Below are 57435 nucleotides of genomic sequence, written 5' to 3' on the forward strand. Positions count from 1 at the left end.
CGAGTTCATCTGCAAGACGTTGAAAAATAACCGGGCTGGTGGGTTTATCACCTCGCGTGGGTATCGCCAGTCCAAGGCTCGCGGGTTAAGTGCTCGTCGACTTCGTGATGCTGCGTTGGTTGAACGCATTAGTGCTGTTCATCGGGATAATTATGGTGTCTTAGGTGTGCGGAAAATGTGGCATGCGCTTCGCCGTGAAGGAATCGATATCGGTCGTGAACAAACCGCCCGACTGATGCGCCTGGCTGGCGTTTCTGGCAAAGGCAAAGGCGGATCACCGATTACAACCCGAAAAGCTCATGTGCCTGATTTGCGCCCGGACTTGGTTGAGCGTGAATTTAAAGCCCGGGGCCCGAATAAGCTGTGGGTGGCTGACATTACCTATGTACGGACACGAAAAGGATTCGTCTACACCGCGTTTGTCACCGACGTCTACTCCCGGCGGATCGTCGGGTGGGCGCTGTCAGATTCGATGCGGACCGAAGCTTTGCCGCTGCAAGCACTCAACCAAGCGATTGTGAGTGCTGAGGAAACAACAGGTCTCATTCATCATTCGGATCACGGCTCGCAGTACGTCAGCGTTGTCTACAACCAGCGACTTACCCAGCACGGCATTACAGCTTCCACCGGAAGTGTTGGTGACTCCTATGATAATGCTCTGGCTGAAAACGTTAACGGCTCCTACAAGAACGAGCTAGTCCATACCCGCAGGTGGGATGACGTTGTAGAGGTAGAAATCGCGACGTTCGAGTGGGTGTCATGGTGGAACGAGACAAGGCTCCACCAAAGCCTGGGATACCGAACCCCAGCCGAGGTGGAAACCGAGTTTTGGAAGAAGACCCCGCAACAGGCAATAATGGAAAACAAGGCAAATGCCTAGGAACAAAACCCGGGGCACTTCACCCAGCCCATCAACACAGGGCCGTAAAAGAAGCGGAACCAAACCCAGGACACTTCATCGAGGCTGTTTATTGTTGCTACCCAACGCTGTGGCATAAGAGCATGTGGTGGTGGCTGCAGGTAGGTAAATAGATGTTGTTTCTGCGAAAGGTTCCGCAGTGATTTATAGGCTTGGCGAACGCGTAAATGGGTCCACTCCCACGTGCGGTTGGACCTGCGGCGATGTGTAGGTGCCAGGGTTTTCTCGCAAAGGAAATGCTTATAGACCTGGCCAAAGTCATGCAGGTTCTTCGTCCATTCCCGTGCTTGGTCTAGAGTGCTGATTTTGGTTAATTGCAGCGCTAGGCCATAGATGGTTTTGCCGGCATCGGTACGTGGCCGGCTGGTGGTGTATCGGCGGATTACGCGTTGGGCATGGACTAGGCAGCGCTGGATTGGTGTGTGTGGCCAGCATGGTGCGATGGCTGATTGGGCGCCGAGTCCGCCATCAAGTACGACGCATAAAGGTAGCGCTATGTTTTTAAGTAATTGAATATAGGCGTCGGTGGATTCCCTTTTAGCCCAGTGCCAGGAGGTGACGTGGTCATGGCTTGCTGCGACAAGCAGACAGCCTGCCGCGGTGTAGGTGCCGTCGATGAAGATTTGGTCGTAGATTCGGTGAGGATCCGGGGTATTAGGAATATCGATAAGCCATAAGGGCTCACACCGGCGGTTGAGAGTCCACCGGCTTATTCCTTGCTGCTGAGCGAGCTGCGTCAAAGACGTTGTAGATACCGCGTAGCGGTAGAAGGCGCGGAAGTCTCGGGCCTGGGTGTGGTCAGTTCGTTGGCGCGTTAAGGAGCTTCCGCAGTTGGGGTCTTTGCATCGCCATCTGGTTTTCCCTTTGGATGTTGTGCCATTTTTCTTCATCTGCCCTGCACAAATAGGGCATCGTGGTCGGTTAGTAGTCACCGGAAAATTCAACCAGCTCACCACATACCACATGCAGGTGCCATTCCGGCGGATTGAACAAAAGCAGGGCCGAATAAGCCCCAACAGCTTATTCAGCCCCTATTTAAACAAGCTAACCAGCGTTTACTCTGAGACCGAGACACGCTTCCTGCTACTTAACCCGCAAAAATCCCGAGTCCTGCGGGGCTTGATTTCCCATGGACTCGGGATTTAAGTGATACAGGTTAAGCAGTAGCTTCTGCAGCAACCTCTTCAGCCGGGATGATGTTGACCATCCGGCGACCGCGCTTGATGCCAAACTTTACGGAGCCAGCAGCAAGTGCGAACAAGGTGTCGTCGCCGCCGCGACCAACGTTCTCACCTGGGTGGAACTTGGTGCCGCGCTGACGCACGATGATCTCGCCGGCGTTAACCTGCTGACCACCGAAACGCTTGACGCCGAGGCGCTTGGACTCGGAATCGCGACCGTTGCTGGAGCTGGAAGCACCCTTCTTGTGTGCCATGTCGTTTCCCTCCTTCGGGGATGATTTACAGCCCGGTTAAGACTTACTTGATACCGGTGATCTTCAAGGTGGTCAGAGGCTGGCGGTGACCCAGACGCCTCTTGTAACCAGTCTTGTTCTTGTACTTCAGGATATCAATCTTTGGACCTTTACCCTGTTCAACGATTTCCGCAGCGACGGAAACCTTCTCCAAGTCGGAAGCCTTGGACTTCACAGCGGCGCCATCGACGAGCAGAACCGGGGTGAGAGCCACGGCAGAGCCTGGCTCACCCTCGATCTTCTCGACCTTGACGAGGTCACCTTCAGCAACCTTGTACTGCTTGCCGCCGGTCTTGACGATCGCGTACATAGAGGGTTACCCCTTATCTAAACTCGCTCGGACACGGCACCCAGGCCGTTATCCGAATGGACACTTACATATTGCGTTCAGACCTCGCGCGAACATGTCCGCAATCACCGGGCGGCAATTGTGGGCTGATCCAGCGCCGAGAGTTCTAAACAGCGACTGTCAAAGACTACCCCGCCGCGGGTACAAAATACAAACCACGCACTTCGTACCCGCGTGGCGGTGCGCTAGGACGTAGCCCGCCGTGCTACGCGGCGCCGCCGCCGGCCCGTATCCTTAGCGCCAGTCTGCGGGGTCTCCGGCGTGTTAGTGGACGCCTTTTCCCCAGCACGTTCCTGTCGCGCAGCCCCTGCTGGCGCCCCGGTCTTTTTCACCGCGCGCTTCTTTCCGCGGCGAATAACCTTGGTCTCGGTCTGCAGGGCGCCAGCCTTCTGGGAATCCTTCTCCCCTTGAACAGGTGTAGCCGCTGGGTCACCCGCGTTGTGTGAGGTGGCCTTGTCCCTCGGGTTGGTGCGCACCACGCGGCGCTTGCCGCGACGGCCTCCCTGCGCCGGGGAGTTCTTCTTCCCACCACTGATATTCTCGTGGCGCTGCTCCGCTGTCCGCGAGGAGTTTTTACGCTTATCGCCGTGCTGTGCCTCCTGGGCGTTAGTCCGGTGCGAGGCCTGCACGGTAGCCCGGCGGGAGTTCGGCTGGGTTCGAACGCTGCGGCGCCGGCCACGCCCGCGGGACGTGCTGCGGGGCTTTTGCTGCTCAGCGTCCTGCTGGGCCGCATCGCCACGCCGTGCCTCATCCGAGGAACCCTCGGATTCCGCCTGGTGTGGCTGGGCAAAATCCTCTGGGCGCGGACGATTATCGGAACGCGAATTCCCGCGCGTGCGGCGCTTGCGGCGCGGAGAAGCCTCAAACTCGGCGACTGCCTCCTCGTAGGTCTTCTCCGGCGAACCGGCAGCTGCCGCCTTCTTCTCTTCAACCTTTCCTTCAGCGGCCTGCTGGCGCTTGTTCGGCTGCTCCTGCGCGCGACGAGACGCGGGCGAGGTCCGCGTTGCCCGGCGCGGCTTCTTGCCACGCTGGGTGCGCTTGTTCTCCTTCGCCGGTGCTTCTTGTCCATCGGGCACATAGTAATTAAATTCCTGTACCTCATCGCTTTCGGCAGCGTTGTCCGCCGCGGCATAGGCGATGGCCTCGATTTCAGAGACCTCTGACTTCTTCTGCGCCCGGCGGCGCTTCTTCTGCTTGCCCTCGCCGCGGCCTCGGTCGTCGCGGTGTCCGCGGGCGTTGTCGGCTCGCTTCTGTGGGGCCTTCTGTGTGGAGTCGGCGGTCTCATCGTCTACGACGACATTTGCCACCAGCTCCTCCAGGGACGGTGACTGCTCATCCTCGTTACCGTAGAGCGGTGCGTCCGTCTTCTGGTACTTCTGCGGCTGGGACGTGGCATTCCTGCGGCCCTTGCGGCCCTTCTGCCCCTTCTTCTCCGCGCGCTCGTCCTCGTCGTCGAGCTCATGCATGGCCACGGCAGCTGGGTGCTGCTGGGGATCGTGCTCAGGCTTCTTGTGAGCCTTAGAGGAACCGTGCGAGTGGTGGCCGGAGTGATTGTCTTCTGCTTCATCGACCGGGTACTCGTGGATGATGATGCCGCGGCCATGGCAGTGCTCACACTCGGTAGAAAAGGTCTCTACCAGGCCGGTGCCCAAACGCTTGCGCGTCATTTGCACCAAGCCCAGTGAGGTGACCTCGGATACCTGGTGGCGCGTGCGGTCGCGGCCCAAGGCCTCCTTCAGACGGCGCAAAACCAAGTCCTGGTTTTCCGGCAGGACCATGTCAATAAAGTCCACCACAATCATGCCGCCCAGATCGCGCAGGCGCATCTGGCGCACGATTTCCTCGGCCGCCTCCAGGTTATTGCGGGTTACGGTCTCTTCCAGGTTGCCGCCGGAGCCGGTGAACTTGCCTGTGTTGACGTCGATGACGGTCATGGCCTCGGTCCTGTCAATAACCAAGGTACCGCCAGATGGCAGCCACACCTTGCGCGAGAGCGCCTTATGCAGCTGCTCATCAATGCGGTAGGCGGCAAAGGCGTCCTGGCCACCGTGATCCTTCGGCTTATAGCGCACCACGCGGTCCGCAAGGTCCGGGGCCATGGATTCCACGTAGGCATTGACCGTATTAAAGGAACGCTTCCCGTCCACGATCAGGCGGTGGAAATCTTCGTTGAAGAGGTCACGGACAACCTTAATGAGCATATTCGGCTCTTCATAAAGCGTGACCGGTTTAGCACCCTTGGAGGATTTTTCCTTCTTGGCTTGGGCAGAGATATCCTCCCACCGGTTATGCAGGCGCTGCACATCTGTTGCGATGGCCTCTTCGGGAACGTTTTCGGCAGCGGTGCGGATGATGGCGCCGCCATCGCCTGGCACCACGCGGCCCAAGATATCCTTCAGGCGCTTGCGCTCTGGTGCCGGTAGCTTGCGCGAGATTCCGGCGCTGCGCCCGCCTGGTACGTAGACGAGGTAGCGCCCGGCCAAGGAAATCCGGGTGGTCAGGCGCGCACCCTTGTGGCCGATCGGATCCTTTGCCACCTGCACCAAAATCTGGTCGCCGGATTTCAGGGTGTTTTCAACCTTGCGGGCGCGCCCGTGCAATTTGGTCTTGCGCCAATCAATCTCGCCGGCATAGAGCACGCCATTGCGGCCCTGTCCGATGTCCACGAACGCCGCCTCCATGGACGGCAAGACGTTTTGCACCCGGCCTAAATAAATATTGCCAATGAGGGAGGCTTGGGCCTCGGTGGTAACGAAGTGCTCGACCAAGAGGTCATCTTCAAGCACGCCCACCTGCGTGACGATGCCCGCGCCGTCCTCACGCTGCTTATCGCGCACCACCATGGTGCGCTCCACGGCCTCGCGCCGCGCCAAAAACTCCGCCTGGGACACGATGTGCTGGCGCTCGCGGCCCTTTTCGCGCAATTCTGCACGACGGCGCTTCTGCGCCTCGATGCGGGTAGAGCCGCGGATGGCCTTGGGCTCATCGATAAGCTCCGGCTCCTTATCCGCCGCCTCCTTCTTGGAATTCTCGTTCCCGCCGCGCCCGCGGGAGGTACCGCGGCGACCGCGTCGGCGCTTGTCAGAGCCCCCGCGCGCTACCTTATTGCCTGCCTCGGCCTCGTCGGCCTCGGCATCTTCGGCAGGATCCGCCGCATCTGCGGCTTCAGCGATCGCCGCCATGTCCGCAGCCTCGTCCTCGCCAAGCTCCTCGGTTTCCTGCTGCTGCGGCGGCATAAACAGCGGCGCGAAGTCATACGCGGCGGAATCGTCGTCGGTCTCCGCGCGCGGGACTATGCGCGGTGCATAGTAATCATCGTCGAAGTCCTCGCCGGCCTCTGCCAACACCTCATGCAGCTTCGCTGGATCCACGGTCCCGGTCGCTTCGCTCGCACCAGCAGCATCAGCGTCGGCAGGGACATCATCTTCAGCGCGCGCGGGCGCGTTCGCCGGCTCAGGATCCGGCAGACGATCCGGCGCCTGCTTTACATCCGGCAATGCGCTTTTTACCAGCGATGCATCGACCTTTTCCTCAATCTGGGAGATTTCATTGTCCACGTTCTTGCGCACGCGGTAGCGCAGGTTCTTTTCCTCTTCCGCATCTGCTGCGGTGTTGTCAGCCGGAGTGGCGTCTGCTTCCCCAGCATCGGCCTGCGCTGGTTCTTTCTTTGCCGCGGGCGCGGACTTCTTCGTGGCCTTGCGGGTGCGCCGAGCGCGCTTGGTGGTCTTGGCCTTGCCCTCAGGCTTTGCTTCTGCTGGGCTCTCGTCCACGGTTGCAGGCTGCTCCGCATCCGCGCCCCCGGCATGGCGGGCTAGAGCAGCGAAGAGATCGCCTGCTTCTGCGCGGGTAATGGAGCTCTGCGCGGTCTTGTTCAGGCCCATGTCCTTAAGCTGGGCCACCAGCTGGCGCGAGGATAGGCCGAGCTTTTTGGCCAAGGCATACACGCGGGTTTTATCTTTGAGCTCGCTCGGGTCTATGCGCTGGGCCAAAGCCGCGGCTGCCTGGAGGTTTTCAGTTGTTTCTTGAGAGTTCTGTGCCGCCATTAGTTGGGCTTACTCCTGTACTTCGATTGTATGGTGCGTCGGCCACTCGGGCGCAGGCACAGCCCCAAAAAGGACCGCGCCGCTGCCGCACGAATAGCCACGATAAACGCACTGCGTTAAAGCTTGTAGGATTATGAAATTATGCGCACGCTGCGCGTGAGTTCCATTGTGTCACAGAATCTTGGCGGGGCGAGCAGGCTGTGGGCGATGATACGTTTGAACTTATGGCAGAACTGGCACCACGTCCCGCCCGAACATTATCGCAGTACCGGAAACGCAATGAAATTACGCCGAAAGAGGCGTGCTTATGCGGCGTTCCGGCCGGCTTTGCCCTCGGTTTTGCTCAAACGGGGGCCAGCTACATGCTGATAGGCGCCGCCGTTTTTGCGGTCTTTGCGGTCATCGGACTAGTGCCCCTCATCCGCCACTATCCCCGCTCCACTGGGGCTAGCCAGGATGTCTACCTCGAGGGCGATTACCCCGCCATTGCTTATTGGGCGCCAGTAATTCCAATTGCTCTACCGCTGGCCATGGCCCCGCTATCCGCGGCTGGCTGGTTGCCGGACATTTCCCTGGCCCCACCCGTGGAAGGTATCTTAACCGGCGCGGTGTCGGCGTTCGCATTTCCACTGGGTTTGTGGGCCATGGATTCCCAGTCCTTCCGCATTGGCCGCCGCCGCATGCAGCGCATCGTGGCTGAAGATCCCTTAGAAGGGGTCACAGATCATGCCATGCAGCTTGCCGATGCCCACCTCGATATCCTCACCGCCCTCGTCACCGCCGGGGCCGTCCAGGGCAATACGACCACCACCAATGCCTTGTCCCGCCTGATGCAGGTGGAGCTAGATCCCCTGTCCGATGCGCTCCAGGAACTAAAAAAGCATGGGCTAGTAAAGGTAGAAAATATTGGGCTGCGATCAAAAGTAGAAAGCTGGCGCATCAGCCTCACCCCTACTGGCGTGCGCTGCCTCTATCAAATTGGCAAACGCTAACTTGGCAAACTTTGGTCTCCAGGAAACAACTTTGGGCCAATCCAGAGCATGACGTATACCAGGCCAACCAAAACCGGAATTTCCACGAGGGGCCCGATGGTGCCGGCTAATGCTTGAGCAGAGGTGGCCCCAAAAGTACCGATGGACACCGCGATGGCTAACTCAAAATTATTTCCCGCGGCGGTAAAGGCCACTGAGGCAGACTGTGCATAATTCATTCCGGCAGCTTTAGCGACGCCCAAAGCCAGAAAGAACATCCCGACAAAGTACAACATCAAAGGCACCGCTACCCTAACCACCGCTATCGGCTGCTCCACGAGCTGTTCTCCCTGCAGGGAGAACAGTAAGACGATTGTGTACAGCAAACCGATCATTGCTAAAGGAGACACAGCGGGAAGGTAACGGTTTTCAAACCACTCACGGCCCTTAGTTTTCTCGGCCCATACTCGGGAGATAACCCCGAGCAAAAGCGGAATTCCTAAGAATACGAGCACCGAAGTAACAATGGACCAGAAAGAAAATTCGACAGAGGTGGTATCAAGGCCCAGCCATCCCGGCAGTATCTGCAGGTAGAACCACCCCAGGACACCGAACATCGCAACTTGGAAAACGGAGTTGATTGCTACTAATACTGCCGTGGCTTCTCGGTCACCGCAGGATAGGTCTGACCACACCAAGACCATGGCGATGCAGCGGGCGAGGCCGACAATAATAAGACCCGTGCACAACTCGGGTTGATCCGCCAAGAATAGCCAGGCCAGTGCGAACATGAATGCTGGCCCCACAAGCCAATTCAAGACGATCGACACGGTCATCAGCCGTCTGTCAGTGGCAATCTCCCGGGTCTTTTCATAGCGCACTTTAGCAAGCGGTGGATACATCATCACCAGCAGCCCTAAAGCGATTGGAAGGGAAATACCTCCAATTTCCAAAGCTGAGAGCGCTCTTCCAATTCCCGGAAGAAAATGGCCTATAAGCAGGCCAAGAATCATAGCTATGATGATCCACACGGGAAGAAAGCGATCGAGAAAAGCCAAACGCGGCTGCTGTGATGTAGCCATAACCGTCTCCTCTATTGACCCAAGTAGCACTGTATTCTGCACTACTGTAACCGTTCATATCGATGCTCGTCAATATGAATAGATGAGGCAAACGCCCATATACTAAAGGCATGGTTTCTTCGCACGGCACGACCAAAAATCCCCACATCAACGAATGTTGTTCACTCAGCAACGGCCCCCTAGACCAGGCCGATTCCGTGCATCTTGCCCAGCAATTCAAGGTACTTGCAGATCCCGCCCGACTTCGTCTTTTATCCATCTTGTGCGATGAAGGCTGCGGCCCGATGAGCGTTTCCGAACTGACCACATTATCCGGTCTCAGCCAGCCGACGGTGTCTCACCATCTTGCAAAATTGCGGGATGCTGGCCTCTTAGCCAAACGGCAAACTGGCCGCACCGTCACCCATGAAGTGCAAAAACAAGCTTTCACCGCACTGTGCAAGTTACTCTCCTTCGATTAAAGAGCCACTAACTATAAAACTTTGAGCTAATATGCCCGCAATTCTGTGAGCCAATCAACGTTTTTAGACCCTTAATAAATCCCTTTATAAAGGAAAAGGCCCGAGCTTAACGCTCGGGCTTCCTTGAAATCTAGCTAGCTTCAGTACTTAGAGATTCGGGAACCAAATTCCAATCTCGCGCTCTGCGGACTCTGGGGAGTCGGAGCCGTGCACGATGTTCTCGCCCACGCTGAGTGCGAAGTCACCGCGGATGGAACCCGGTGCGGCCTTGGAGACTGGGTCGGTGCCGCCGGCCAGCTGGCGCCATGCCTCGATGGCGCGCTCGCCTTCAACAACGCCGGCAATCAGCGGTGCGGAGGTGATGAAGTCCACCAGCTCGCCGAAGAATGGCTTGTCCTTGTGCTCTTCGTAGTGCTTTTCTGCGGTCTCGCGGTCAACCACGCGCAGGTCCAACTCAGCCAGCTTGAGGCCCTTGCGCTCGATGCGGGCGATGATCTCGCCCACGTGGCCGTTCTTTACGCCGTCCGGCTTAATGAGGATCAATGTACGTTCAGTCATGCCCCATACTGTACCGAATACCCACAACTCGTCCACGACCGAGGGCTATAAGCGGGGGCAGCATTAAGTAAGCTGCTGGACTATCTCCGTCGCGCGCTCGTGCGAGGTCCCCCTAAACCACAGGCGCACCTGGTTGACCGCTGTGCCGAACTGGCCGTTACCCAGCAACCGCTTAATCTCTGCTCGCTGCTTTTTATCTAAATCATCAAGGGTGGCTTCTTCTGCCCGCTGAAAATTGGCGCGCAGGGCCAGGGCCAAAAATACGGCGGCAATGATAAGCGCTACTAGCGGCAGCCACGGCGCACCCGTGGCCGCGCGGGCAGCTACCGCGGCAATGCAGGCCAGGGCCGCGAGGACGAGATAGACGGTGCGCATGGCCCCTACTTCTGGTTGAGGTGCTGGGTAGTTAAGTAACCGCGCTTCATGCGGGCGATTAAGTTACTGCGCAAATACGCCGCGAGCAGCCACTCCATGCCGAAGATGATGAAGATCGCGGCGATGGACCAGTGCGCCATAAACCCCAGGATAAGCCCCAATAGCTGCGCCCAGACGATGACGGTCAGCGCCCACTTCTTATTCATAAACGCGATCATGCCCAGGTGGAATATCAGGGCACCTACGACCACACCGTAGTTAAACGGCGTCCACAGCGTGCCGTCATACAGCTTGTACAACAGCGGCAGGGCTAAAACGAGCGTGATCGACTCCATGATGAGCGAGCTGGCGATGACCATGCCATTAAAGCTCTTGAGCGGATCCTTGACGGGGTCCTGCCCCAAGCCCAATGGGCCGATTTCATTATCCGCGACTTCATCGCCGCGGCGCGGCGGACGAGGCGGACGAGACGGGCGGGACCGGGGATCAGGGCTGGTCATGCGGGCTCCTTTCCAAACATCGCGCGGGCTTCACCGGCGGTGACCACCGAACCGGTAATCACAATACCGGAGCCGGATTGCACCTCGGATTCCTCGGCCAGCTCCACGGCTTGCGCGTAGGCACCGGGCAGATCATCGGCCACATAGACGCGCTCTTCGCCATAAATATCGCGGGCTACTTCCGCCAGTTCATAGGCATCGAGTGCGCGCGGCGAGGAGTTTTGGGTGATGACCACCTCGCTCAAGTACGGCTCCAGCGCGGCAAGGATGCCCTGGGCGTCCTTATCGCCAAAGATGGAGACCACGCCGATAAGCCGGGCGAAATCGAAGTCGCGGTCGAGCGCTGCACCGAGCGCCTTGGCGCCGTGGGGATTGTGGGCGGCATCGATAAACGTCGTGGGCGAAGTACGCACGCGCTCGAGGCGGCCGGGCGAAATCGTCTTGGCAAAACCGGTGCGCACGGAGGCAATATCCAGAGGATGCCCGGAAGAGGCACCGAAGAAGGCTTCCACCGCCGCAAGGGCAACGGCCGCGTTCTTGGCCTGGTGCTCGCCGTGCAGCGGCAAGAAAATATCCTCGTACATGCCGCCGAGGCCCTGGATATTGACCTGCTGGCCACCGACCGCGATGCGGGATTCTAGGGCCGCGAACTCCGCGCCGGAGCGCGCCACGCCGGCATCCATGTCCACCGCGCGCTGCAGGATGACCTGCATGGCCTCAGGGTCTTGCTCAGCAATGATGGCGATGTTTTCATTCGGGGTCAGCGGGTCTTCGGCATCGGCGCGGCGCTTGATGATGCCCGCCTTCTCCCCCGCGATCTCCCGAATATCGCTGCCCAGGTAATCCGTGTGGTCAAGGCCCACCGGGGTAATCACGGAGACGTCCGCATTGACCACGTTTGTGGCATCCCACAGACCGCCGAGGCCGACCTCGACGACGGCGACGTCAACGGGGGCATCGGCAAACGCTGCATAGGACAGGCCCACCAGGACCTCGAATTTGGACATGGGAACGTCTGAGCGCGCATCCACCATCTCCACGTACGGCTTGATTTCGTGCCACAGGCGCACGTAGTCGCGCGGGTGGATGGGCCGGCCATCGATGCCGATGCGCTCGGTGACCCGCTGCAGGTGCGGGCTGGTGACCAGGCCCACGCGGCGGTGGAAGGAACGCAGCAGCGAATCGACCATACGCGCGGTAGAAGATTTGCCGTTGGTGCCCGCGATGTGGATGACATCAAAGGACTGCTCGGGATGTCCCAGCAAATCCATGAGCATCTCGATGCGCTCCAGGGTGGGCTCAATCTTGGTCTCCGGCCAGCGCTGATTGAGCTCGTCTTCTACCTCACCGAGCGCCTGCAGCTCCTCCGGGGATACCTCTTGGGGCGCGGCGTCGTTATATTCTTCGTCCTCGCCCATGCCCAGGTTGAGGGTCAGGCCCGATTCCGTGATCTCCACCGGGGTGCCCTCGGTCCCCTCCTTGAGGGCATCGACGATCTCAAAATCGTCCTCTCCCCCGGTGGCCTCGCCATTGCCGTTGGCGTCGTGATTGAAGCGCTGATCTGACACTACTTAAGGCCCTCCAAACGGCTGGTAATGCGCTCGACTTCCTCGCGCGCGATATCTTGGCGCGCCCGAATCTTAGTGACCACCTCTTCCGGCGCCTTGGCCAGGAAGTTTTCATTACCCAGCTTCTTGCCGGTCTGTTCCAGTTCCTTATTGGCCTTGGCCAGATCCTTTTCCAGGCGCTTGCGCTCGGCTTCGACGTCAACCGCGCCATGGGTATCCAGCGTGACCTCGACGGTGGCCTGGGACAGGCGCACCTCAATGGAGGCCGAGGGGTTAAAGTCCTCGTCCGGCGCGGTGGTATTGGCCAGGTTGCGGACCAATTCCTCCTGGCCCTGCAGGTCAGCCGCGGCGAAGTCGAGGCGGCCCGGCACCTTTTGCGAAGGCTTGACGCCCTGATCGGAGCGGAAGCGGCGCAGCTCGGTAATGAGCTTATCGGCATCGTCGATGCGGCGGGCGGCCACCGCATCCTTCGTGGCGCCGCCGTTGGTATCGGCCACCGTGGGCCATGGGGCGATGACGATGGATTCCCCGCCGGTCAGTGCCTTCCACAGCACCTCGGTTACATACGGCATGGTGGGGTGCAAAAGGCGCAGCACGACGTCGATGACGCGGCCTAGGACGATCTGGGTATTGCGGCCTTCTACCGTTTCGCCATCGCGCGGGATCTGCGTCTTGGCAATCTCCAGGTACCAGTCACAGAGCTCATCCCAGGTGAAGTGGTAGAGCAGCTCGTTGGCCTTGGCAAATTGATAATCGTCCAAGTAGGCATCGACCTGAGTGCGCACCTCTTCGGCGCGGTCGAGGATCCAGCGGTCGGCATCGGAAAGCTCCGTGCGGCTGGGCAAAGGTGCCACGCCGGCGCCGTTCATCAGAGCAAACTTGGTGGCATTAAAGAGCTTGGTGGCAAAGTTACGCGATGCCGCGGCGGCATCAGAGCCCAGCGGCAAATCCACGCCCGGGTTGGCGCCGCGGGCAAGGGTAAAGCGCAGCGCATCGGCTCCGTAATCGCGCACCCAGTCCATCGGGTCAATGCCATTGCCCAGGGACTTGGACATCTTGCGGCCCTGCTCATCGCGCACGAGGCCGTGCAGGTAGAGGTCCTTGAAAGGAATCTGCGGGCGGCCATCGGTGCCCTCACCCAAAAGCTCTGGGGTCTTGGTGCCGGCGAAGGTGCCGAACATCATCATGCGCGCGACCCAGAAGAACAAGATGTCATAGGCCGTGACCAGCACATTAGTGGGATAGAACTTCTCCAGATCCGGGGTCATATCGGGCCAGCCCAGGGTGGAAAATGGCCACAGCGCCGAAGAGAACCAAGTATCGAGGACATCCGGATCCTGCTCGTAGCCTGCCGGCGGCTCCTCATCGGGGCCGACGCACACGATGTCGCGCTCGATCTCGCCGGACTCGTTCGTGCGCTCCGGGCCGTACCAAATGGGGATGCGGTGACCCCACCACAGCTGGCGGGAGATGCACCAATCGTGCATGTCATCGACCCATTCGAAGTAGCGCGGCTCCAGCGACTGCGGGTGCAAGGCGGTATCGCCCTCGCGCACGGCATCGCCAGAGGCCTTCGCCATCTGCGCTACATCGACAAACCACTGCAGCGATAGGCGCGGCTCGATGGGCTCGCCGGAGCGCTCCGAGTGGCCCACGGAGTGAACATAGGGGCGGATTTCTTTGACGATGCGCCCCTGCTCCCGCAGCGCCTCCCTAATTTCCACGCGCGCATCTTCGCGCGTCATGCCATCGAACCGGGTGCCGGTATGCGCGATGTGGCCAGTGGTATCCATGACCGTCGGCATATCCAAGTTATGGCGGGTGCCCATGGCGTAGTCATTGGGATCGTGGGCCGGGGTGATCTTTACTGCACCGGTACCAAATTCCATGTCCACATAATCATCGGCGATGATCTTCAGCTTCAAGTCATCGCGGAAGGGGTGATCCAATTCCTGGCCCACGAGGTGGGCGTAGCGCTCATCGTCGGGGTGGACGGCAATGGCGACATCGCCAAGCATGGTTTCCACACGCGTGGTGGCAACAATGAGGTGCGGCTCATCGTCATTGAGCGAGCCATAGCGGATGGAGACCAGCTCGCCCTCGACGTCCTTGTAGACGACCTCGATATCAGAAACGGCGGTCTCTAGCACCGGTGACCAGTTGACCAGGCGGTTGGCCCGGTAAATCATGCCCTCATCGTAGAGGTTCTTAAAGATGGTCTGCACCGCGCGGGACAGGCCCTCATCCAGGGTAAAGCGCTCGCGGGTCCAGTCCACGGAGTCACCGATGGCGCGCATCTGGTTCTGGATGGTGCCGCCGTATTGCTCCTTCCATTCCCAGACCTTGTCGATGAACTCCTCGCGCTCATAATCCCAGCGCTTTTTGCCCTCGGTCTCCTTGAGCTTGGCCTCAACCTTGGTCTGGGTGGCAATGCCCGCGTGATCCGCACCGGGCAGCCACAAAGTGGAATAGCCCTGCATGCGCTTGCGGCGAATGATGGAGTCGATCAGAGTGTGGTCCAAGGCGTGGCCCATGTGCAGCTGGCCGGTGACGTTCGGCGGCGGCAGCACGATGGAATAGGGCTCCGCCTCCGAGGATGCATCCGGGGTGAAGTAACCGGCGCTTACCCAGCCTTCGTAGAGGTCTTTTTCTACTGCCTGCGGCTCCCAGGACTTGGGAAGCTGGTCCGCGCGGTTGGTGCCAACGAGTTGCTCTTTATTCTGATCAGTCACCTGGCCAACTCTACCCTGTGCGTCAACTGGCACCACCGGCCTGTCTAGAGTAAGGGCATGTCTCACAACCCTGGCCACCGCGCCCGCCTCCGCACCCGTTACTTCACCCAAGCCAAAGACAACTCTCAGGCCTTCGCGTGCCTGACGAGCTACGACTGCTTGACCGCCGAAATCTTCGATGAAGCCGGGGTCGATCTCCTGCTCGTCGGCGATTCCCTGGCCAACGTGGTGCTGGGCCGCGAAACCACGCTCTCGCTCACCCTCGATGAGATGATCCCGCTGGCCCGCGCGGTGGTTGCTTCGACCTCCCGCGCCTTCGTGGTGGTGGACCTTCCCTTCGGCTCCTATGAGGACGGCCCCTCCCAGGCGCTGGAGACCGCGGTGCGCGTCATGAAGGAAACCGGCGCGCAGGCCGTGAAGCTGGAGGGCGGTGCGGAGCGCGCTCCCATTGTTGCCGCGCTTGTCGCCGCCGGCATCCCGGTCTGCGCCCACATTGGCTTTACACCTCAGCAGGTCCACGCCTTGGGCGGCTTCGTGGTCCAAGGCCGGGGTGCCGGTGCGGAGAAGCTTCACGACGACGCCCGCGCCCTCGCCGAGGCCGGCGCCTTCGCGGTGGTGCTGGAGATGGTCCCGGCAGCCCTTGCTGAGCAGGTGACCAAGGAGCTGCCCATCCCCACCATCGGCATCGGCGCCGGCGCGCAGACCGACGGTCAGATTCTGGTGTGGACCGATGCCTTCGGCCTGGGAGGTCCCAAGGCGCCGCGTTTTGTGCGCCGCTACGCGAATCTGCGCGGCGCGCTGCTGGAAGGAGCGAAGGACTATGTCGCAGATGTGGGTGAACGTTCCTTCCCCAACGCCGAGGAGTCTTTCGAGGACTAAGGTCTTAAGCCATGCAGATCCTCACAACTAAATCCGAACTCCGTGCCTTCCGCGCGGCAGCGTCCGGTTCCGTGGGTTTGGTGCCCACGATGGGCGCGCTTCACGACGGCCACGCTTCCCTCATTCGCCGCGCCCGCGAAGACAACGACACCGTGGTGTGCTCGGTCTTTGTCAATCCCCTCCAGTTCACGGACCTGGGCGACTGCGAAGACTACCGCGCCTACCCGCGCACCCTCGACGCGGATGCCGCACTGCTGGACTCGTTGGGAGTCGATGCGGTCTTCGCCCCCAGCGTGGAGGAAATGTACCCGGGTGGCACCCCGCGGGTGTGGGTGCGCACGGGTGAGATGGGCTCGGTCTTGGAAGGTGCCTCGCGCCCCGGCCACTTTGACGGCGTGGCCACCGTGGTGAGCAAGCTGTTTCACCTTGTCACACCAGACCGCGCTTATTTTGGGCAAAAGGATGCGCAGCAAGTAGCGATCATCCGCCGCCTGGTGGCGGACCTCGACCTGCCGCTGGACATCATCAGCGTGCCCATCGTGCGCGCAACGGACGGCGTGGCCGAGTCCAGCCGCAATGCGCGCCTCAGTGCCGCCGAGCGTGAGCAGGCGGTCGCCTTATCCCAGGCACTCTTCGCGCTGCAGGATGGCGCCTCACGTGAAGAAGCTGAGGCCCAGCTCGCTTCCTCCCCCGGCGTGACGGTGGATTACCTCACCGTGGTGGACCCGGCCACGCTCGAGCCCGTAGATGCACAACACCGGCCCGCCTTGGCGCTGGTAGCAGCGCATGTGGGGCCGGTGCGGCTCATCGATAACTTGGTGCTGGAGGCTTAACCTTTCAGCAGGTGGGCTACGGCCTCGCGCTCCTCACGCAGCTCCTGCACGGAGGCCTCGATGCGCTCCTTCTGGAAATCGCTGAGCTCCAGGCCTTGGACGATTTCCCACTTGCCGTCGCGGCAGATGGTGGGAAAGCCGCAGATGAGGCCCTCATCGACACCGTAGGAGCCATCCGAAGGCACGGCGGCGGTGCGCCAATCCTCGGTGCCGTGGACCCAATCGTGCATGTGGTCCACGGCCGCAGATGCAGCCGACGCCGCGGACGAGCTGCCGCGCACCTCGATGATCTCCGCGCCGCGCTTGGCCACCTTGGGGATCATCTCCTCGCGGTACCACTGCTCATCTACCTCCGCGTTGGAGAAAGCGATATCCGGGAACTGGGTGGCGGAGTGGTTGCCCCAGACCGCAATCTTGGAAAAGTCCTTGGTGGCCTTGCCCGTCTTGGCCGCCAGCTGGCCCAAGGTGCGGTTATGGTCCAGGCGCATGAGCGCGTTGAACTGGGAGTTATCCAAATCCGGCGCGCTATGCGCGGCAATCAGCGCGTTAGTATTGGCGGGATTGCCCACCACCAGCACGCGAACATCGCGCGCCGCGTAGTCATTGATGGCCTTGCCCTGCTCAGTAAAGATGGCGCCGTTGGCCTCGAGCAGGTCCGCGCGCTCCATGCCCTTGCTGCGCGGGCGGGAGCCGACGAGGAATGCGGCGGAGGCATCCTCGAAGGCGACCTTGAGGTCATCTGTCACCGCAATCGAATTCACCAGCGGCAGGGCGGAATCGCGCAGCTCCATGGCCACGCCCTCGGCCTTTTCTACTACCGCGGGGATTTCCAAGAGGGCAAGGTCTACCGGGGTGTCCTTGCCAAATACGTCGCCTGCGGCAATCCGCCACAGCAGGGAGTAGGCGATATTTCCGGCGGCGCCGGTAACGGTTACTTTTACTGGCTGGGTCATGCTCATTCCTCCTCATATGTCGTGGAGTTGTAAGCGTCCCTCATGCACGCCACCCTCCACGGGATGTATCCACCCCCGAGCTTAGCGCTATACGGAGGTAGCGTGTTGTGAAATAAATCCCCCTCTTTCGGAGGGAAAACGCCGCCAAATTTCCGGATATTACCCCCGTTTACCTCCAAATTAACGCCCCCAATGGGCACATACCTCCCGCGGGGTGGGGCTAATCGGGCATGATGGAAGCGGCACAGACCCCACTGGGGAGCGCGCTTGCAGGGATGCATTCACTGCCTGTGGGCGGCTGCACGGTGGCCAACCACTGCCGCATCGAACCAGCATGAGGCCGGCCGTGCAGTTCCCGAGACACTACCCACCATCGCCACATCGGCGCCGCGAAGCAGAGATAGGACACATGCTATGAGCACTGAGCACACCGAACCGCTGCACGCTGCGGAGCAGGCGGAGGACTCCGACGCTCACGCTGCGGATTCCATCAGCACCGATGCCGTGGTGGATATCGCCATTTCCCAGTTTTCCGCGTGGGGTTTTTCTGAAACCAAGCTGGATACCATCGCCGCGGAATCCGGCATGTCCAAGCGCATGATTCACTACCACTTTGGCGATAAGCAGGGCCTGTATTTAAGCGCTCTAAGCACCGCCGCCGAGCGCCTGCGCCCTGACGAAGAAGACCTAGAACTCGATTCCGCGGTTCCGGTCGAAGGCGTGCGCAAGCTGGTGGACTGGATCTTTTGGCAGTACGTCAACCACCCCGAGGCCATCCGCATGATGACCTGGGAAACCGCCCAGTCCATCGTGGGCTCTTCCACCAATCCCGTGGCGGATTTTAGCGGCGTCGCCCTTCACCTCGATCGCCTGCTCATGCTGGGCCAGGACGCCGGCGCCTTCCGCCCGGGCATTTCCACCAACGATATTTTCACCATCATCGCCTCGCTCACCTCGTACCGCGTGACCAACCGGGCGATGATGGACAACCTGTTGGGCGTGGATATGTCCAGCCAGGCAAATACCGACGGCATGCACCGGCTTACCGTCGATGCCGTGCTGGCATTCCTCACCGCCAATATCCCCGATTCCGGCCACGAGTCTTATTTGGTGCCTTCTGATGCCGACGAGGGCGATGAAGCCTCCCCGCAAGATATCTACGGCGAGGCATAAAAGTAGGGGCACCGGCTGCTTGCCGGTGCCCCCTTCTCACTAAGCCGATTCCTTCGCCTCATCCTTGTAGGTGAATTCGGGCTCTGCGCCCTGGGTGACGCAGTCTGCGGTGATGTGCACGGCGGAAATATCTTCTCTGTCTGGCAGCTCAAACATCACTGGAACGAGCAGTTCTTCCAGGATCGCGCGCAGGCCGCGCGCGCCGGTTTTGCGCTCGAGGGCGAGCTCAGCGATAGCATCCAGCGCCCCGTCATCCATGTGCAGCTCGCAGTCATCCATCTCAAATAGGCGGCTGTACTGCTTGAGCAGCGAGTTCTTGGGCTCAGTGAGCACCTTGACCAGGGCCTCGCGGTCCAAGTTATCCACCGTCGCCACCACGGGCAGGCGGCCGATAAATTCTGGGATCAAGCCGAACTTCACGAGGTCTTCCGGGCGCACCTGGGAGAATAGGTCCACCTTTTCCCGCTCGTCTTCGGTGCCCAGCTTCGCGCCAAAGCCAACGCCCTTCTTGCCCACGCGATCCGCGATCACCTGGTCGAGGCCTGCAAACGCGCCGGCGACGATGAAGAGGATATTGGAGGTATCTAGCTGGATAAATTCCTGGTTGGGGTGCTTGCGCCCGCCCTGCGGCGGGATGGCGGCCACGGTTCCCTCCAGGATCTTCAGCAGCGCCTGCTGCACGCCCTCGCCGGAGACATCGCGGGTAATGGAGGGGTTTTCAGATTTGCGGGAAATCTTATCCACCTCGTCGACGTAGATGATGCCGCGCTGGGCGCGCTCCACGTCAAAGTCCGCTGCCTGCAGCAGCTTCAAGAGGATATTTTCTACGTCTTCGCCCACATAACCGGCCTCCGTCAGGCTGGTGGCATCCGCGATGGCGAAAGGCACATCCAGCAGGCGCGCCAAGGTCTGCGCCAGGTAGGTCTTACCGGAACCGGTGGGCCCCAGCATCAAAATATTGGACTTAGAAATCTCTACCTCTTCGCCTTCGGCCTTCTTCCGGCGCGCATCTAGCGCGGCGGATTCTTCGGCCTTAATGCGCTTGTAGTGGTTATACACCGCTACCGACAGCACGCGCTTGGCCTTGTCCTGGCCAATGACGTACTTATCCAAAAAGGAAGAAATCTGCGAAGGCTTGGGCAGGCGCACCTCCGCCTCGGAAGACTCCTCGGCCTGCTCGTGGCCGAGCTCTTCTTCAATAATCTCATTGCAGAGCTCGATGCACTCATCGCAGATGTAGACCCCGCCACCGGCGATAAGCTTTTTCACCTGCTTTTGGCTCTTTCCGCAGAAGGAACACTTCAGGAGATCAGCGCTTTCTTGCATACGTGCCATTCAGTACTTTCACACTCGCTCTTTTTTACCGCTTTTAAAGGTGGGTAGGAAGGCTCGCTCACTTCCGTCCCCGCGGTTGGTTGTTCAAAAATCTACCTTAGTAAATCAACCCGACACGGCTCCTATTCATTCCCTCCGCGTGGCGAAATTCGCAGATCTTTATCCGCCCACATCACTAAACTTGAGATTGGATCCTCTACTTCCTCCACCACCGCCGAAGGAGCCATTTCATGTTTGACCTCACCAACCGTACCGCGATTGTCACGGGCGGGGCTGCGGGCATCGGCAAGGGCATCGTTGCCTCCTTGCGCGAAGCCGGCGCCAGCGTCGTCATTGCCGATATTGATACCGATAAGGCCGAAGCCACCGCCGCAGAGCTCGGTGCCACCGCCTACCCCGTCGATGTCACCGATAGGGCCTCCATTAAAGAACTGTTTGCCAAGGTCCACGCCGCGCACGGGGCAATCGACATCGTCTGTTCCAATGCCGGGGTCTTTCCCAACTGCCCGCTGGAAGAGATGACCGATAAACAGTGGGAGACCATGTTTGACATCAATACCCACGGCACGTTCAAGGTCGTGCAAGAAGCCCTGCCGTATATGAAGGAGCGCGGCTACGGGCGCATCGTCATCACTACCTCCATTACTGGCTCGCACACCGGCTTTCCCGGCTGGGCACATTACGGCGCCTCCAAGGCGGCCCAACAGGGCTTTATCCGCTCCGCTGCCCTAGAAATCGCCCGCGATGGCATCACCATCAATGGCGTTTTGCCCGGAAATATCCTCACCGAAGGCCTCGAAGCGCAGGGCCAGGACTACCTCGATGAAATGACGCGCTCCATCCCGCTGCACCGGCTTGGCAGCCCCCGCGATATTGGCAATGCCGCGGCCTTCCTCGCCTCCACCGAGGCCGGATATATCACCGGCCAAACGCTCATTATTGATGGCGGCCAGCTCCTGCCCGAAACCCCGGAGGCCATCCTGCCGCCGCGCTAGCGCTTGCCGATGCCCCCCGGATTCTAAGGATCGTGGAAACACCTGACCTTGATTGGTGGTGTTTGTGGTGTCGAGTCGTTGGGATCCTTCGCCGGATGTGGTGGAGCAGCTGTGTTGCTTGGTTTCAGGCGGTCGTAGTGTTCGTAGTGCGGCGTTGGAACTGGGGCTTAGCTTGAGTGTTGCGTATCGGCTGGCTCGTGAGTATCAACTTCCTGTGCGCGTTCAGAAGTCGACTTCTGCTTCGGTTACAGAAAGCATTGAAGCGCTATGGAAGCAGGGTATGAAGCCGTCAGATATTTCAACGCGGCTTAATGTAGGAACCAGCGTTGTGTACCGCATTGGTATTGAGCTTGGCTTATGGCAGCGCAATCCGCATGGCCGTCGGGCTAGTGCCACGTCGCGTCGGTGCGAGTATTTGATGCTGCGTTCTGGTGCGATGAGCCGAAAAGACGCAGCAAAAGCCGTCGGTATTAATCCGCGCGAGGCTTTGGACATCGATAAAGGAGTAACCAAGCTCAATGGTGTCGGGCGTGTGCCGTTTGTTCCCGATGGGCCAGACACTGAGCTTTATAAAAGACTTATGCAGGTTTTGCCTTATGTTGACGGCCGTCAAGCAGTGCCCGTCGAAGTTATCCCACAGCACGCGATAGACAAACGCATTAGTCCTCGATATTTATCCGTCGAGGAACGTGAACGAGAGTGTCTAATGGTTTGTGTGTAGGTTCCCAACCTGCATAAGGAGATAAGCCAGAATGACTACTGTGGCACGACGAGATCCGGCTGATAAGGCCAAGATTGATGCGATTGAAAAGAAGCTTCTTGCTAACCCTGATATCGCGAAACTGATTGATGACCTAGGCACGTCCACCACGGATGCCAACGACCTGGTTCGGGGCATGTTGCAAGCCTCGATCACTAGGGGTTTGAATGCTGAGATGGATGCCCACCTTGGCTACGAGTCTGGCGACAGGAGTGCTAAAGCTGCTGCTGAGACAGACAATCACCGTAACGGGTCGTATCCAAAGACCGTGGATTCTAACTACGGGCCAGTGACCGTTGATGTGCCTAGGGATCGGGCTGGAACATTCTTGCCGGCTATGGTCCCTAAAGGCTCAAGGAGATTGACTGATGTTGATGACATGATCGTCAGCTTGTATGCCGGCGGGATGACGATTAGGGATATCCAGCACCATATGGCAACTGCGATGCGTGTCGATATTTCCCATGAGACGATCTCCGCAGTCACCGACGCCGTCCTCGACGAGGTCATGGTCTGGCAAAACCGCCAGTTAGACGAATTCTACCCCGTAGTGTTTCTCGATGCGCTGCGCATTAAAGTCCGCGACGGTGGCCGAGTAGTCAACAAGTCCGCGTACATGGCAATTGGTGTGGATCTTGACGGTATTAAGCACATTTTGGGGTTGTGGATAGCCAAAGAAGAAGGCGCTTCATTTTGGGTGCAGGTATGTGCCAATCTTTCTAACCGTGGGGTCAAGGAAGTCTTTATCGTCTGCTGTGACGGGCTTAAAGGCCTGCCAGAAGCAGTAGAGGCAACCTGGCCGAACTCTATGGTGCAAACCTGTATCGTGCACCTGATTCGCGCAGCTAACCGATGGGTAGCCTACGGGGATCGCCGGGGTGTATCGGCCGCGTTAAAAAAGATTTACACCGCTGCAGACGAATCCACAGCTCAGGCTGCTTTAGACGAATTTGAAGCCTCTGAATTAGGAGAAAAGTATCCCCACTCAGTCAAGGTCTGGCAGGATGCATGGGATAGATTCGTGCCATTTTTGCAGTTCCCGCCAGCAGCCAGGAAGGTAATCTATACGACGAATTCGATTGAATCATTCAACAATGAACTGCGTAAAGCTACCCGCAACAGGGTGCAGTTCACCAACGATGAATCAGCGCTGAAAACGCTGTGGTTGATGATCTGCAATATTGAAGACAGACGAGCTGCCAAGAGGGCGAAGCAAGGTAAACGGGCCTCAGCTACAGCCAGCAGACTCATGGAAGGAGCCCGAGTTTCCGGCTGGAAACAAGCCATCAACCAAATGGCCGTGGCCTTTCCCGACCGCTTCGACAAGTACCTATAAACCTAACCCCACACACAAACAACTTGGGGTTGCCCGCAAATCGTGGACACGTAGTTAAGCTGCTTAGGGGTTAAGCAGCGGCCTTCTTATTACCATTTTGATCAGCGAGCTGGGCTTCGAAATCGACGGGGCTTACCATCCCGATGGACGAGTGGCGACGGCGCCGGTTGTAGACAATCTCAATCCAGCGAGCCACCGCCTTCCGGGCTTCGTTGCGGGTTCGCCATTCCTTCCGATCGTAAAATTCGGTCTTCAATGTCGACCAGAACGACTCGGCCATCGCATTGTCAAAGCAGACACCAGTACGGCCGACCGATTGTGCAATCCCTAGTTCTTGACAGACCTGCCACAGCTGTTCGCTGGTGAACTGGGTACCACGATCGGCGTGGAAGACCACGCCGTCGGGTACTTCACCACGCAGGGTGTAAGCCATGCGCAGTGCACGTTCAACTAGGTAAGAATCCTGCACACTATCCATGGACCAGCCTAGGACTCGGCGGGAGTGTCCATCGCGGATAACGCATAGGTACAGCCAGCCCTCACTCGTGCGTAGATAGGTAATATCCGACATCCACACTCGATTAAGCTGCCCTTGATCAAATAGGCGTTTCACCAGGTCTGGAAGCGTGGACCTCCGCTTGGATTGAATCGTCGTTACGGGAACAAACGCCCTGGGTGAGATGCCCTCAATCCCCATCATCCGCATGCGCTTGGCCACGGTTTTACGATTCACATAGACCCCACCCTCGGCGAGTTCTGCAGTAATCCGTGGGGCACCGTAGACTTCGTCAGAATCTTCCCAGATGTCATGAATTTTCCTGTCTAACTGGTCGAGGAATCTCTGACGCTGATTTTCACCACGAAGCCGTACTGCTTGAGCCTTGTGCCATTTATAGTAGCCAGAACGAGAAACCTCTAATAACCTGCTCATTCTTTTTATGCTGTAGTTCGCCTTGCTCTGGCTGCATTAGCTCAAATTTTTCCGATCACGTTGCCTCAAAGCGAAGAAGGCGGTGGCTTTTGACAAGAACTCATTATCCATCTTGGCCTCAGCTAACTCACGACGCAAGCGAGCGTTTTCGGCTCGTATATCGGCATCACTGCGGCCATCTACCGAGCCTTGGCGTTCCCGCTCAAGTTTGACCCACCTGCCTAAAATCGTGGCCGATACGCCAATTTCCTTAGCCACATGAGCGATTGGGCGCCCAGACTCAATGACCAGTCTGGCGGCCTCCTGCCGGTACTCCGGGGTGTACTTCTTCCTTGACGAACTCACAATGAACATCCTCTCCTACGGACACAAGATCCGCACTAATCGGGTGTCCACTAAACGAGGGTAACCTCACAACTTGACACGCTCACGTGAACTTATCGCCGACTTGAACCGTCAAGGCCTAGGCGTGCGTGCTATTGCCCGGCATTTGGGTCGCTCACCGGGAACAATAAGCAAGGAAATGACACGCAACCGTGACGAATTTGGGTTGTATCTGCCGCATGCAGCTCATCGGAAGTCCGTGCTGCGCAGATTCCGGCCTAAGCCACGCAAACTGGACACACATGCAGCATTGCGTGATGCGGTGTGGGCGATGTTGAAGAAGCGATATTCACCGGTGCAGATTTCCCGAAGGTTGCGTCTAAACTTCCCTGACGATGACACTATGAGGGTGTGTCCTGAAACTATCTATATGTCGTTGTTCTTCCAAGCTAAAGGCGAGTTGAAGAAAGAAATCGCCGCATGTCTGCGCCAAGGCCGTGCTGTGAGAAAGCCACGCAACCAGCGTATTGCCCGCCAGAGATTTAGCGACCCCATGGTGATGATTTCCGAACGACCAGCAACGGTTAACGACCGCGCTGTTCCAGGACATTGGGAAGGCGACCTCATTTTGGGCAAGGGAAACAAATCAGCTATCGGCACGCTTGTAGAACGCAGCACCAGATACGTCATGCTGCTGCATCTGCCCAACGGGCATGGTGCTGTAGAAGTGCGCAACGCGCTCGTCGAGACTATCCAACAGCTACCAGCACACCTGCGTGGTTCGCTGACGTGGGATCAAGGAAGTGAAATGGCCGGCCATAAATCATTTACCATTGCCACCGAGTGTCCGGTGTACTTCTGTGATCCAGGATCACCCTGGCAGCGAGGAAGTAACGAAAACACCAACGGACTTCTGCGCCAGTATTTCCCCAAAGGCACTGACCTATCCGTCCACACCAAAGAAGACCTCGAGTTCGTTGCCATGCAACTCAACGACAGACCACGCGCAACCCTAGGCTTCGCCAAACCAGCCGAAAAAATGGCCGAACTGCTAAACTATGCCACCGAAATCTAAAATCGTGTTTCCACGACCACTAGAATCCGCCCCCAGCCCTATAACGCAGATAACCCCGCCGACACCGAGGATGGTGCCTGGCGGGGTTATCTAGTGCGGCTTTTATTGCAGCCAGCCGAATTCGAGCAAGAATGCCTCGACATCGAGCATTTCCAACTCATCTGGCGCGTGGCCGGCAACGAATGCGAAGGACTCAGCGACGTCCTTGGTCGTCGCGGGGGTCAGCCCCGCGTCAACGAGATTTTCCGCTACGCGGGCAGAAACCGGCGTCTGCGACACCGTATCCAAACCCGTACCCGTGGTGGAGTCCTTGAACATATCGCTAATGCCACCAAAGAAGGTCCGCATCGTGTTCATCTCTCTCACCTCTCAATGTTGCACTGTTGATAGGGTTGAATATACTTGGTACTTACCCACTAAGCAACCCCTAAGCCACTTAAAGTTAACCTTTTGTTAACTTTAAGTGGCTGTGAGGCGTATTACATGGTCACGGGCTCGTTCCCTCGGCCCGCGGGTGACTCTTAAAGGTCGCCGAACGGGGCGAAGCCGAAGTAATGGTTCAGGGTATCGCGCGCAATCCACGCGATTGCCACCACAATGATGGCACCTAGTACGGCATAAACGGTCCAACCCAGCACCTTCATTTGCCGGCTCGCGGGAGTATCTCCTACCACCACGCCGTTATCATCCCGAATGGGATCGCCCGTCATGGAACGCATGCCCAGGGCGAAGAGCAAGGGAATGCCGGCGCCGAAGACGAGGGCCAATCCAGCGACGCGAAGAATAGATTCGAAGATTTCTGCAGCAGTCATGTTCTAGCGCTCCTCGTTCGGAGTAGATGAGGTGGGGTTCGTGCTCCCGTCGACGGCCGCTACCGGGGTCATACCCCCTGCGGCTGCGACGGACTCTTTCGCGCCAACGCGTGGCTCCAAGGAGGAATCCACGGACTCAGCGTTGTCATCCCAGTCATTATTGACGTTGGAGGCATCGACCGGGTTCATGCGGGAGCGGATAACGATGAGCGCGGTCATGGCCAGGAGCAGGACGAAGTCCACGATGGCACCGGTAGCTACCGTCGTGACAGAGGAAACGCCGTGCGCCAGCCACCACGATGCGAAGCCAACGAAAGCAGCACAGGGCAGCGTAATGAGCCAAGCAGCCACCATGCGCATCGCCACGCCCCAGCGAACTTCCGCGCCGCGGCGGCCCAAACCGGTACCAAGGATGGAACCGGTGGATACGTGAGTCGTAGAAAGCGCCATGCCGCCGGTAGCGGAGGTCAAGATGATGGCCGCAGACGTTGCCTCGGCTGCCATACCTTGCGGGGATTCGATCTCCACGAGCCCCTTGCCCAAGGTGCGGATAACGCGCCAGCCGCCAGACAGCGTACCGGCCGCAATGGCAATCGCACAGGCAACAATGACCCAGGTGGGAATGCGGGCATCGGCAACCGCATGGCCTGAGGCCACGAGGGCGAGGAAGATAACGCCCATGGTCTTCTGAGCGTCGCCGGCACCGTGCGCCAGCGATACCAAGCAAGCGGTCACAATCTGGCCGTGGCGGAAGTGCTCGTTCTTTTCCTTATTTGGAATGGTGTTGGTTACCCAATACACGAGGAAGGTGGCGCAGGCAGATACCAAGGCGGCGATAATCGGGGAGGCCACAGCCGGAATGATGATCTTGGCCATGATGGAGGTCCACTCCACTCCCCCAGTGCCCATGGCTGCGAAACCGGCGCCGATAAGGCCACCGAAAAGGGCGTGGGAAGAGCTGGACGGCAGTCCGAGCAACCAAGTGAACAGGTTCCAGAGAATACCGCCGATAAGGCCGGTAAAGACCACCATCAAAAGGGCCTGACCATCGGAATCAGCGGCTGCGCCCGACAGGTCATAAGAATCGAGGTTGACGATGCCCTTAGCCACCGTTGCCGCGACATTCACGGACAGGAATGCGCCGACGAGGTTGAGCGCGGCAGAAATCGCTACCGCGGTAAATGGCTTCAGCGCGCCGGTGGCAATGGAGGTTGCCATCGCATTGGCGGTGTCGTGAAAACCATTGGTGAAGTCGAAGGCTAGGGCGGTAACCACCACAATGCCCAAGATAATCAAAGTCGCTGTCACAGCATTGGCCCCTTGTAAGCAATCAACAAATGACGAGAAAGTGCATTTGCGACGCCGTTATTCGTCGCGCACCAAGAGCAGCGTACCCCGCAATAATAAGGCGAGCCAATAGCGTTTCTAAGAAGTAAACTGCACTTTGCCTAGTGTTAACCTTCCGCGCGCAGCTTGGCACCAGCCCCATACCGAAAATCCGCGTTCTACCAGTATTTTTTCAAAAATCTAATCTATCTTCAGCCTTTAATACCGTGGTATAAAACACTAAGAGAGGTGCGCCGGCTTAACGCCAACGCACCTCTCAAAATATAGGGTGTTTACTTCCCGTGTTAACGGAAGGTAGCGAACTTCTTGACCACCCAGCGGCTCAGCACGAGCAGGACGATGCCCAGCGCGATGGAAGCGACACCCAGGGAAATGAAGAAGGTGTTTTCCGCAGCCGCATCCTCTGGGTTGTAGAAGCTAGCCAGCGAGCCGGCAAGCGCGGTACCCATGGCCACGGCCATCATCCACACGGCCATCATGCGCGATGGGAATGCCTCTGGAGCCACCTTGGTGGCCAGCGAGTTGCCCACCGGGGACAGCATGAGCTCACCCATGGTGAACAGGAAGAGGATCCAGATAATGACATACATTGGCGTGGAGTTTGCGCCCGAACCGGAGAACGGCAGGAAGAAGAAGAGCGAGACACCGATGATGATATTGGCCACGCCGAACTTCACCGGAGTGGACCACTGACGGTCACCGAGCTTCGTCCACATCGCTGCGAAGATTGCGGAGAAGATAACGATGAAAATCGGGTTAATGGACTGCACCAGTGACGGCGGGATCTCGAGGCCGAAGATGTGGCGGTCCAAGCGCACATCGGCGTAAATGGTCATCACGGTAAATTGCTGCTGGAAGATACCGAAGAACAGCACACCGGAGATGAACATCGGGATAAAGCCCAAGAGGCGGTTCTTTTCTTTCCGGGTCACCAAATCAGAGGTGTACATCTGAATCCAGAAGTACACGGCGGCGATAAGGGCAACGGCGGTAACGATATTGGACAGCCACTCCACCTTGATGATTCCAGTACCCAGGCCAATGACCATGACGAGGATGACGACGACGATCGCACCAAGACCCATCATGCGCTGCTTGGAGTCCGCCGGGTTCGGGATTTCGTGGCCGGCATCCTTAATGGTGGTCTTACGCATGATGGTGTACTGGATAAGGCCCAAGGCCATACCGACGGCAGCGATACCGAAGCCCCAGTGGAAGCCCTTCCAGCCCCACATTGCGGTGGTAAGAAGCGGACCAAAAAGGGCACCGATATTAACGCCCATGTAGAAGATGGAGAAGCCGCCGTCACGGCGAGGATCGTCGCGGCTATACAGCGAGCCCAGCACCACCGACGCGGTGGTCTTCACGCCACCGGAACCAACGGCGATGAGGATAAGGCCGATAGCCAGGCCGGTTACGGCGGGGATGAAAGCCAAGACGAGGTGTCCGGCCATCACCATGATCGCGGAGTAGAACAGGGTGCGCTCCGCACCGAGGATGCGGTCTGCTACCAAGGATGCCAACAGGCAGGCCATGTAGACCAAGCCGCCGTACGCGCCGACGATCGATGTTGCATCGCCGCGGTCGAGGCCGAGGCCACCATCGGTCGTGGCGTAGTACATGTACAGCAGCACGATGGACTGCATGCCGTAGAAGCTGAATCGCTCCCACATCTCCACGCCGAACAGGTTAGCCAGCCCCCACGGGTGACCGAAGAATGTGCGCTCCCCGCTCGAAGCAGCGGGTGCGGAGGTCTGCTCCTCCGCCTCTGGATCCTTATTTGTCATAGCATAATACGACCACTCAGAGGTCTAATTCACAAATCGGGCATTATACGTGAAACATCGCACTGAAAAATCTGCCTAACGACCTGCAGATATTTCTCTGAAAGATTCACCCCATTTGGGGTAGCCGCTCGCGCACTACCACTCCCCTGCTACGCCCCTCATAGGCATATATCGAGCGCACTCATATGCACATAATAAAACCCTGCGAGGGCTCCTCTCGAAGCGGCCTCGCAGGGTGTTAGCTGATGGAGTTAGCCCACCAGCACCGTATTAAGAATTGAGTTTGCGGTACTCAAAGACGGTATCGATGATTCCGTATTCCACGGCGTCTTCCGCGGTGAGGATCTTATCGCGGTCGGTGTCGATGCGGATTTGCTCGGCAGTACGGCCGGTGTGCTCCGCCAGGGTATTTTCCATCAAGGTGCGCATACGCTCGATCTCTGCGGCCTGGATCTCCAAGTCCGAGACCTGGCCCTGGGTGCCCTGGGTTGCAGGCTGGTGGATCAATACGCGGGAGTTCGGCAACGCCGCGCGCTTGCCCGGAGCACCAGCGGCCAACAGCACTGCGGCAGCAGAAGCCGCCTGGCCCAGGCACACGGTCTGCACATCGGGGCGCACATAGCGCATGGTGTCATAAATTGCCATCAAGGCAGTAAAGGAGCCACCGGGCGAGTTGATGTACATGGTGATGTCACGGTCCGGATCCTGGCTTTCAAGAACCAGCAGCTGGGCCATGATGTCATTGGCAGAGGTGTCATCAACCTGGGTGCCCAAGAAGATGATGCGCTCTTCAAAAAGCTTGGAGTACGGGTTGGTTTCCTTCGTCCCCTGAGCGGACTGCTCAATAAAGGAAGGCAGTACGTAACGGGAACTTGGCATCTGCGACTTGTTCATAGTGTTTTCTCCTTATTCCCTAGTTGCTCAGTGGGCCGTTCACGGACTCGATAACGTGGTCAACAATGCCGTATTCCTTGGCTTGCTGCGCCGTCATCCAGCGATCGCGGTCAGAGTCCTTGGTGATCTGCTCGAAGGTTTGGCCGGTGTGCTCTGCAATGAGCTCGGCCATCTCGCGCTTGGTCTGGGCGAACTGCTCCGCCTGGATGGCGATGTCTGCAGCGGTACCGCCCACACCAGCGGAAGGCTGGTGCATCATGATGCGAGCGTGCGGCAGCGCATAGCGCTTGCCCTTCGTGCCACCGGAGAGCAGGAACTGGCCCATGGAAGCGGCCAAGCCCATGCCGTAGGTGGAGATATCGCACGGCGAGTACTTCATCGTGTCATAAATGGCCATACCCGCGGTCACCGAGCCACCCGGGGAGTTGATGTAGAGCGAAATATCGCGCGTGGGATCCTCTGCGGAAAGCAACAGGATCTGTGCGCACAGCTTATTGGCAATTTCATCGTCTACCTGGGTGCCCAAAAAGATAATGCGCTCGTGCAACAGGCGCTCGTAGACGCTGTCACCCAAGTTCAGGCCGGAGCCTGCTGGGGTGGTCATCTGAAGCTGGTCAGATTTCTTAGACATTCGAAAAGTCTCCTTGAGGACGGTTAATCTCTAATGCCACCACACTACTTAATGTGGCGATAATTGTGGGGTCTGTTCGCTATCAGCGTTTGCACCCATTGTGTAGGTGCTTTCTACCCAGCGATGAGAAAAGCCCAGCCGGACTTCCTCGCCGGTGCGAGGAGCCAAGCTGGGCTTTAAGGAGAAGATTTACTCCGCGTCGGTAGCTTCGTTTTCGTCTTCTTCTACCTCACCGAAGTACTGCTCAACGTCCACGTCGTTGCCTTCTTCGTCCTTAACGGTAGTCCGGCAAATGGCGGCAGCCAGTGCCTTGCCGCGGCGTACGTCAGAGAACAGGTTGGCAATCTGGCCGTTGGACTGCAGCTGCTGGATGAACTGGTTCGGGTCCATGCCGTAGGACTGCGCGGTGAACAGGATGTGGTCCGAGAGCTCCTGCTGGGAAACTTCCGGCTCTTCCTTTTCTGCCACGGCATCCAAGAAGATCTGCGTGCGCACGGACTCTTCGGCCTGCTCGCGGGTCTGCTGATCAAACTCTTCGCGGGAGGTGCCCTGTGCCTCGAGCAGCTGTGCCAGTGCCTTCTCATCGTGTGCGAGCTGGCCCAGGATCTGGTGCAGCTGGGCGTGAGCCTGCTCGTCGACTACGGACTGGGGCAGCTCAAAGTCGACATCGGCAAGCGCAGCCTTCAGAACCTCATCGCGGATCTGGCCGGCCTGCTCAGCCTTCTTGGACTCCTCGACCTCGGTCTTGGTGGCTTCGCGCAGCTCCTCGATGGTGTCGTACTCGGAGGCCATCTGGGCGAACTCATCGTCCATGTCCGGCAGCTTGCGCTCCTTGGTCTGCTGCACGTGGACCTTGAAGGTAGCCTCTTCGTCCTTGTGCTCGCCGGACTGGATGGTGGAGGTGAACTCGTTATCCTCGCCGGTCTTCATGCCGCGCAGTGCGGTGTCCAGACCCTTGATGAGGTTGTCATCACCAATGGAGTAAGACAGGCCCTCGGTGGAAGCCTCCTCGATCTTCTCACCGTCAACCTCTGCGGTGATGTCGATGATGGCGTAGTCACCGGTCTTCATCTTGCGCTTGGTGTCCTTCAGTTCACCGAAGCGTTCTGCAAGATCCTCGAGGGCCTTGTCCACGTCTTCCTCGCCGGCCTTGATGGCTGGGACGGTGATGGAGATTTCGGAGAAGTCCGGAACCTCGAACTCAGGGCGGACGTCAACTTCGGCGGTGAACTCGACGAAGTCCTTGTCCTCGATCTTGGAAATATCTACGTCCGGCTGGCCGATGACCTTCAGGTCCTCGGACTGAACGGCCTGCTCGTAGCGGGAAGGCAGCATGTCATTGACGACCTGCTCCAGAATCGGGCCGCGGCCGAAGCGAGCGTCGATCAGCTGGCGCGGGGCCTTGCCCTTACGGAAACCTGGAATAGAAACCTGCTGCGCGATTGCCGCGTAAGCTTGATCGATTTCCTGGTCTAGCTCCCCAAACGGAACGTTGACGGTGAGCTTAACGCGGGTATCGCTCAGCTTGTCTACGGTGGTCTTCACGAGTGAATCTCCCTGGCTTCATTGTTTTTCTACGTACATAAAAATTAAAGGGGGTCTGAAAAACCTTATTAGGGCATTTTCAGACCCCCATACGTCGGGGCGACAGGATTTGAACCTGCGACCCCCTGCTCCCAAAGCAGGTGCGCTACCAAACTGCGCCACGCCCCGTATGTAGGCCACCAAGTTGCCTTGGCTGCGTTGCATGCCTGAGACAGTTTAGCGTGTTGGTTTTAAATCTCCTAAATCAACCCCCTGTTAAGAGGGTATCCGCAGGTCAACGGGACGATTTCCCGAGGCTTGGCTTAGAAATCAAAGTCAAACATGCCATCAAAGAATCCGCCGCCATCACCATCAGATAATCCGTCGAAGAAGCCGCCACCGTCACCGGCGTCTCCCCCTCCGGCATCGCCGCCCATATCGCCGGCGTCCCCGGCATCTCCGCCGCCGTCGGCTCCGTCCATTCCTTCGCCGCCCTCGGCGCCGCCCCAGTCGCCGTTTTCTGCGGCGGCTGCGGAATAGCCCACGCCGGACATGCCGGCAAACATGGCGTTAAACATCATGGAATAACCCATCATCCACACGCCCGTTTGCAGGGCATCCGCCCACCAAGGGCGGGAGTACCAACCGGCCGGAACGGGGCGCCCAGCCACGGTTCCGCCGGGGTAATAGTTCGGGGTTTCCTCGGAGGCGTAGGGGGACGCAGTCAGCTGCTCGCCATTCGCATCCACCGTGCGCTTCTCGGTAACCTTGCCCGCGGCGCGCTGGCCTTCCAGCGGCGGCAATTCCGGCCCCGGATTCATATCCATAATCTCGCGGGCAGCATTGACGTAATGCATGCCCTCAAGCGCCGATTCACGGGCCAAGTTGGCCTGCTTGACCGTAGTGGCCCGCGAAATAGCGGAGTTGGCTGCGGTAAAGCGCTCCGATGCGTCCGCCATTGCCTGCTGCGAGGCGGTATCCGTACCGGAAATCTGCATAACCTGGCCGCCCAGGCGCTCAATCCACCGACGCGCATCCGCCTGGGCATCCGCTAACTGCTGCGCCTCTCGCTCCTCCCGGCTCTTTTTTGAGCTGCGCGAGGATAGGTACCACGCGCCGCCACCGAGTACGACTACAAGAAGTAGGAGTTCCACAACAATCATCGCTTTCTTTACTGGAATTGGTCCTACCTATTTTAACGGCCTACCCACTGCGCGTGTTCCCTATTTTCGTTTTGGGGCGCTCATGCGCTAAAGTAGCCGACAGCGTTCAAGGTAACGCTGTGGGAATGTCGTATAGTGGCTAATACCTCAGCCTTCCAAGCTGAAGACGCGGGTTCGATTCCCGTCATTCCCTCGCTTTAACCCACCGTATGGTGGGTTTTCCATATCTGCAGCTAGGCTCCTGCTTGCCGATGCCCATCTCCCGCCAAGCGCAGCTATAAATACATCACATTGGGGCGGTGGCCAGAAAAGCGTAATCTGGTGTCCATGACCGTACCTAATATTACTTTGAACGATGGAAATACAATCCCCCAGCTGGGCTTTGGTGTCTTCCAAATGGACCCGGAAAAGACCGAGGAATACGTAGCCGAAGCGCTGCGCGTGGGCTACCGCCACATCGATACCGCGGCCATTTACGGCAATGAGGAGGGCGTGGGCAAGTCCATCGCCAACTCCGGCATCCCGCGCGAGGAACTTTTCATTACCACCAAGCTGTGGAATGACCGCCACACCGATGCCGCTGCCGCACTGGATGAATCCCTGCAGAAGCTGGGCCTTGACTACGTAGACCTGTACCTCATTCACTGGCCTACCCCGGCCAAGGGCACGTACGTGGAGGCTTGGAAGCAGCTCATTGAACTGCGCAAAGAGGGCAAGGCGAAGTCCATTGGCGTATCCAACTTTGAGCCAGAGCACTTAGATCAGCTGGAGGTGCACACGGACGTCGTCCCCGCGATTAACCAGGTGGAGCTGCACCCTTACCTGCAGCGGTGGCGCGAACTGGACGCTGGCCGCGCGCACGGCATCGCCATCGAGGCTTGGGGCCCGCTGGGTCAGGGCAAGAGCGATATCTTGGAGGCACCAGAGGTTACTGAAGCCGCCGAGGCGCACGGTGTTTCCCCAGCCCAGGCCATCATCCGCTGGCACCTGCAAAATGGGGTCATCCTCTTCCCTAAGTCCTCGACGCCATCGCGCATTGCAGAAAACTTCGATGTCTTCGGCTTCGAGCTCACGGAAGCAGAGATGGCCGCCATTACCTCTTTGGAGGAAGGCGAAGACGGCCGCGGTGGACATCACCCCAATGATATGAACGACGCCTAATGCGTTTGGTGTAACCACCATATAAAACGCCGCGTGGCCCAAAGGCCCGCGGCGTTCATTTATGTTTATTCAAGGAACCTGGCGGCTTTAGCGCGGGTCCTTGGGCAGCTCGGGTGGGATATTGGTGCGCTCGTATTCTGCGAGGATATCGATGCGGCGCTGGTGACGGTCGGCGCGGGACCATTCTTGATCCAAGAAGGCATCCACAATTTCTAGGGCCTCTTCTTGCGAGTGCATGCGCCCGCCGATGCCGATGAGCTGCGCATTATTGTGCTCGCGGGCCAGGCGCGCGGTCTCCGGCGACCATGCCAGCGCGCAGCGCGCGCCCTTGACCTTATTGGCAGCAATCTGCTCGCCATTTCCGGATCCGCCCAGCACGATTCCCAGGGAACCTGGATCGTTGACGGTACATAGGGCCGCTTCGATGCAGAATGCGGGGTAGTCATCCTCGGCGTCATAGGTATGAGCGCCGCAGTCGATAACGTCATGGCCTTGTTTGGTGAGGTGTTCAGAAATCAGGTTTTTGGTCTCAAAACCTGCGTGGTCAGCTCCAAGATATACGCGCATAACCCCCACAATACCGGCACCTTCACCTTCTAGGCACCACTTTGCACAACCTATTTCGCTCATAACCCGGCGCTGTTAAGCTAAAGCGCAGATTACGTGCTGCAACGAAAGGCGATAAAAATGAGCCCTCGCGTCCTCGCCCTCTACGGCAGCGTCCTTGCTATCGCGGTGCTGTTATTTGCGGCAAATATTTTCTTAACCGATAAGAACTACCTCGTGCCGCTTATTCATTCCGTACTTTTCACACTCGCCCACCTTGTTCTGGGGCTGTGGTGGCTGAACCAGAGGGCGATAAAGAAAAATCACCTCGGCGGTTTAGCCGCGGTGATTGGGGTTTTATCCCTGCTCACTGCGGCCTCATGGGCGACGTGGGTGGCCGCCGCTTGGTCAGAATTTCAAGCGCAAACGGCCCTGCCCATCATCAATATCGCCGGGGTACCGGCGTTTTTACTCACGCCGGTCATCGCGGTGTGCTGCCTAGCCGCCGCGGTACGCCGCAGGCAAGGCCAGCAGCGCTTATAACTAGTCCTCTTCTACCTGCGGCATCTCCGTGCGGGAGCGCTTGAGCTCGAAGAAGTAAGGGAACTGGGCTAGGCGCACGGAGGCATCGAAAAGCTCACCAGCTTCCTCACCCTTGGGAACGCGGGTAATAACCGGGCCGAAGAAGGCGGTATCGCCCAGCTTAATAACCGGGGTGCCTACCTCATCGCCCACGGAAGAAATGCCGTTGTGGTGGTACTCGCGCAGCTTCTCATCGTATTCCTCAGTGTGGGCGACCTCCGCAAAGTCTGCGGGGAGGCCAACCTGCTCTAATGCCTGGGCGATGATCTCGTCATAGCCGCCATCGCCCTTCTTACCGCCATTGCCCTTGGCGTGAATCAGGGTGCCCATGGCGGTATAGAGCTCATCTACCTTTTCTGGCTGCTCGGACTTCACCTTGGCAAATACGCGGGCAGGACCCCAGTTGGCCTCCATCATTTCCATGTATTCGGGATCGAGATCGCGGCCATCATTAAGCACCGACAGGGACATCGGCTCGAATTCCACCGTAATATCGCGGACCTTTTCTACCTCTTTGATCCAGCGGGACGTTGCCCATGCAAACGGGCAGGAAGCGTCGAACCAAAACTTAACTGGGGTAGTCATTATTCCTCCTTGAAATAAGTGCAGTTTGCCCCACCACTGTAAACGCGCTGCTAACCTTGATGCATCACTATTTTCGTTAGCAAAGGAGAATCTAGGCAATGACCTCTGTAAACCTCACGTGGGAGGAAGCAAAAAATCGCTCCCAGATGCTCAAGGTTGACCACTACGATGTCGCTTTAGACCTTAAGCATTCCGATACCCACTTCCTGTCCACCACCACGGTGCGCTTTAGCACCCAGGATGCCGGTTCTACCTTCATCGATCTGCGCGCGGACAAGCTGCACGAGGTACGCCTGAACGGAAACCCGCTGCCCACGCAGTCCTATGACCCCACCTACGGTATTCCCCTCTCCGAGCTGCAGGTAGCGGACTACACGCTCGAGGTCACCGCGGAAATCCCCTTCTCCCGTACCGGCGAGGGCCTGCACCGCTTCGTGGATCCCGCCGATAACGAGGTCTACCTCTACACCCAGTTTGAAACTGCCGATGCCAAGCGCGTCTTTGCCTGCTTCGACCAGCCGGATCTGAAGGCCACCTACTCCCTGCACTTTAAGGCCCCAGAGGAGTGGACCATTATCACCAATGGCCCGGTCACCCGCGAGGGAGATACCTCCCATTCTGAGATCGACTATCCGCTGTCGACCTACCTGGTTGCCCTGTGCGCCGGCCCCTACCACGAGGTCACCGATACCTGGCACGGCGAGCTGACCGAGCACCCCGAGGGCAAGCCGGCGCAAAAGCTCGAGGTTCCACTCGGTATTTATTGCCGCGCTTCGCTGGCAGATTCCCTCGATGCCGAACGCCTCTTTACTGAGACCAAGCAGGGCTTCGACTTCTACCACCGCAACTTCGGCTTCCCCTACCCCTTTGGCAAGTATGACCAGATTTTCGTCCCCGAGTTCAACGCCGGCGCGATGGAAAACGCCGGTTGCGTGACCCTCCGCGATGAATATGTCTTTACCTCGCAGGCCACGCACTACAAGTACGAGCGCCGCGCCGATACGGTCCTCCACGAGCTCGCCCACATGTGGTTCGGTGACCTCGTGACCATGCAGTGGTGGAATGACCTGTGGCTCAACGAGTCCTTTGCCACCTGGTCCGCTGCCATTTCGCAAGCGGAAGAAACCGAATACGATACCGCCTGGGTCACCTTCGCCAACGTGGAAAAGTCCTGGGCCTACCAGCAGGATCAGCTGCCTACCACCCACCCCATTTCCACCGATGCCAGCGATATCGAAACCGTAGAGCAAAACTTCGACGGCATCACCTACGCCAAGGGCGCCTCGGTGCTCAAGCAGCTGCAGGCCTACGTTGGCCGCGAGAACTTCCTCGCCGGCGTGCGCCGCCACTTCGCCGCCCACGCGTGGGGCAATGCCACCTTCGACGATCTGCTGCGCCACCTCGAAGAGGCATCCGGGCGCGATCTCTCCTTCTGGGCACAGCAATGGCTGAAGACCACTGGTATTAATACCCTGGCGGTTGCAACGGCGGCCGACGATGACGGCACCATCACCCAGGCGCACCTTACCCAGCGCGGCGATACCCTGCGCACCCACCGCGTTGCAGTGGGCCTGTATGGTACGCAGGACGGCAAGGTCGTGCGCACCGAGCGCCTCGAGATGGACGTGGAGGGCGAGGCCACCGAGATCCCAGAGTTGGTCGGGCGCAACCTCAATGACATCGATTTCATCCTGCCCAACGATGACGATCTGACCTACTGCCTCATCGATTTGGATGCAGGATCCCTGCAATTCCTGCTGGATAATATCGAGAAATTCGATGACCCTATGGCGCGCACCCTCTGCTGGTCCACCGCCTGGGAGATGACCCGCGCCGGCACCATGCGCGCCCGCGACTTCATCCGCTTGGTGGCCCGCGGCATGAAGGCGGAAACCGAGCTCGCAGTCCTCGAGCGCATCGTCTCGCAGGCGTCTACCGCGCTGAAAAACTACGCGGATCCGGCGTGGGCGAAAGACAGCACGGTTTTGGCGCAGGCGCTTGTCGATGGCGCCCGGAGCACCGATGCGCAGCGTTCCATCATCTGCACGCAGGCGCTGTCTAGGATTCGGCTGCATCAGCCGGCCCGCGACTACCTGCACGATCTCCTCGCGGATTCCGATGATGCCGGGCTGCGCTGGTTCGCCGTCGCAGCGCTTGCTGCCGCGGGTGCGCTTGCCGATGCCGAGGCCGCCATCGCCGCCCAGCTCAAGCGCGATAATTCCGCTACCGGCCACTACTCTTCCCTGCGCGCCCGCGCCGCGATTGCCACCGCGGATAATAAGCGCGCGGTATGGGAAGAGATCGTCGCCGGGGATCTCACCAACCGCGAGCTCACCTCCAAGCTGGAGGGCTTAAACTACCCGCACTCCGATGATCTCTTGCCCACCGCGGAATTCTTTGAGGTGGCCGAAAAGATCTGGGATTCCCAGTCCTCCGAGGTGGGCCTGACCACCGTTACCGGGCTATTCCCGTCCTGGGACATCACCCAGGACGGCCTTGATCGCGCCGATGCCTTCCTGCAGAAGGATCTGGCAGGCGGCCTGCGCCGCGCGATTACCGAGCAGCGCGACCGCGTGGCCCGCGCCCTGCGCAACCGCGAGCTCGACGCCAACTAGGTGACTATTTCTTGCGGAGGTTCAGCTCGATGCGCGGGCGCACCTGGATCTCCGTGAGCTGGGTGGTGGGCCCTGCCTCCACGACGGTGCGGATGGCGCGCGCCACCTCCACGGGCGCAATAACCTCGCTCGGGTTGTAGTCCTGCAGGCCCTCCAGCATCGGGGTATCGGTGGGGCCTGGCGCCACGGTGGAGACGCGGATACCGGGCTCGGAGATACGCAGGGCATCGGCAAGCGCATACAGCGCGTGCTTCGTGGCAGCGTAGACCACATTATCGCCGTAGCTCTTGCGCCCCGCCCCAGAGTTGATGAAGACGACGGTGCCCTCTGCCTTGCGCAGCTGCGGCAAGAGCGCACGGGTGACCTCCGCCGGCGCGTGGACGTTGAGGTCCATGTGGGCGCGCCAATCGTGCGGGGTGGCCTCTTCCACCGAAAACTTCGTGGCGCGCGCCGCGCCGTGCACGAGGACATCGACCCGCTCTAGCTCGGGCAGCTGCATGCCCTCGTCCAAACCGGCGACCAAGTCGCTGGCAACCGGCGTGATATTCGCGGCCTCTGGCAGCTCATCGGCGCTGCGGCCCAGCGCATAAACGTGGTAGTCGCGGGCGAGATCCTTGATGATCTCGCGCCCCATGCCACCGGTGGCACCGGTAACGACGGCGATTTTCTCTGGCACATTCGTGGTATCAGTCATGCCACCCCATCATAGGGAAAATGGATGCTAGCGGTGCGCGGCGTCCGTCCCCGTTCCGCGATGTGGAACGATAGGGGTTATGGCTACTCCTGCACTCGCGATCGTCGGCATGGGCCCGCGCGGCATTTCCATCTTGGAACGCCTCACCGCCCGCATGGATGATTCCAGCTCCCCCGTTACCATTCACCTCATCGATGAGGCCCAGCACGGCGCCGGCCGCGTCTGGGACACCGACCAAACCAAAACCCTGTGCATGAATACGCGCGCGGGGGCTGTCACGCTTTTTACCGAGCCCGGCGCAACGGTGGATGCCCCCGTGCTCGAGGGGCCGACGCAATACGAGTGGATCCAACTGCTGCGCGGCGAGGGCGATAAGGTAGCTCCTGCCAAGCGCGAGCTGTTTGCCCAGCACCCTCCGGCCCCGCATATTGCCACCGAGTACCACGCGGAGTTGGCCGCAACCCGCCCGGAGTCCAACCCCACGCGCGCTTTATACGGCGAGTACCTGCGCTGGGTTTATGACGTGGTGCTGGCGCGCTTGCCGGAAAGCATTTCCACCGTCAGCCATCACCACCGCGTGGAGACCATTACCGCGGACGGCGCGGCCGATATCCTGCACCTGGACGATGGCTCGCAGGTGCGCGCCGATGCTACGGTCCTAGCCTATGGCTGGATGGCGCCGCGCTTTAATGATGAGGAGCAGCGTTTGGCAGAATCCAGTCTGCGGTGGATCGCACCGGGCAACCCCGTGGAACAAGACTATGAAGCCATTCCCGCCGGCGAAGACGTGCTGGTACGCGGACTTGGCATGGGCTTTTATGACATCATGGCGCTGACCACCATCGAGCGCGGCGGCAGGTTCGTCGAGGATGCCACCACCCGCTCCGGCCTGCGCTACGAGGCGAGCGGGAAGGAACCACATTTCATCGTCGCCTCCGGCCGCGGTTATCCCTTTCACCCCAAATCCGAGTACAACGAGCTGCCGCCCACGATGCCGCGGCGGCGGTTGCATGAGGTCATCGATAAGCTCCAGGGCACTGAGGACATCGACTTTGACACCCAGGTTTGGCCCGCCATCGCCCGCGATAGCTACGAGGCGTATATCACCACGCTGGAACGGGTGAATCCGGCGGCGCTGCTCCGCCCGCGCGAAGAGATCCTCGCGGTCATCGATTCCACCGCGCCGGATGATCTCGGCACCGCCCTTGCTCCCCTGGTCACCCAGCCGTGGGATATGACCGAGCTGATGTACCAAGTTGCTGGTTTTACCGGCGATATTTCGGCGCTCACCTCCCACATTGCGGATTCCCTGGCGGGTGATATCCAGGAGGCGGCCGCCGGCCACGATTCGCCCATGAAGGCCGCGCTGTGGTCGCTGTCCCAGTCGCGCAAGCCCGCCTCCATCCTCGGCGCAGAAGGCCGCTATACCCGCGAGTCCCGCACAGGCCGCTACGCGCAATTCATGTCCTTTGGGCAGATGGTGGGCTCGGGACCTCCGCTTTTCCGCGTGCGCCAGCTGCTCGCGCTTGTCGATGCCCACCTAGTCCACTTCCTCGGCGATCACCCCACCCTCGCGATCGAGTCAGACCACTACACCCTGACTTCTGGCCCGCGCTCGGCATCGGCGCCCACGCTTGTCGATGCCTTTATGCACAAGCCCGATATCCGCGTCGCCGGCGACCCGCTCACCCGCGGATTGATCGAGGGTGGACGGGTGCGCCCGTTTGCCGATCACAGGCAGGACACCGGTTCCCCCGAAACCGATGGTGCCACGCGGCGCACCGTCCACCCAGATGGCAGCCTGGATGAACGCCTGCATATCGTGGGCATTCCCACCTATGCGCAGTGGCCGGATACAACGATTTCCCCCATGCCGGGAACGGATCCGCTCATGCTGCAGGAAACCGATAAGACCGCTGGCTCCCTGCTCAAGGTTGCCGGCGGCCACTAAGTACGCGTTTTAGAGCGCGTTTTAAAGGGCGTCGAGCGCCTGCTGTAGATCCGCCAGCAGGTCATCGATGTCCTCGATGCCGATGGAGATGCGCACCATGTCCTCCGGCGGCACCAATTCGGAGCCTTCGGCCGATACGTGGGTCATATTCTGCGGGTGCTCGATGAGCGATTCCACCCCGCCCAGCGATTCCGCCAGGCAAATAAGGCGCGTATTCAAACAAACCTGCTTGGCGTGCTCTGGGTCGTGGAAGCGCACGGACATCATGCCGCCGAACCCACGCATCTGCTGTGCCGCCAGCTCGTGACCTGGGTGCTCTGCCAATCCCGGGTAGCGCACCTGTTTGACCTCTGGGCGGGCCTGTAAGAATTCCGCCACCTTTTGCGCATTGGCGCAGTGGCGATCCATGCGCACGCCGAGGGTCTTAATGCCACGCGCAGTCAGGTAGGCATCGAAGGGAGAGGCGACCGCGCCCACGTTGCCCTGGAAGTACAGCAGCTGCTCATCCACCTCGGGGTCATTGGTAACTACGGCGCCACCGAGGACATCGGAATGCCCGCCTAAGTACTTCGTGGTGGAGTGCAGGACGTGGTCTGCGCCGAGCGCGAGCGGGTTCTGCAGGTACGGCGTGGCGAAGGTATTATCCACCAACACCTGCGCATTGCCCTTGACCTTGGCCACCGCCGCAATATCGGTGATATTCAGCGCCGGGTTGGTCGGGGTTTCCAGCCAGATGAGCTTGGTATTGTCCTTCACCGCGGCGGCGACGGCATCCACATCGCAGGTATTAACGATGGACATCTCCACGCCCCACTCCGTGAAATCATTAAGCAGGCGGTAGGAACCGCCGTAGGAGTCATTGCCCAAGATGACGTGGTCGCCGGGGCGCACCAAGATGCGCACCATCGTATCGGCGGCTGCCATGCCGGTGGCAAAGACGCGGGAGTAATCCGCGCCCTCCAATGCAGCCAAGGTCTTTTCAAGCGAGCGAACCGTCGGGTTGGCCACGCGCCCGTATTCAAAGCCGCCGCGCAGCTGCGCGAGGCCATCCTGGGCGAACGTAGTCGAGGCGTAGATCGGCACGTTGATGGATCCCATGTGCGGATCCGGGTGATATCCAGCGTGAATGGAACGGGATGAAAATCCTTTTGCCAAGTTATGCGCGCTGTGTTCAGTCATGCCTCCCAATCGTAGACTAAGCGGTTCATCCACACCGGCCATTCGGCAATTTATATTCTGCCCTCTCCACGCATTGCCGATTCGGCGCCGTCAGTGAGATTTCAGGATTCTCCTCTAGAATGGGTGCGGTTAGTTTGTGTCCACGATCAAGAAAGAATGATGAGTACGAACCTATTTACCATGGCTCAGGGAGCTGCAGAGAAAAAAGACGATGCAGTAGAGTCCGTATCGAGCTTCTGGAACGACGAGAACGTTCAACTTTGGCTTATCGAGCGGCCCATCCGCATCGGCCTCATTATCATTTTGGCCTTCATTGCGCACTGGGCGCTGCGCCACCTCATCAACCGGCTGGCGAGAAACAGCATTAAGGCCTCCACCCTCAAAAAGCCCAGCCGCACCCGCAGCAGGTCTGGGGAGGATAGCCAGCCAGATGACACCCTGCGAGAAACCAGGGAGGCGCGCCGCGCCTCACGCATTAAGACCCTCGCCGGCGTGGGGCGATCGGCGGTTGCCATCGTGGTCTGGGTTTCGGCTGGCATTGCCATCCTGGATGAATTGGAAGTCAACGTTGCCCCGCTGATCGCTTCTGCCGGTGTTATCGGTGTTGCCCTCGGCTTCGGTGCACAAGAACTGGTCCGAGACTTCCTCTCCGGTATCTTCATGCTCATTGAGGATCAATACGGCATTGGCGATGTCATTGACCTGGGCAACGGCGTCTTTGGCGACGTCGAGTCCATTTCCCTGCGCATTACCACCGTCCGCGATATCGACGGTGCCCTGTGGTACGTCCGCAACGGCGAAATCCTGCAGGTGGCTAACCACTCCGATGAGTACTCCGTTGCCCGCATCCAAATCCCCGTCGGGCTATCCAACGACCCAGAGGTTGCCGGCGAGGTCATCGACAAGGCCGTCAAAGATGCCGTCAAGGACGAAAAGATCCGCAAGATGGTGCTCAGCACCCCGCGCATCGACGGCATGTCCAAGTTCGAGCCGGACTACGTCTCCTTCCGCGTTTCTACCAAGACGCTGCCGGGCCGCCAGTGGGACGTACAGCGCTTTGTCCAGTCCCGCGTCCTCAACGTCATGCACGCAGAGGGCATCAGCACCCCTTACCCACACGGCATCGGCATTGCCAATCCGCATAAGGGAGACGATGCCTAAATGAATTCCGTCTATGAAGCCATCGGTGGCGCCCCTACCTTTGAGCGCCTCGTGCATGGCTTTTATGACCAGGTCAAAGAAGATGACGTGATTGGCCCCATGTACCCGGATCAAGATTGGGAAGGCGCGGAGCAGCGCCTTACCTGGTTCCTGATTCAGTACTGGGGCGGTCCCCAACACTTCTCCGAAAACCGCGGCCACCCGCGCCTGCGCATGCGGCATGCAACCTTTCCCATTGATATGGAAGCTCACGACCGCTGGCTCGAGCTGATGGGAAAGTCCCTCGATAGCATCGAGGAAGACACCATCCCGCCGGCGTATCGCACCATGATTTGGGACCACATGCAGCGCGTCGCTGCCATGCTCATCAACAGAGCGCCTTAATTTTTCAACTGCTTGTAGCGCTGCTCTTGCAAGAGTTACAAGCTGCACAGAGAGGCCCGCGCACTTCCACATCAGGTAAGTGCGCGGGCCTCTTTTACTGTGCGCTAGCGCCAAGTTAGCGCTGCCGGATGCTTAGTCTTTCCAGTCGAAAGCCTGGCGTACCGGCTCAGATACCAGCTTGCCGCCGCGGGTCATCACGCCGGAGCGCAAGCCTGGGAAGCGCTCGATCGCGGCATCCAGGTTGTCGTTGGCCACCGCGCGGATATACGGCAGCGTCGCCGAGGCCAAGGCGCGGGCCGAGGTATTGGCCACCGCACCGGGCATATTGGCCACGCAGTAGAAGAGGGTGTCGTGCACCTTGAAGGTCGGCTCGTCGTGGGAGGTCTTGCGCGAGTTCTCGAAGCAGCCGCCTTGGTCGATGGCGACATCGACAAGCACCGCGCCCTCCTTCATCTTCTTCACGGTCTCCTCGCGCACCAGCTTCGGTGCCGCAGCGCCTGGAATTAGGACGGCGCCAATGACGAGATCGGCCTCCTCCAGCTCCTTATCCAGCGTAGACGGATCAGAGATCAGGGTGCGCACGCCGCCGGCGTACTGGTCATCAAAGCGCTGCAGGACATGCGGATCCACGTCCAAGACCGTGACCTCTGCACGGAGACCGTGCGCCATCGCCACCGCGGACGCGCCTACCTGGCCGCCGCCGATGACCACCACGCGCGCAGGCTGGGTGCCCGGGATGCCAGAAACCAGGAGGCCACGGCCGCCCTGAGTGGACAGCAGGTGGTGCGAGCCCTCGATGACAGCCAAGCGCCCGGCGACCTGGGACATGGGGGTCAAAAGCGGCAGGGTGCCGCGGCGGTCCGTCACGGTTTCATAGGCAATGGAGGTTGTCTTCGCTTCCGTCAGCGCCTCCGTCAACGGGCGATCCGCCGCCAAGTGGAGGTAGGTAAAGACGGTGAGATCAGAGCGCAGGTACTGGTACTCGGACTCGAGCGGCTCCTTTACCTTCAGCAGAAGCTCGGCCTTGGCCCACGTCTCGTCCGCAGAATCAACGATGGTAGCGCCAGCCTCTACGTATTCCTCATCGGGAAAGGACGCGCCTACGCCCGCGCCCGATTCGATGAATAGCTCGTGCCCATCAGTAACCAAGGTCCGCACCTCGGTTGGGGTGAGGGCGACGCGGCTTTCATTATTCATGATTTCTTTGGGTACAGAAATGCGCACGGAGGTTCTCCTTCATGTGTTGGTTACAGAGGCGAAAATTTACTTCTCGCTGTCAGGTTAACGCAGAATACGAAGGAGGATATTAGTTTGTGCGTATTTCACGAACGGGGGTGACTACAATAATCATGATTTCCCCGATACTGCAGTGTATAGGGTTAAAAAGGCGAGCACCGGGAAGGCCCACCACCCCCGACTAGTGGGTTATAGGTATTAATCACTTTCCGTTTTGGGCGGCGGAATACCAGATTCGGGGAGTTTTACAGCACGGATAGCCGCGTGGAACGATAGATGCTGCCAAACGGCGCATCAAGGCGCACCCACCGGCCAAGGCTCGATACGCGCAGGTGCCGGGGTATATCCATAGAGGCAGAGAACCCCGGGATTAGGCCCAGGTTGGTGCAGGCAAAGATCATCCGCATCGGGATTTCCACCGTCTGCCCATTGCCCTCAACCGTGACCACGGTCTGATTAAGCAGGCTGGGTGGCGGGCCCATGGGGCCAGAAAACTCCCGGGTCAGCTTCTGGCCTTGGTCCGAAAGCTCGCGCACCACCGTCACCGGCAGGGTATCTACCACGCTAAAGCCGGTCGCCGGGGGCAATGCGCCCGGCCACGACGCATCGCGGGACGGGCCGAGTTCCATAACGCCGGTGCCATCGTTTTTCGCGAGCTGTTGCTCCAGCGTCGACGCGGAGACCACTGCCCCATCGCGGGAGACTTTCCCCTGCACCCGCCGGGAGGCTACGACCTCGAAGGGGGTGGTGACGAAGGCGTCAACGACGTCATCGGCAAGCTGGCGCAGGCGCACCGACGCAGTCGCGTCTACCCCAACTGCGCGCGCAAGAAGGGCCCGCAAGCCAGGTCCTCCGCTGCGAATTTCAAGCGACTCGGTGACCATGGCGTGCGGGCCCTACCTTTCTATATGTGCACTGTGCGCCGTTTAAGAGGCGCTCATCTGCAGAATATCTTTTTCCTCATCCGTAAGCGGGCGCGGGGTGTGCTTCTTCTTGTCAATGACTACCTGCACACAGTTCACCGTGGCCGCTACCTCTCCAGCAGCGGTCTTGACCTGCTGGGAAGTGGTAAAGGACGACGAGCCGATGTGGGAAACGGTGGTTTCCACGATGACGTGGGCATTGCCCTCAAAGGGAATGGGGCGCATATAGTCCACGTCGAGATGGCGCACCAAGGCCATGAAATCGATGCCCTTGGCATAGATATTCTCCTTGGCAAAAGCCAAGCGTGCCTCCTGGGCAACCTCGATATAGTTGGCGTTCATCATGTGGCCGTACATATCGAAATCGCCCCAGCGGGTGGGCACTTGGTGGGTATGCGCGTTATCGGTCGCCATCATTCTCCTCAGGGATTATCGGGTGAGCTTGCGGTGAGTGACGCGAGAAGGACGGGCGGCGTCTTCTCCCAGACGCTCCACCTTGTTCTTCTCATAATCACCAAAGTTACCCTCAAACCAGAACCATTGCCCCTCGGCAACGTTGCCTTCCCACGCCAGAATATGGGTACAGGTGCGGTCCAAGAACCAGCGGTCGTGGGAAATAACAACGGCGCAGCCAGGGAATTTCTCCAAGGCGTTTTCTAGCGAACCCAGGGTTTCGACGTCCAAGTCGTTGGTTGGCTCATCAAGAAGGATAAGGTTGCCGCCCTCTTTCAAGGTCAGCGCCAAGTTCAGGCGGTTGCGCTCACCACCGGAGAGCACCTTCGACGGCTTTTGCTGATCCGGGCCCTTGAAGCCGAACGCGGACAGGTATGCGCGCGATGGCATCTCATTTTGGCCAACGTGAATATAATCCAGTCCGCCGGAGACGACCTCCCACACCGTAGCCTCTGGGTCGATATTCTCGCGGTTCTGGTCCACGTAGGACAGTTTGACGGTCTCGCCGACCTCAACCGAGCCATCATCCGGCTCTTCCAAGCCGACGATGGTCTTAAACAGCGTCGTCTTACCCACACCGTTCGGGCCGATGACACCGACGATGCCGTTGCGCGGCAGGGTGAAGGACAAGTCCTTAATCAGGGTGCGATCATCGAAGCCCTTGACCAGGTTCTTTGCCTCGACGACCTTATTGCCCAAGCGCGGCGGCGTAGGAATCTGGATTTCCTCGAAGTCCAGCTTCTTGTACTTCTCCGCCTCTGCAGCCATCTCTTCGTAGCGCTCCAAACGAGCCTTGTTCTTGGCCTGGCGAGCCTTGGCACCGGAGCGTACCCATTCCAGCTCGTCCTTCAAGCGCTTGCGCAGCTTGGCGTCCTTCTTACCGGCGACCTGGAGGCGCTCTTGCTTCTTATCCAGGTAGGTGGAGTAGTTGCCCTCGTACGGGTACAGCTTGCCGCGATCCACCTCACAGATCCAGCCCGCGACGTGGTCCAGGAAGTAACGGTCGTGGGTGACAGCTAGGACGGCACCTGGGTAATCCGCCAAGTGCTTTTCCAGCCACTCCACGGACTCGGCGTCCAAGTGGTTGGTGGGCTCGTCCAAAAGCAGCAGGTCCGGCTCCGTCAACAGGAGCTTGGCCAGGGCCACGCGGCGGCGCTCACCACCGGAGAGGTTGGTCACTGGGGCATCGGAAGGCGGGCAGCGCAATGCTTCCATTGCCTGCTCGATCTTGGAATCAACCTCCCATGCATCGGCGGCATCCAAGTCCTCTTGCAGCTTGCCCATTTCTGCCATGAGCTCATCGCTGTAATTGGTCGCCATTTCTTCGGCGATTTCCTCGAAGCGCTGCTTCTTTTCAAAGATATCGCCGAGGCCCTCCTCGACGTTGCCGCGCACGGTCTTTTCTTCATTCAGCGGCGGCTCCTGCTGCAAGATGCCCACGGTAGCACCCGGATCGAGGAATGCCTCACCATTGGAAGGCTGATCCAAGCCGGCCATGATCTTCAGAATGGAGGACTTACCGGCACCGTTGGGGCCGACCACACCAATCTTGGCGCCCGGGTAGAACGCCATCGTGACATCATCAAGGATGACCTTATCGCCAATTGCCTTGCGCACGTTTTTCATCGTGTAGATGAATTCGCCCACTTTTTACCCCTTTGCAAAAATTTGGGAGACGTATTTATCTACACAAACACTACATCAGAATGCGCGCCTAGGTGCCTCGGGTCGGGCGAACCCGAGGCGGATGGCTGGCGTTATGCATGCACGGTTTCGGCGGCCTCCTCCTCTTGCGTTGCTACTTCCTCGCCGTCCTGGGCTGCCGCGCTATTTCCCGCTTGGATGCGGTCTGCAGCGGTATCAGCGGCGGTATCGCCCGGCGCGGAGTTATCCACGTCGGGCACAACTTCGTTTTCACCAAGCTCTGGGATGGCGATGTTTTCCTGGTTATACTGCGGCGCCAAGCGCTTTGCTCCGATGACGTGGCGGTTTAGGTCCAGGCCCACATACTGGGCCTTGATAAAGGTGCGGTAGTGGTCCTTGCCTTCATCATCGCGCCACTGGTCGGAGACGATCGAACCGCAGACGAGCAGCGGCATGCCCTTGGCCAGGGATTTTTTGACGTTGATGGCAAATTGGTTCCACATTTCCACGTCAATAAAGAGGTGGTCTACATCGCGCCACTGCTGCTGGCCGCGTTGGTTATCGGCGTCGGTGCCGGTATCGGCGGGGCGATCAGGAACGCGCCGGGAGGATGCGATGCGCAGCTTGGTTTTATATGCGCCGGTCGAGGTCTTGGTCAAGATGGGATCTTGGGTAAGGCGGCCGGTGAGCATCACTGGGTATTGAGACATGGTGCTGAAATTCCTTTACTAGGTTGTGAGTTCGCGAGTGGTATGTCCCTCGCTCGCCTTCACATCCTGCTGCCGAAACGCAACCTGCACCATGCCGTACCACCCAGCGCTGTGGATAACTTGTTGTCCCCTTCAACAAAGTGGTGCCAGGATGGTCACTTTCGGGTGGGTTATCCACAGGTGGGCAATAAATTAGTGCCCGCGGAATCCGCTTTCATCGCCGTGGCTCATATCCTCCAGCATCGCGTTATAGCAGGCGAGCTCAGCGTCATCGTCCGCCTCCGCCTGCACATCGTGGCGCCGCGCCGTCGCGCGGTCATCGCGCAGCCAATCCAAAAAGAGCTTGCCAAAGACAATGACCAAGGGGAATTGGCCAAAGCCCCAGGCAATGCCCCCGCCCACGCGCTGGTCCTGCAGCAAGTCTTGATCCCAAGGCAGCTCGAGGTACTGATAGAAGTCGAGGCCAAGCACCGTCTGCAGCTGCATCAGGTACACGCCGGCGAAGAGGTGAAAGGGCATCGACAAGAAAAGCATGCCAAGCCGGAAAGGCGTGGAATGGCGCCTAGGCAAGGGATCTGGGCCAATGACCTCCCAGAAGTAGAAGTAGCCGGAAATGAGGAACACGTAGTTCATGATGAGGTGGCCGGCGTGCTCCGAAATGGCGAATTCGTACAGGCTCGGGAAAAGATAGAGCACGTAGAGGAAAAAGAGGTACTGCGCCAAGTTCACGAAGGGATTGGTAATGACCCGCACGAACTTAGATTGGGTCAGCGCCAAGGCATAATCGTGCGGGCTGGGTTGGCCCTTCGGACCCGGTTCGTAGGCCTCCATGACCAAGGTGAAGGGCGCGCCTAGCACCATGAGCAGCGGAATGGTCATGGACAAAATCATGTGCACCAGCATGTGGATGGAATACATTGCTGGCATGTACAGGCCTAGGCCAGTGGACATGACGAGCGTAAGGCCCAGCGAACCGACCATAAACCACGCGGTGCGCCCCTTGTCCCAGCTCAATCCGCGCTTGTGCACGCGGTAAACGCAGTAGCCATATGCCGCGGCCAAGAGCAGGCCAATCGTGCCAAACATGATGTCAAAGCGGAACATCGTCCAGATATTGAATACCGTGGGCGCCTCATGCAGGTTATAGCCCATGAGGATCTGCATGGAGCTCAAGTTCGGATCCCGCGGTGGCGGCGGCACGGTGCGCCCCAAGGTGATGGCTACGCCAATCGTGCCCGCCATGACCGCGAGCTCCACGATGGCGATGCGGATAAAGAGGCGCGGGTTTTTATCTAACTGCGGAATGGTGAGTTCACGGTGGATAAGCCCCATAATGCCCAGCAGGATGGTGAGCACGAATTTGGTGATCAGGATGATGCCGTAGGGCGATTGCGGTAGGTCCGAAATATCCATCCGGATGAGCGTATTGACCAGGCCAGACACGGCCAGCACGACGATAGCCATGAATGCGATGGCGGAATAGCGCTTGACGGCGAAGGCGAGGTTCGGGCCCAGGCGCCGTCCATGCGCGATGAGCGCCATGAGGCCGCCCACCCACAGCATCACAAATACCAGGTGCCACAGCAGCGAGTTCGTGCCGTAGTCGTGGTCGCCGCCGGTCGCGGAGTGGCCCTCAAGGCCGATGGGAACCACCTGCAGGATGGACAGCAAAAGCAGGACCGGCTGCATGGCCCAGGTGCGGCTGAAGCTGCCAATAATTCCCACGGTAAGGGCGATAAGCACCGCGATTCCCCACACGATGGTGGAGGAAATCTCCGTAAAGGCCATTTTCAAAATGGTCAGGTTGAAGACCTTAAAAAATGGCGTGCCGGTCAGGTCCGACATGATCATCGGGATTTCTACCAGCCCCACGGCCGCAACGCCGAAGGCCGACCACGTGCCAGTGCGGGCGGCGATATGGCCGTCGACCGATAAAGGCGCCTCGATGAGGGAATCGTTGTCCCCGCGCGGGGCGATGAGAAACGACGAGGCCAAAAAGGATCCCACGGATAGCGCCATCAGCAGCCACGCCAGACCGCGGAAAAGCGGCAAGCCGAAGGTGGTAATCCGCCCTGGGTCCGGAATGCCCAAGGCGGCCAAGGAACCCGCCAATAAGAATAGGGAAATGAACCCGGCGACCAAGCCAGCAAAAAGCATTGCTGCAATAAAAATTCCCCAGGAAGGACGGGGTTTTTGCGTTCCAGACGGCGTGCTTTTGACCAGCGTATTGACCATAGCTCGCATTCTATAGGGCCACCCTAATCCAAAGCGAACGCATATTTTGCCCCCGGATGTGCCATGATAGAGCCTATGGACACCCGTCAACTTCTTTATTTCCGTGCCGTTGTAGACAATGGGTCCTTCACCCATGCCGCCGCAGCCCTTGAAATGACCCAGCCTTCCCTGAGCCTTTCCATCCGCAAATTGGAAAAGGAGCTCAATACCCAGCTGCTCTCCCGCGGGCGCTCGGGCGTAACCACCACGGAGGCGGGTGATTATGTCTATGACACCGCCCTCAAGGTCGATGCCCTGCTTGCCGATGCCCAACGCCACATCAGCGAAATCACCGGCGATAACGCCAATACCGTGTCCCTGACGTCGTGCCCCATCTTAAACTGGGAATTTACCCCTTCCGTCCTCTCCGAGCTCACCGAAATCCACCCCTCAGCTCGCATCAGCCTGGATGATTCCACCGCCGCCACCGCCATCAAGCGGCTCTTGGAAGGCCAGGTGGACCTCGCGCTCTTGCCGACGTCCGACCCCAAAGCCTTCATCCGCCGCTACTCTCCCGAGCTCACCATCCACGACGTCGCCGAATTCGACTACTCCCTCGCGGTGCCAGAGGCCATGGCAGACCTTCCTTCCCCTGTCTCCTTGCAGGACTTGCGCGAGGAAACCTGGCTGGTGCCTCCCCACTGCCGCGAGCTTCCAGGCATGGCGGAGCTTTACGATGACCTGTGGGAGAACCACCCCTCCTACAAGCCGGATCACATTCAAGACGTCGCATCGCTGCATGCCGCCATCCCGATGATTTCCAGTGGCTTTGGCATCAGCTTCATGCCCCGGTGCGCCCCCGCGCTGCATCCGCAGGGCATCGCTAAACTAACGGTCAAAGAGGATCTTCCGCGCTTCCATGCCATCTTGGCCTATCGCTCCGACCGCGAACTTACCCCGGCCGCCCAAGAATTGGTCGACATTTTGCGCTCGCACGATTCCGCCCGCCCCCTGGCTTAGGAATCGCCGTGGCTGTGGGCTAATATGAGTGTGCTGTCCAGCCCCCATAGCTCAGCGGATTAGAGCAGTGGGTTTCTACCCCATGTGTCGCGGGTTCGAGTCCTGCTGGGGGCACCGCAGCTCAAGGCCACTTTCTGACGAATTAACACCGCGAAGAAAGTGGCCTTTGGGCACACAATGGGCACAATCCTTTGAAAATAACGTATCGCAACCGGAAGTGAACGCGCTTAAATCTTCCGGATAAAGATGACCGTATCTGTCTCCTTCGTGATGGTTACGCTCGAGTGTCCAAATATCATCTGAAGCACTCTAGGATTTGCCCACCGGACTTGACCCCGGGCTTGACCTCGGCAAATTCGTCAGCTGAGGAGCCGTGCTTTTGGCATACTCGAAGATAGACTTTCGGAATTAGTTAAAGTACGGTCAGACATCGCACAGAAAGGAAAGTGACAAGCTCCATGCCAGCATTCTTGATTGAATACCATCGCAAAAAGGGCACTGTCCGATGTGAAAAGTTCGATTCACTCTCCGCAGCTACGCGTGAACGATTGCGTTTAGACCGATCCAATAATGACCCGGATATGGAAATTGTGGCGGTTGCTAGCGCGAGTGAGGAAAACCTCCGCCAGTCACACTCCCGATATTTCTCCGGAGCGTAGCAGTCACGGGGAGCTGAATGGCCGCCTGATGGCCTATTAGGAGGCCCCTCGAAGCTCTATATGCCTGTGATGCCTCGAGACTTTTTCGCAGCATGCCGGCTTTTTGTCTACGCTGGGGTCTTTAGCAAACGGCTCCTTCGAAAGGCTCGACAATGTCACTTCCGGCACCATCTCGTACCTCCTATGCCCTGGTTACGGGCGCTAGTCAGGGCATCGGCAAGGCGATGGCCCACGATTTTGCGGCGATGGGCTATAACGTCATCCTCGTTGCCCGGCGCGGCGAAATCTTGGAAGACATAGCCGCAGAACTTGAGCGCCGCCACCACATTGAGGCCAGTGCCCTGCCCGCGGATTTGGCCACCGATGAAGGGGTCGAGGTAGTCATTGACGCCATCTCCTCCAAGGAAGTCTCTATCCTGGTCAATTCCGCCGGCATCGCCAGCTTCGGGCCCTTCATGGACCAGGACTTGGGCTACGAGACCTCCCAATTCGCCTTAAATGGCACCGCCGTGCACCGCCTGACCCGCGCCGCGCTGGAACATATGCTCCCGCGGCGTGCGGGCGCCATCTGCAATGTGGGCTCAACGGCCGGCAATATCCCCATCCCCAATAACGCGACCTACGTCTTTACCAAGGCCGGGGTGAATGCGTTTACGGAGGCGCTGCACTATGAGCTCAAGGGCTCTGGCATCAGCTGCACATTGCTTGCTCCTGGGCCGGTGCGCGAAGCGACCATCGCCGAAGAGGACCAGACCATCGTGGATAAGGTCGTGCCCGATGCGTTGTGGACCACATATGAGTCCTGCTCCAAAGAGACCATCGCGGCCATGCAAAAAGGCCAGCGACGCGTGGTCCCTGGCCCCTTGTCAAAGGCGATGAACGTGGTCAGCAAGGTGCTGCCGACCCCAGTCATCGCGCCGCTCATTGGGCGGTTTTATTCCCAGATGGGCTAGCTTTCCGCATTCTCGCCGGCGGCTTGCTTGCTGGCGGCTTGTGCCGCCGCGCGGGCGTTTTTGCGGTCCACCCAGAAATCGGCGTTCTTGATGCCCACCGCTTCTGGGTCGAATTCCGGATCCTTGCCCGCCTTCTTTTGCTTCTCGTAGTCCTTCAGGACCTTGATCGCCGGCGCCTGCAGGAAGAGGATGGCGATGATATTTAGCCATGCGGTGGTGCCCACGCCGATATCGCCTAGCGCCCAGGCCGAGCCCGGAGTCGTGGTAGCACCCACGATGACCGAGACGATAATCAGGATGCGCAGCGCCCACACCAGGCCGCGGCGAATCGGGCGAGACTTGACCCAACGGTTGAAGTAGGTCAGGTTGACCTCGGACATGTAGTAGTACGCCAGCACGGTGGTAAAGGCGAAGAAAGCAATGGACACGGCGATAAACGTCGGGCCCCAGCCGGCAAAGACGCTATCGAGGCCGGATTGGACGAAGCCGGGGCCGACCGCGACGTCATCGGGAAGCGAGCCCTGGTAGACAACCTCGCCGTCCTCGGATTCGCCGCGGAAGACGGTGTACATATCCGTGGAGATGATCATAAACGCCGTAGCGGAGCACACGAAGAGGGTGTCGATGTACACGGCGAAGGACTGCACGAAGCCCTGCTTAGCCGGGTGGGAGACCTCCGCGGCGGCAGCGGACTGCGGGCCGGTACCCTGGCCAGCCTCGTTGGAGTAAATACCGCGCTTGACACCCCACATGATGGCCACACCCAGCATGCCGGAGAACCCGGCCTCGAGGTTGAAGGCAGACTTAAAGATAAGGCCAAAGACATCTGGAATCTGCGAGTAGTTGATGAGCATCACGACGATGGAGATGCCGATGTAAATCACGGCCATAAACGGCACGACCAGGGTGGCGAAGTTAGCGATGCGCTTGACGCCACCGATAATGATGATGGCCAAAATGCCGGCCAGGACCACCGCGGCCCAGGTGGAGTTAACATCCCACGCGGTATCGGCCGCTGCGGCCACAGCATTGGCCTGAATGCCCGGCAGGAAGTAGCTGGTGGCCAAAATCATGGCGATGGCAAAGAGGATGCCATAGACCATCATGAACGGCGCGGCCTTGGTGTGCTTATACGCCTTTTCGATGTAGTAGGCCGGGCCACCGCGGTATTCGCCGGTGTCCTGGTCCTTTTCTTTATAAATCTGCGCCAGGGTGCACTCGATGAAAGAGGTGGACGAGCCCAAAAGCGCCACCGCCCACATCCAGAACACCGCACCCGGGCCACCGAAAGCAATGGCCGTGGACACGCCGGCGATATTACCCACGCCCACACGGCCAGATAGCGAGACCATCAGCGATTGGAAGGAAGAAACACCGTCATCGGATTTTTCGCCCTTAGAAATTTGCCGCAGCATATCCGGCAGGCAGCGGACCTGCAGGCCCCGCGTTACCACGGTGAAATAAACACCCGCACCCAAGCACAAAAACACGAGGGCGGGCGACCAAATTATGGAATTGAGGGCATCGAGAAAGTTTGCCATCGAGAAACTCCTTAGTCATTCGCACCTCCCTTGTGAAGCACGATATAGAAAGTATGCCGTAAATCACTTCCCAGTGTCGGTAAAACGATAGGTAAATTTTTCTTTTTGTTTTGCGGGGTGCGGATCGGGGCACGCGGAGGGCCCCGCCGGCCGGGGCTAGAATGGAACGCATGTCTTCTCCCGAAATCGCCGCAAAATATGATCGCCTCGTGTGGATCGACCTGGAAATGACCGGCCTCGACCCAGAGCGCCACGTCATCGTCGAGGTAGCCGCCGTCATCACGGATGGCAACCTCAACATCCTTGGCAAGGGCATCGATCTCGTCGTCCACGCCACCGAAGAGGAACTATCCCAGATGGATTCCTTCGTCACCGAGATGCACGCGAACTCCGGCCTCGATAAGGAAATCCGCCAGTCCGCCACCACCATCCGCGAGGCCGAGGACGCGGTGCTGGCGCTCATCAACGAGCACTGCGAACACCCCGCTCCCCTGGCCGGCAATTCCATCGCCACCGACCGCACTTTCATCCGCGCCTACATGCCGCGGCTGGATGAGGCGCTGCACTACCGCATGATCGACGTCTCCACCATCAAGGAGCTCGCCCGGCGCTGGCACCCGCGGGCCTACTACAACCAGCCCGATAAGGGCATGGCCCACCGCGCACTGCAGGACATCATAGAGTCCATCCGCGAGCTGGATTTCTATCGCCGCAGCGTCTTTCGCACCGATGAGGGCCCAACTTCTGCCGAAGCCGAGACCCTCAAGGCCGAAACAACCGCCGATTACCAGGCGTTTTTGTAATTTACGCGGCGTGAGTTAACCTATATCTCGTTGCTTTCGCGCAACGATGGTGGTTGTAGTTCAGCTGGTAGAGCACCAGGTTGTGATCCTGGTTGTCGCGGGTTCGAGTCCCGTCAGCCACCCCAATCTCCCGAGCCCCGCGCTCGGGATTTTTTATATCTCCACCACCATTTCCTCCGAGCGGGCCCTCCCCGCGAGATCCGGCATGTCTCCGGTAATCAGGAACTCATCGACACCCAGCCGCTTGCCGATGCCCCTTAGTTCCTCCCCCACTTCCCCCACCGTCCCCCAGACGTCGTGGCCCAGGGACTCGTCGATACGGCGCTGTTGCTGGCTCGTTAGCCCCTCCAGGTCCAATTCGCGGGCCGGGCGCAGCGGCGCGAATTCCCCGGTGGACTGGGCCATGACCTTTGCATAGGACTCCGGCAGCAAAAGGTCGCGCGCTTGGTCCGCGGTATCGGCGACGGCGATATTGAGGGAGGAAATGATAGGTGGGGCATCGGCAAGCGCATGCTCGCGGTAGAGCCGTGCCGCCTTTTCCTGCATCTCAACAGGCCCACCCAGGATGACGCCCAATCCCAGCCGCGCCGCCACCGCAACTGACCGGAATCCGGCGAGGATATAGAGGGGCGTGCCC

General features: G+C 59.1%; 50 protein-coding genes, 4 tRNA genes and 2 pseudogenes (1 of these 56 running past the window's edge). 22 read left to right on the forward strand and 34 right to left on the reverse strand.

What is annotated here, in order from left to right:
• Window positions 1–880: IS3 family transposase (locus HMPREF1267_RS09695; RefSeq protein ID WP_051141763.1), on the forward strand; the 880-nt coding region annotated here is incomplete at its 5' end.
• A 77-nt stretch (window positions 881–957) separates the two neighbouring features.
• On the opposite strand, the pseudogene HMPREF1267_RS12805 reads toward HMPREF1267_RS09695, so the two are convergent.
• The 4 genes and pseudogenes from HMPREF1267_RS12805 to HMPREF1267_RS09710 all read right to left on the reverse strand — a co-directional run.
• Window positions 958–1851: pseudogene (locus HMPREF1267_RS12805) on the reverse strand (IS1249 family transposase); the annotation flags it as partial.
• 224 nt (window positions 1852–2075) lie between these two features.
• Entirely contained in the window at window positions 2076–2354 is a 279-nt protein-coding gene (gene rpmA, locus HMPREF1267_RS09700; RefSeq protein ID WP_005277951.1) for a 50S ribosomal protein L27, read from the reverse strand.
• 43 nt (window positions 2355–2397) lie between these two features.
• On the reverse strand, window positions 2398–2703 hold the full coding sequence (rplU, locus tag HMPREF1267_RS09705) for a 50S ribosomal protein L21 (protein ID WP_023029139.1): 306 nt from the start codon (window positions 2701–2703) through the stop codon (window positions 2398–2400).
• Between the two features lie 224 nt (window positions 2704–2927).
• The gene (locus HMPREF1267_RS09710; RefSeq protein ID WP_023029140.1) at window positions 2928–6785 is read right to left on the reverse strand and encodes a translation initiation factor IF-2 N-terminal domain-containing protein; all 3858 of its coding nucleotides are present in this window, start codon (window positions 6783–6785) and stop codon (window positions 2928–2930) included.
• 224 nt (window positions 6786–7009) lie between these two features.
• Here HMPREF1267_RS09710 and HMPREF1267_RS09715 point away from each other — a divergent pair, with 224 nt between their 5' ends.
• The gene (locus HMPREF1267_RS09715; RefSeq protein ID WP_034658229.1) at window positions 7010–7777 is read left to right on the forward strand and encodes a hypothetical protein; all 768 of its coding nucleotides are present in this window, start codon (window positions 7010–7012) and stop codon (window positions 7775–7777) included.
• On the opposite strand, the gene arsB is transcribed toward HMPREF1267_RS09715, so the two are convergent.
• Entirely contained in the window at window positions 7774–8838 is a 1065-nt protein-coding gene (arsB, locus tag HMPREF1267_RS09720) for an ACR3 family arsenite efflux transporter (RefSeq protein WP_023029142.1), read from the reverse strand. The two genes, HMPREF1267_RS09715 and arsB, sit on opposite strands and share 4 nt — an antisense overlap.
• Window positions 8839–8948: 110 nt before the next feature.
• Here arsB and HMPREF1267_RS12810 point away from each other — a divergent pair, with 110 nt between their 5' ends.
• Window positions 8949–9299, forward strand: coding sequence for a metalloregulator ArsR/SmtB family transcription factor (locus tag HMPREF1267_RS12810; protein WP_023029143.1), 351 nt, complete (start codon window positions 8949–8951; stop codon window positions 9297–9299).
• A 147-nt stretch (window positions 9300–9446) separates the two neighbouring features.
• On the opposite strand, the gene ndk is transcribed toward HMPREF1267_RS12810, so the two are convergent.
• The 5 genes from ndk to HMPREF1267_RS09745 form a co-directional block, all read right to left on the reverse strand.
• Window positions 9447–9857, reverse strand: a complete 411-nt coding sequence (gene ndk / locus HMPREF1267_RS09725) for a nucleoside-diphosphate kinase (protein WP_034667205.1) — start codon at window positions 9855–9857, stop codon at window positions 9447–9449.
• A gap of 63 nt (window positions 9858–9920) precedes the next feature.
• On the reverse strand, window positions 9921–10232 hold the full coding sequence (locus tag HMPREF1267_RS09730; protein ID WP_023029145.1) for a hypothetical protein: 312 nt from the start codon (window positions 10230–10232) through the stop codon (window positions 9921–9923).
• Between the two features lie 5 nt (window positions 10233–10237).
• The gene (locus HMPREF1267_RS09735) at window positions 10238–10732 is read right to left on the reverse strand and encodes a DUF4233 domain-containing protein (protein ID WP_005284398.1); all 495 of its coding nucleotides are present in this window, start codon (window positions 10730–10732) and stop codon (window positions 10238–10240) included.
• The gene (locus HMPREF1267_RS09740; RefSeq protein WP_023029146.1) at window positions 10729–12300 is read right to left on the reverse strand and encodes a folylpolyglutamate synthase/dihydrofolate synthase family protein; all 1572 of its coding nucleotides are present in this window, start codon (window positions 12298–12300) and stop codon (window positions 10729–10731) included. The genes HMPREF1267_RS09735 and HMPREF1267_RS09740 overlap by 4 nt, the downstream gene beginning before the upstream one ends.
• Window positions 12300–15032 carry a valine--tRNA ligase gene (locus tag HMPREF1267_RS09745; protein WP_034667207.1) on the reverse strand — a complete coding sequence of 911 codons (2733 nt, stop codon included), beginning with the start codon at window positions 15030–15032 and terminating at the stop codon, window positions 12300–12302. Before HMPREF1267_RS09745 ends, HMPREF1267_RS09740 begins: the two co-directional genes overlap by 1 nt.
• 57 nt (window positions 15033–15089) lie before the next feature.
• Here HMPREF1267_RS09745 and panB point away from each other — a divergent pair, with 57 nt between their 5' ends.
• Entirely contained in the window at window positions 15090–15911 is an 822-nt protein-coding gene (gene panB, locus HMPREF1267_RS09750) for a 3-methyl-2-oxobutanoate hydroxymethyltransferase (RefSeq protein WP_005277923.1), read from the forward strand.
• 11 nt (window positions 15912–15922) lie between these two features.
• Window positions 15923–16744: a pantoate--beta-alanine ligase gene (panC, locus tag HMPREF1267_RS09755; RefSeq protein WP_005284412.1), complete on the forward strand. Its 822-nt coding sequence runs from the start codon at window positions 15923–15925 to the stop codon at window positions 16742–16744.
• Here the strand turns inward: panC and HMPREF1267_RS09760 are convergent.
• Window positions 16741–17703 carry a malate dehydrogenase gene (locus HMPREF1267_RS09760; protein ID WP_005277917.1) on the reverse strand — a complete coding sequence of 321 codons (963 nt, stop codon included), beginning with the start codon at window positions 17701–17703 and terminating at the stop codon, window positions 16741–16743. The two genes, panC and HMPREF1267_RS09760, sit on opposite strands and share 4 nt — an antisense overlap.
• A 408-nt stretch (window positions 17704–18111) precedes the next feature.
• On the opposite strand from HMPREF1267_RS09760, the gene HMPREF1267_RS09765 reads away from it, so the two are divergent.
• A complete protein-coding gene (locus HMPREF1267_RS09765) occupies window positions 18112–18870 on the forward strand; it encodes a TetR/AcrR family transcriptional regulator (RefSeq protein WP_023029149.1) in 759 nt (252 codons plus the stop codon).
• 39 nt (window positions 18871–18909) lie between these two features.
• Here the strand turns inward: HMPREF1267_RS09765 and clpX are convergent, their stop codons facing one another.
• Window positions 18910–20205, reverse strand: a complete 1296-nt coding sequence (gene clpX / locus HMPREF1267_RS09770) for an ATP-dependent Clp protease ATP-binding subunit ClpX (RefSeq protein WP_023029150.1) — start codon at window positions 20203–20205, stop codon at window positions 18910–18912.
• A gap of 230 nt (window positions 20206–20435) precedes the next feature.
• Between clpX and fabG the strand changes: the two genes are divergently transcribed.
• The 3 genes from fabG (at window position 20436) to HMPREF1267_RS09780 (ending at window position 23296) form a co-directional block, all read left to right on the forward strand.
• Complete coding sequence (gene fabG, locus HMPREF1267_RS09775; protein ID WP_023029151.1) at window positions 20436–21200, forward strand: 3-oxoacyl-ACP reductase FabG; 765 nt, start codon at window positions 20436–20438, stop codon at window positions 21198–21200.
• Window positions 21201–21297: 97 nt separating this feature from the next.
• Window positions 21298–21921 carry a transposase gene (locus HMPREF1267_RS12815; protein ID WP_232215137.1) on the forward strand — a complete coding sequence of 208 codons (624 nt, stop codon included), beginning with the start codon at window positions 21298–21300 and terminating at the stop codon, window positions 21919–21921.
• 31 nt (window positions 21922–21952) lie between these two features.
• Entirely contained in the window at window positions 21953–23296 is a 1344-nt protein-coding gene (locus HMPREF1267_RS09780; protein ID WP_023029153.1) for an IS256 family transposase, read from the forward strand.
• 70 nt (window positions 23297–23366) lie between these two features.
• On the opposite strand, the pseudogene HMPREF1267_RS09785 reads toward HMPREF1267_RS09780, so the two are convergent.
• Window positions 23367–24581: pseudogene (locus HMPREF1267_RS09785) on the reverse strand (IS3 family transposase).
• A gap of 64 nt (window positions 24582–24645) precedes the next feature.
• Between HMPREF1267_RS09785 and HMPREF1267_RS09795 the strand changes: the two are divergent.
• The gene (locus HMPREF1267_RS09795) at window positions 24646–25626 is read left to right on the forward strand and encodes an IS30 family transposase (protein ID WP_156906125.1); all 981 of its coding nucleotides are present in this window, start codon (window positions 24646–24648) and stop codon (window positions 25624–25626) included.
• Between the two features lie 102 nt (window positions 25627–25728).
• Here the strand turns inward: HMPREF1267_RS09795 and HMPREF1267_RS09800 are convergent, their stop codons facing one another.
• From HMPREF1267_RS09800 to HMPREF1267_RS09840, 9 genes are all read right to left on the reverse strand, one after another.
• Entirely contained in the window at window positions 25729–25983 is a 255-nt protein-coding gene (locus HMPREF1267_RS09800; RefSeq protein ID WP_005277906.1) for a hypothetical protein, read from the reverse strand.
• A gap of 164 nt (window positions 25984–26147) precedes the next feature.
• Window positions 26148–26438: a hypothetical protein gene (locus HMPREF1267_RS09805; RefSeq protein ID WP_005277904.1), complete on the reverse strand. Its 291-nt coding sequence runs from the start codon at window positions 26436–26438 to the stop codon at window positions 26148–26150.
• Window positions 26439–26441: 3 nt separating this feature from the next.
• Window positions 26442–27746: an inorganic phosphate transporter gene (locus HMPREF1267_RS09810; RefSeq protein ID WP_005277901.1), complete on the reverse strand. Its 1305-nt coding sequence runs from the start codon at window positions 27744–27746 to the stop codon at window positions 26442–26444.
• A gap of 323 nt (window positions 27747–28069) precedes the next feature.
• Window positions 28070–29572: a peptide MFS transporter gene (locus HMPREF1267_RS09815; protein WP_005277899.1), complete on the reverse strand. Its 1503-nt coding sequence runs from the start codon at window positions 29570–29572 to the stop codon at window positions 28070–28072.
• 270 nt (window positions 29573–29842) lie between these two features.
• The gene (locus HMPREF1267_RS09820; RefSeq protein ID WP_005277894.1) at window positions 29843–30466 is read right to left on the reverse strand and encodes an ATP-dependent Clp protease proteolytic subunit; all 624 of its coding nucleotides are present in this window, start codon (window positions 30464–30466) and stop codon (window positions 29843–29845) included.
• A 19-nt stretch (window positions 30467–30485) separates the two neighbouring features.
• Window positions 30486–31097 (reverse strand): ATP-dependent Clp protease proteolytic subunit, encoded by a 612-nt coding sequence (locus HMPREF1267_RS09825; protein WP_005277891.1) that lies wholly within the window; start codon window positions 31095–31097, stop codon window positions 30486–30488.
• A 189-nt stretch (window positions 31098–31286) separates the two neighbouring features.
• Window positions 31287–32642: a trigger factor gene (tig, locus tag HMPREF1267_RS09830; protein ID WP_023029157.1), complete on the reverse strand. Its 1356-nt coding sequence runs from the start codon at window positions 32640–32642 to the stop codon at window positions 31287–31289.
• A 94-nt stretch (window positions 32643–32736) separates the two neighbouring features.
• A tRNA-Pro gene (locus tag HMPREF1267_RS09835) sits at window positions 32737–32810 on the reverse strand.
• Between the two features lie 134 nt (window positions 32811–32944).
• Window positions 32945–33784 carry a hypothetical protein gene (locus tag HMPREF1267_RS09840; RefSeq protein ID WP_023029158.1) on the reverse strand — a complete coding sequence of 280 codons (840 nt, stop codon included), beginning with the start codon at window positions 33782–33784 and terminating at the stop codon, window positions 32945–32947.
• A gap of 121 nt (window positions 33785–33905) precedes the next feature.
• Here HMPREF1267_RS09840 and HMPREF1267_RS09845 point away from each other — a divergent pair.
• Together HMPREF1267_RS09845 and HMPREF1267_RS09850 are read left to right on the forward strand one after the other, a co-directional pair.
• Window positions 33906–33977, forward strand: a tRNA-Gly gene (locus tag HMPREF1267_RS09845).
• Window positions 33978–34111: 134 nt separating this feature from the next.
• Entirely contained in the window at window positions 34112–34945 is an 834-nt protein-coding gene (locus tag HMPREF1267_RS09850) for an aldo/keto reductase (protein WP_023029159.1), read from the forward strand.
• Between the two features lie 87 nt (window positions 34946–35032).
• Here HMPREF1267_RS09850 and HMPREF1267_RS09855 read toward each other — a convergent pair whose 3' ends face one another.
• Window positions 35033–35512 (reverse strand): ribose-5-phosphate isomerase, encoded by a 480-nt coding sequence (locus HMPREF1267_RS09855; RefSeq protein ID WP_023029160.1) that lies wholly within the window; start codon window positions 35510–35512, stop codon window positions 35033–35035.
• A gap of 120 nt (window positions 35513–35632) precedes the next feature.
• On the opposite strand from HMPREF1267_RS09855, the gene HMPREF1267_RS09860 reads away from it, so the two are divergent.
• Entirely contained in the window at window positions 35633–36034 is a 402-nt protein-coding gene (locus HMPREF1267_RS09860) for a hypothetical protein (RefSeq protein WP_023029161.1), read from the forward strand.
• Here HMPREF1267_RS09860 and HMPREF1267_RS09865 read toward each other — a convergent pair whose 3' ends face one another.
• Window positions 36035–36658, reverse strand: coding sequence for a hypothetical protein (locus HMPREF1267_RS09865; protein WP_023029162.1), 624 nt, complete (start codon window positions 36656–36658; stop codon window positions 36035–36037).
• A 98-nt stretch (window positions 36659–36756) separates the two neighbouring features.
• Here HMPREF1267_RS09865 and pepN point away from each other — a divergent pair, with 98 nt between their 5' ends.
• Window positions 36757–39273: an aminopeptidase N gene (gene pepN, locus HMPREF1267_RS09870; protein ID WP_023029163.1), complete on the forward strand. Its 2517-nt coding sequence runs from the start codon at window positions 36757–36759 to the stop codon at window positions 39271–39273.
• Between the two features lie 4 nt (window positions 39274–39277).
• On the opposite strand, the gene HMPREF1267_RS09875 is transcribed toward pepN, so the two are convergent.
• The gene (locus HMPREF1267_RS09875; protein ID WP_023017006.1) at window positions 39278–39967 is read right to left on the reverse strand and encodes an SDR family oxidoreductase; all 690 of its coding nucleotides are present in this window, start codon (window positions 39965–39967) and stop codon (window positions 39278–39280) included.
• A gap of 79 nt (window positions 39968–40046) precedes the next feature.
• Here HMPREF1267_RS09875 and HMPREF1267_RS09880 point away from each other — a divergent pair, with 79 nt between their 5' ends.
• On the forward strand, window positions 40047–41918 hold the full coding sequence (locus HMPREF1267_RS09880) for an FAD/NAD(P)-binding protein (protein ID WP_023029164.1): 1872 nt from the start codon (window positions 40047–40049) through the stop codon (window positions 41916–41918).
• A gap of 21 nt (window positions 41919–41939) precedes the next feature.
• Here HMPREF1267_RS09880 and HMPREF1267_RS09885 read toward each other — a convergent pair whose 3' ends face one another.
• Window positions 41940–43097 carry a cystathionine gamma-synthase gene (locus HMPREF1267_RS09885; RefSeq protein ID WP_034667214.1) on the reverse strand — a complete coding sequence of 386 codons (1158 nt, stop codon included), beginning with the start codon at window positions 43095–43097 and terminating at the stop codon, window positions 41940–41942.
• 156 nt (window positions 43098–43253) lie between these two features.
• Here HMPREF1267_RS09885 and HMPREF1267_RS09890 point away from each other — a divergent pair, with 156 nt between their 5' ends.
• The gene (locus HMPREF1267_RS09890; RefSeq protein ID WP_023029166.1) at window positions 43254–44258 is read left to right on the forward strand and encodes a mechanosensitive ion channel family protein; all 1005 of its coding nucleotides are present in this window, start codon (window positions 43254–43256) and stop codon (window positions 44256–44258) included.
• Window positions 44259–44642 (forward strand): globin, encoded by a 384-nt coding sequence (locus HMPREF1267_RS09895; RefSeq protein ID WP_005284450.1) that lies wholly within the window; start codon window positions 44259–44261, stop codon window positions 44640–44642. It abuts the gene before it with no gap.
• Between the two features lie 132 nt (window positions 44643–44774).
• On the opposite strand, the gene ald is transcribed toward HMPREF1267_RS09895, so the two are convergent.
• The 6 genes from ald to HMPREF1267_RS09925 all read right to left on the reverse strand — a co-directional run bounded on the left by ald (window position 44775) and on the right by HMPREF1267_RS09925 (window position 51852).
• Window positions 44775–45866 carry an alanine dehydrogenase gene (ald, locus tag HMPREF1267_RS09900; RefSeq protein ID WP_023029167.1) on the reverse strand — a complete coding sequence of 364 codons (1092 nt, stop codon included), beginning with the start codon at window positions 45864–45866 and terminating at the stop codon, window positions 44775–44777.
• A gap of 257 nt (window positions 45867–46123) precedes the next feature.
• Window positions 46124–46762, reverse strand: a complete 639-nt coding sequence (locus HMPREF1267_RS09905) for a hypothetical protein (protein ID WP_023017000.1) — start codon at window positions 46760–46762, stop codon at window positions 46124–46126.
• Between the two features lie 42 nt (window positions 46763–46804).
• Window positions 46805–47218 (reverse strand): thioesterase family protein, encoded by a 414-nt coding sequence (locus HMPREF1267_RS09910; protein ID WP_005277857.1) that lies wholly within the window; start codon window positions 47216–47218, stop codon window positions 46805–46807.
• 12 nt (window positions 47219–47230) lie between these two features.
• On the reverse strand, window positions 47231–48901 hold the full coding sequence (ettA, locus tag HMPREF1267_RS09915) for an energy-dependent translational throttle protein EttA (protein ID WP_005277855.1): 1671 nt from the start codon (window positions 48899–48901) through the stop codon (window positions 47231–47233).
• 110 nt (window positions 48902–49011) lie between these two features.
• A complete protein-coding gene (locus tag HMPREF1267_RS09920; RefSeq protein ID WP_023016998.1) occupies window positions 49012–49608 on the reverse strand; it encodes a single-stranded DNA-binding protein in 597 nt (198 codons plus the stop codon).
• Window positions 49609–49800: 192 nt separating this feature from the next.
• Entirely contained in the window at window positions 49801–51852 is a 2052-nt protein-coding gene (locus HMPREF1267_RS09925) for a cytochrome c oxidase assembly protein (protein WP_034654200.1), read from the reverse strand.
• A 66-nt stretch (window positions 51853–51918) separates the two neighbouring features.
• Here HMPREF1267_RS09925 and HMPREF1267_RS09930 point away from each other — a divergent pair, with 66 nt between their 5' ends.
• From HMPREF1267_RS09930 to cmrA, 3 genes are all read left to right on the forward strand, one after another.
• Window positions 51919–52842 carry a LysR family transcriptional regulator gene (locus tag HMPREF1267_RS09930; protein ID WP_034654201.1) on the forward strand — a complete coding sequence of 308 codons (924 nt, stop codon included), beginning with the start codon at window positions 51919–51921 and terminating at the stop codon, window positions 52840–52842.
• Window positions 52843–52882: 40 nt separating this feature from the next.
• Window positions 52883–52956 (forward strand) — tRNA-Arg (locus HMPREF1267_RS09935).
• A 697-nt stretch (window positions 52957–53653) separates the two neighbouring features.
• Window positions 53654–54454 (forward strand): mycolate reductase, encoded by an 801-nt coding sequence (cmrA, locus tag HMPREF1267_RS09940; protein WP_023016996.1) that lies wholly within the window; start codon window positions 53654–53656, stop codon window positions 54452–54454.
• Here the strand turns inward: cmrA and HMPREF1267_RS09945 are convergent.
• Window positions 54451–55995, reverse strand: a complete 1545-nt coding sequence (locus HMPREF1267_RS09945; protein WP_023029168.1) for a sodium:alanine symporter family protein — start codon at window positions 55993–55995, stop codon at window positions 54451–54453. The genes cmrA and HMPREF1267_RS09945 overlap by 4 nt on opposite strands.
• 161 nt (window positions 55996–56156) lie before the next feature.
• Here HMPREF1267_RS09945 and orn point away from each other — a divergent pair, with 161 nt between their 5' ends.
• Together orn and HMPREF1267_RS09955 are read left to right on the forward strand one after the other, a co-directional pair.
• Window positions 56157–56798, forward strand: a complete 642-nt coding sequence (gene orn / locus HMPREF1267_RS09950) for an oligoribonuclease (protein ID WP_034667216.1) — start codon at window positions 56157–56159, stop codon at window positions 56796–56798.
• 49 nt (window positions 56799–56847) lie between these two features.
• A tRNA-His gene (locus HMPREF1267_RS09955) sits at window positions 56848–56923 on the forward strand.
• A 28-nt stretch (window positions 56924–56951) separates the two neighbouring features.
• Here the strand turns inward: HMPREF1267_RS09955 and HMPREF1267_RS09960 are convergent.
• Window positions 56952–57435, reverse strand: partial view of an MsnO8 family LLM class oxidoreductase gene (locus HMPREF1267_RS09960; RefSeq protein WP_023016993.1) — the 3' portion only. 461 nt of this gene lie beyond the right edge of the window; only the last 484 of its 945 coding nucleotides appear in the window; its start codon lies beyond the right edge, outside the window; its stop codon occupies window positions 56952–56954.

It is taken from the genome of Corynebacterium sp. KPL1824 (assembly GCF_000478095.1).
Taxonomy (GTDB): Bacteria; Actinomycetota; Actinomycetes; order Mycobacteriales; family Mycobacteriaceae; genus Corynebacterium; species Corynebacterium accolens.

Bases quoted from the DNA above. Each gene is read 5' to 3' on its own strand.
- rpmA (WP_005277951.1), bottom strand. From the start codon at position 2,354: ATGGCACACAAGAAGGGTGCTTCCAGCTCCAGCAACGGTCGCGATTCC.
- rplU (WP_023029139.1), bottom strand. From the start codon at position 2,703: ATGTACGCGATCGTCAAGACCGGCGGCAAGCAGTACAAGGTTGCTGAA.
- HMPREF1267_RS09710 (WP_023029140.1), bottom strand. From the start codon at position 6,785: ATGGCGGCACAGAACTCTCAAGAAACAACTGAAAACCTCCAGGCAGCC.
- HMPREF1267_RS09715 (WP_034658229.1), top strand. From the start codon at position 7,010: ATGGCAGAACTGGCACCACGTCCCGCCCGAACATTATCGCAGTACCGG.
- arsB (WP_023029142.1), bottom strand. From the start codon at position 8,838: ATGGCTACATCACAGCAGCCGCGTTTGGCTTTTCTCGATCGCTTTCTT.
- HMPREF1267_RS12810 (WP_023029143.1), top strand. From the start codon at position 8,949: ATGGTTTCTTCGCACGGCACGACCAAAAATCCCCACATCAACGAATGT.
- ndk (WP_034667205.1), bottom strand. From the start codon at position 9,857: ATGACTGAACGTACATTGATCCTCATTAAGCCGGACGGCGTAAAGAAC.
- HMPREF1267_RS09730 (WP_023029145.1), bottom strand. From the start codon at position 10,232: ATGCGCACCGTCTATCTCGTCCTCGCGGCCCTGGCCTGCATTGCCGCG.
- HMPREF1267_RS09735 (WP_005284398.1), bottom strand. From the start codon at position 10,732: ATGACCAGCCCTGATCCCCGGTCCCGCCCGTCTCGTCCGCCTCGTCCG.
- panB (WP_005277923.1), top strand. From the start codon at position 15,090: ATGTCTCACAACCCTGGCCACCGCGCCCGCCTCCGCACCCGTTACTTC.
- panC (WP_005284412.1), top strand. From the start codon at position 15,923: ATGCAGATCCTCACAACTAAATCCGAACTCCGTGCCTTCCGCGCGGCA.
- HMPREF1267_RS09760 (WP_005277917.1), bottom strand. From the start codon at position 17,703: ATGAGCATGACCCAGCCAGTAAAAGTAACCGTTACCGGCGCCGCCGGA.
- HMPREF1267_RS09765 (WP_023029149.1), top strand. From the start codon at position 18,112: ATGAGCACTGAGCACACCGAACCGCTGCACGCTGCGGAGCAGGCGGAG.
- clpX (WP_023029150.1), bottom strand. From the start codon at position 20,205: ATGGCACGTATGCAAGAAAGCGCTGATCTCCTGAAGTGTTCCTTCTGC.
- fabG (WP_023029151.1), top strand. From the start codon at position 20,436: ATGTTTGACCTCACCAACCGTACCGCGATTGTCACGGGCGGGGCTGCG.
- HMPREF1267_RS09780 (WP_023029153.1), top strand. From the start codon at position 21,953: ATGACTACTGTGGCACGACGAGATCCGGCTGATAAGGCCAAGATTGAT.
- HMPREF1267_RS09800 (WP_005277906.1), bottom strand. From the start codon at position 25,983: ATGAACACGATGCGGACCTTCTTTGGTGGCATTAGCGATATGTTCAAG.
- HMPREF1267_RS09805 (WP_005277904.1), bottom strand. From the start codon at position 26,438: ATGACTGCTGCAGAAATCTTCGAATCTATTCTTCGCGTCGCTGGATTG.
- HMPREF1267_RS09815 (WP_005277899.1), bottom strand. From the start codon at position 29,572: ATGACAAATAAGGATCCAGAGGCGGAGGAGCAGACCTCCGCACCCGCT.
- HMPREF1267_RS09820 (WP_005277894.1), bottom strand. From the start codon at position 30,466: ATGAACAAGTCGCAGATGCCAAGTTCCCGTTACGTACTGCCTTCCTTT.
- HMPREF1267_RS09825 (WP_005277891.1), bottom strand. From the start codon at position 31,097: ATGTCTAAGAAATCTGACCAGCTTCAGATGACCACCCCAGCAGGCTCC.
- HMPREF1267_RS09840 (WP_023029158.1), bottom strand. From the start codon at position 33,784: ATGATTGTTGTGGAACTCCTACTTCTTGTAGTCGTACTCGGTGGCGGC.
- HMPREF1267_RS09850 (WP_023029159.1), top strand. From the start codon at position 34,112: ATGACCGTACCTAATATTACTTTGAACGATGGAAATACAATCCCCCAG.
- HMPREF1267_RS09855 (WP_023029160.1), bottom strand. From the start codon at position 35,512: ATGCGCGTATATCTTGGAGCTGACCACGCAGGTTTTGAGACCAAAAAC.
- HMPREF1267_RS09860 (WP_023029161.1), top strand. From the start codon at position 35,633: ATGAGCCCTCGCGTCCTCGCCCTCTACGGCAGCGTCCTTGCTATCGCG.
- HMPREF1267_RS09865 (WP_023029162.1), bottom strand. From the start codon at position 36,658: ATGACTACCCCAGTTAAGTTTTGGTTCGACGCTTCCTGCCCGTTTGCA.
- pepN (WP_023029163.1), top strand. From the start codon at position 36,757: ATGACCTCTGTAAACCTCACGTGGGAGGAAGCAAAAAATCGCTCCCAG.
- HMPREF1267_RS09875 (WP_023017006.1), bottom strand. From the start codon at position 39,967: ATGACTGATACCACGAATGTGCCAGAGAAAATCGCCGTCGTTACCGGT.
- HMPREF1267_RS09880 (WP_023029164.1), top strand. From the start codon at position 40,047: ATGGCTACTCCTGCACTCGCGATCGTCGGCATGGGCCCGCGCGGCATT.
- HMPREF1267_RS09885 (WP_034667214.1), bottom strand. From the start codon at position 43,097: ATGACTGAACACAGCGCGCATAACTTGGCAAAAGGATTTTCATCCCGT.
- HMPREF1267_RS09890 (WP_023029166.1), top strand. From the start codon at position 43,254: ATGATGAGTACGAACCTATTTACCATGGCTCAGGGAGCTGCAGAGAAA.
- HMPREF1267_RS09895 (WP_005284450.1), top strand. From the start codon at position 44,259: ATGAATTCCGTCTATGAAGCCATCGGTGGCGCCCCTACCTTTGAGCGC.
- HMPREF1267_RS09905 (WP_023017000.1), bottom strand. From the start codon at position 46,762: ATGGTCACCGAGTCGCTTGAAATTCGCAGCGGAGGACCTGGCTTGCGG.
- HMPREF1267_RS09910 (WP_005277857.1), bottom strand. From the start codon at position 47,218: ATGATGGCGACCGATAACGCGCATACCCACCAAGTGCCCACCCGCTGG.
- HMPREF1267_RS09920 (WP_023016998.1), bottom strand. From the start codon at position 49,608: ATGTCTCAATACCCAGTGATGCTCACCGGCCGCCTTACCCAAGATCCC.
- HMPREF1267_RS09925 (WP_034654200.1), bottom strand. From the start codon at position 51,852: ATGCGAGCTATGGTCAATACGCTGGTCAAAAGCACGCCGTCTGGAACG.
- HMPREF1267_RS09930 (WP_034654201.1), top strand. From the start codon at position 51,919: ATGGACACCCGTCAACTTCTTTATTTCCGTGCCGTTGTAGACAATGGG.
- cmrA (WP_023016996.1), top strand. From the start codon at position 53,654: ATGTCACTTCCGGCACCATCTCGTACCTCCTATGCCCTGGTTACGGGC.
- HMPREF1267_RS09945 (WP_023029168.1), bottom strand. From the start codon at position 55,995: ATGGCAAACTTTCTCGATGCCCTCAATTCCATAATTTGGTCGCCCGCC.
- orn (WP_034667216.1), top strand. From the start codon at position 56,157: ATGGAACGCATGTCTTCTCCCGAAATCGCCGCAAAATATGATCGCCTC.